The sequence below is a fragment of the Streptomyces olindensis genome (assembly GCF_040645895.1).
Taxonomy (GTDB): domain Bacteria; phylum Actinomycetota; class Actinomycetes; order Streptomycetales; family Streptomycetaceae; genus Streptomyces; species Streptomyces olindensis.
Window position 1 is genome coordinate 1 of the sequence record NZ_JBEYZD010000044.1, and the last position, 54,839, is coordinate 54,839.

Annotated in this window: 56 protein-coding genes and 2 pseudogenes (1 of these 58 running past the window's edge); 27 read left to right on the plus strand and 31 right to left on the minus strand. The window is 72.7% G+C overall.

Annotated features, from left to right (window positions below; translation table 11 throughout):
• Positions 1–1,179: aminoglycoside phosphotransferase family protein (locus tag ABZ948_RS26000; RefSeq protein WP_359763362.1), on the minus strand; the 1,179-nt coding region annotated here is incomplete at its 3' end.
• A gap of 234 nt (positions 1,180–1,413) precedes the next feature.
• Between ABZ948_RS26000 and ABZ948_RS26005 the strand changes: the two genes are divergently transcribed.
• Positions 1,414–2,907: a DNA-binding protein NsdB gene (locus ABZ948_RS26005; protein ID WP_359763364.1), complete on the plus strand. Its 1,494-nt coding sequence runs from the start codon at positions 1,414–1,416 to the stop codon at positions 2,905–2,907.
• Between the two features lie 8 nt (positions 2,908–2,915).
• Here ABZ948_RS26005 and ABZ948_RS26010 read toward each other — a convergent pair whose 3' ends face one another.
• Both ABZ948_RS26010 and ABZ948_RS26015 read right to left on the minus strand, forming a co-directional pair.
• Entirely contained in the window at positions 2,916–4,328 is a 1,413-nt protein-coding gene (locus ABZ948_RS26010) for a PP2C family protein-serine/threonine phosphatase (RefSeq protein ID WP_359763366.1), read from the minus strand.
• Positions 4,329–4,614: 286 nt separating this feature from the next.
• On the minus strand, positions 4,615–5,709 hold the full coding sequence (locus ABZ948_RS26015) for a baeRF3 domain-containing protein (protein ID WP_359763368.1): 1,095 nt from the start codon (positions 5,707–5,709) through the stop codon (positions 4,615–4,617).
• Positions 5,710–5,822: 113 nt separating this feature from the next.
• Here ABZ948_RS26015 and ABZ948_RS26020 point away from each other — a divergent pair, with 113 nt between their 5' ends.
• Together ABZ948_RS26020 and ABZ948_RS26025 are read left to right on the plus strand one after the other, a co-directional pair.
• The gene (locus tag ABZ948_RS26020; protein WP_359763370.1) at positions 5,823–6,179 is read left to right on the plus strand and encodes a hypothetical protein; all 357 of its coding nucleotides are present in this window, start codon (positions 5,823–5,825) and stop codon (positions 6,177–6,179) included.
• 113 nt (positions 6,180–6,292) lie between these two features.
• Positions 6,293–6,610 (plus strand): annotated as a pseudogene (locus ABZ948_RS26025) (asparagine synthase-related protein); the annotation flags it as partial.
• A 26-nt stretch (positions 6,611–6,636) separates the two neighbouring features.
• Here ABZ948_RS26025 and ABZ948_RS26030 read toward each other — a convergent pair.
• Positions 6,637–8,208, minus strand: a complete 1,572-nt coding sequence (locus tag ABZ948_RS26030) for an alpha/beta hydrolase (RefSeq protein WP_359763372.1) — start codon at positions 8,206–8,208, stop codon at positions 6,637–6,639.
• 259 nt (positions 8,209–8,467) lie between these two features.
• On the opposite strand from ABZ948_RS26030, the gene ABZ948_RS26035 reads away from it, so the two are divergent.
• The gene (locus ABZ948_RS26035) at positions 8,468–9,136 is read left to right on the plus strand and encodes a chaplin (protein ID WP_359763374.1); all 669 of its coding nucleotides are present in this window, start codon (positions 8,468–8,470) and stop codon (positions 9,134–9,136) included.
• A 50-nt stretch (positions 9,137–9,186) separates the two neighbouring features.
• Here the strand turns inward: ABZ948_RS26035 and ABZ948_RS26040 are convergent, their stop codons facing one another.
• The 3 genes from ABZ948_RS26040 to ABZ948_RS26050 all read right to left on the minus strand — a co-directional run bounded on the left by ABZ948_RS26040 (position 9,187) and on the right by ABZ948_RS26050 (position 14,856).
• On the minus strand, positions 9,187–9,921 hold the full coding sequence (locus ABZ948_RS26040) for a class I SAM-dependent methyltransferase (RefSeq protein ID WP_359763376.1): 735 nt from the start codon (positions 9,919–9,921) through the stop codon (positions 9,187–9,189).
• Positions 9,922–9,927: 6 nt separating this feature from the next.
• Positions 9,928–14,232 carry an aminotransferase class I/II-fold pyridoxal phosphate-dependent enzyme gene (locus ABZ948_RS26045; RefSeq protein WP_435857602.1) on the minus strand — a complete coding sequence of 1,435 codons (4,305 nt, stop codon included), beginning with the start codon at positions 14,230–14,232 and terminating at the stop codon, positions 9,928–9,930.
• A 138-nt stretch (positions 14,233–14,370) separates the two neighbouring features.
• Entirely contained in the window at positions 14,371–14,856 is a 486-nt protein-coding gene (locus ABZ948_RS26050) for a nucleoside deaminase (protein ID WP_359763378.1), read from the minus strand.
• 173 nt (positions 14,857–15,029) lie between these two features.
• Between ABZ948_RS26050 and ABZ948_RS26055 the strand changes: the two genes are divergently transcribed.
• On the plus strand, positions 15,030–15,806 hold the full coding sequence (locus ABZ948_RS26055; protein WP_359763494.1) for a GNAT family N-acetyltransferase: 777 nt from the start codon (positions 15,030–15,032) through the stop codon (positions 15,804–15,806).
• Between the two features lie 326 nt (positions 15,807–16,132).
• Here the strand turns inward: ABZ948_RS26055 and ABZ948_RS26060 are convergent, their stop codons facing one another.
• Positions 16,133–16,396: a GlsB/YeaQ/YmgE family stress response membrane protein gene (locus tag ABZ948_RS26060; RefSeq protein ID WP_031118633.1), complete on the minus strand. Its 264-nt coding sequence runs from the start codon at positions 16,394–16,396 to the stop codon at positions 16,133–16,135.
• Positions 16,397–16,556: 160 nt separating this feature from the next.
• Positions 16,557–16,997, minus strand: coding sequence for an SPW repeat protein (locus ABZ948_RS26065; RefSeq protein WP_359763380.1), 441 nt, complete (start codon positions 16,995–16,997; stop codon positions 16,557–16,559).
• A gap of 240 nt (positions 16,998–17,237) precedes the next feature.
• Here ABZ948_RS26065 and ABZ948_RS26070 point away from each other — a divergent pair, with 240 nt between their 5' ends.
• The 5 genes from ABZ948_RS26070 (at position 17,238) to ABZ948_RS26090 (ending at position 20,975) form a co-directional block, all read left to right on the plus strand.
• A complete protein-coding gene (locus ABZ948_RS26070) occupies positions 17,238–17,402 on the plus strand; it encodes a DUF8839 family protein (RefSeq protein ID WP_494487296.1) in 165 nt (54 codons plus the stop codon).
• Positions 17,403–17,544: 142 nt separating this feature from the next.
• The gene (locus tag ABZ948_RS26075; RefSeq protein WP_358798425.1) at positions 17,545–17,622 is read left to right on the plus strand and encodes a putative leader peptide; all 78 of its coding nucleotides are present in this window, start codon (positions 17,545–17,547) and stop codon (positions 17,620–17,622) included.
• Between the two features lie 257 nt (positions 17,623–17,879).
• Positions 17,880–18,434, plus strand: a complete 555-nt coding sequence (gene ssuE / locus ABZ948_RS26080) for an NADPH-dependent FMN reductase (protein WP_359763383.1) — start codon at positions 17,880–17,882, stop codon at positions 18,432–18,434.
• A 45-nt stretch (positions 18,435–18,479) separates the two neighbouring features.
• Positions 18,480–19,628: an LLM class flavin-dependent oxidoreductase gene (locus ABZ948_RS26085; RefSeq protein ID WP_359763385.1), complete on the plus strand. Its 1,149-nt coding sequence runs from the start codon at positions 18,480–18,482 to the stop codon at positions 19,626–19,628.
• 99 nt (positions 19,629–19,727) lie between these two features.
• Complete coding sequence (locus tag ABZ948_RS26090) at positions 19,728–20,975, plus strand: serine hydrolase domain-containing protein (RefSeq protein WP_359763387.1); 1,248 nt, start codon at positions 19,728–19,730, stop codon at positions 20,973–20,975.
• On the opposite strand, the gene ABZ948_RS26095 is transcribed toward ABZ948_RS26090, so the two are convergent.
• Positions 20,972–22,021 carry an acyl-CoA dehydrogenase family protein gene (locus ABZ948_RS26095; protein ID WP_359763389.1) on the minus strand — a complete coding sequence of 350 codons (1,050 nt, stop codon included), beginning with the start codon at positions 22,019–22,021 and terminating at the stop codon, positions 20,972–20,974. The two genes, ABZ948_RS26090 and ABZ948_RS26095, sit on opposite strands and share 4 nt — an antisense overlap.
• 117 nt (positions 22,022–22,138) lie before the next feature.
• Entirely contained in the window at positions 22,139–23,242 is a 1,104-nt protein-coding gene (locus ABZ948_RS26100; RefSeq protein WP_359763391.1) for a substrate-binding domain-containing protein, read from the minus strand.
• A 78-nt stretch (positions 23,243–23,320) separates the two neighbouring features.
• On the opposite strand from ABZ948_RS26100, the gene ABZ948_RS26105 reads away from it, so the two are divergent.
• From ABZ948_RS26105 to ABZ948_RS26115, 3 genes are all read left to right on the plus strand, one after another.
• Positions 23,321–23,758, plus strand: coding sequence for a MarR family winged helix-turn-helix transcriptional regulator (locus ABZ948_RS26105; protein ID WP_359763393.1), 438 nt, complete (start codon positions 23,321–23,323; stop codon positions 23,756–23,758).
• Positions 23,759–23,953: 195 nt separating this feature from the next.
• Positions 23,954–24,844, plus strand: coding sequence for a glycoside hydrolase family 19 protein (locus ABZ948_RS26110; protein ID WP_359763395.1), 891 nt, complete (start codon positions 23,954–23,956; stop codon positions 24,842–24,844).
• 78 nt (positions 24,845–24,922) lie between these two features.
• Positions 24,923–25,831 (plus strand): oxidoreductase, encoded by a 909-nt coding sequence (locus ABZ948_RS26115; protein WP_359763397.1) that lies wholly within the window; start codon positions 24,923–24,925, stop codon positions 25,829–25,831.
• 17 nt (positions 25,832–25,848) lie between these two features.
• On the opposite strand, the gene ABZ948_RS26120 is transcribed toward ABZ948_RS26115, so the two are convergent.
• The gene (locus ABZ948_RS26120; RefSeq protein ID WP_359763399.1) at positions 25,849–26,307 is read right to left on the minus strand and encodes a pyridoxamine 5'-phosphate oxidase family protein; all 459 of its coding nucleotides are present in this window, start codon (positions 26,305–26,307) and stop codon (positions 25,849–25,851) included.
• 179 nt (positions 26,308–26,486) lie between these two features.
• Positions 26,487–26,858, minus strand: a complete 372-nt coding sequence (locus ABZ948_RS26125) for a DoxX family protein (protein ID WP_359763401.1) — start codon at positions 26,856–26,858, stop codon at positions 26,487–26,489.
• Positions 26,859–27,053: 195 nt separating this feature from the next.
• Here ABZ948_RS26125 and ABZ948_RS26130 point away from each other — a divergent pair, with 195 nt between their 5' ends.
• On the plus strand, positions 27,054–27,632 hold the full coding sequence (locus ABZ948_RS26130) for a helix-turn-helix domain-containing protein (RefSeq protein WP_359763403.1): 579 nt from the start codon (positions 27,054–27,056) through the stop codon (positions 27,630–27,632).
• Between the two features lie 205 nt (positions 27,633–27,837).
• Here the strand turns inward: ABZ948_RS26130 and ABZ948_RS26135 are convergent, their stop codons facing one another.
• Complete coding sequence (locus ABZ948_RS26135) at positions 27,838–28,227, minus strand: tautomerase family protein (protein WP_359763405.1); 390 nt, start codon at positions 28,225–28,227, stop codon at positions 27,838–27,840.
• A gap of 209 nt (positions 28,228–28,436) precedes the next feature.
• On the opposite strand from ABZ948_RS26135, the gene ABZ948_RS26140 reads away from it, so the two are divergent.
• Positions 28,437–28,829, plus strand: coding sequence for a VOC family protein (locus ABZ948_RS26140; RefSeq protein WP_359763407.1), 393 nt, complete (start codon positions 28,437–28,439; stop codon positions 28,827–28,829).
• 44 nt (positions 28,830–28,873) lie between these two features.
• Positions 28,874–29,953 carry an adenosine deaminase gene (locus ABZ948_RS26145; RefSeq protein WP_359763409.1) on the plus strand — a complete coding sequence of 360 codons (1,080 nt, stop codon included), beginning with the start codon at positions 28,874–28,876 and terminating at the stop codon, positions 29,951–29,953.
• Here the strand turns inward: ABZ948_RS26145 and ABZ948_RS26150 are convergent.
• Positions 29,935–30,450 carry a mycothiol transferase gene (locus tag ABZ948_RS26150; protein ID WP_359763411.1) on the minus strand — a complete coding sequence of 172 codons (516 nt, stop codon included), beginning with the start codon at positions 30,448–30,450 and terminating at the stop codon, positions 29,935–29,937. The genes ABZ948_RS26145 and ABZ948_RS26150 overlap by 19 nt on opposite strands.
• 77 nt (positions 30,451–30,527) lie before the next feature.
• Positions 30,528–31,412: a LysR family transcriptional regulator gene (locus ABZ948_RS26155; RefSeq protein ID WP_359763413.1), complete on the minus strand. Its 885-nt coding sequence runs from the start codon at positions 31,410–31,412 to the stop codon at positions 30,528–30,530.
• 117 nt (positions 31,413–31,529) lie between these two features.
• Between ABZ948_RS26155 and mgrA the strand changes: the two genes are divergently transcribed.
• Positions 31,530–32,522: an L-glyceraldehyde 3-phosphate reductase gene (gene mgrA / locus ABZ948_RS26160; RefSeq protein ID WP_359763415.1), complete on the plus strand. Its 993-nt coding sequence runs from the start codon at positions 31,530–31,532 to the stop codon at positions 32,520–32,522.
• 177 nt (positions 32,523–32,699) lie between these two features.
• Here mgrA and ABZ948_RS26165 read toward each other — a convergent pair whose 3' ends face one another.
• Together ABZ948_RS26165 and ABZ948_RS26170 are read right to left on the minus strand one after the other, a co-directional pair.
• Entirely contained in the window at positions 32,700–32,987 is a 288-nt protein-coding gene (locus ABZ948_RS26165) for a DUF1905 domain-containing protein (RefSeq protein WP_359763417.1), read from the minus strand.
• Between the two features lie 74 nt (positions 32,988–33,061).
• A complete protein-coding gene (locus ABZ948_RS26170) occupies positions 33,062–33,445 on the minus strand; it encodes a nuclear transport factor 2 family protein (protein ID WP_359763418.1) in 384 nt (127 codons plus the stop codon).
• 336 nt (positions 33,446–33,781) lie between these two features.
• Between ABZ948_RS26170 and ABZ948_RS26175 the strand changes: the two genes are divergently transcribed.
• From ABZ948_RS26175 to ABZ948_RS26190, 4 genes are read left to right on the plus strand one after another with little or no spacing between them, the layout of a single operon-like run.
• Positions 33,782–34,192: a hypothetical protein gene (locus ABZ948_RS26175; protein ID WP_359763419.1), complete on the plus strand. Its 411-nt coding sequence runs from the start codon at positions 33,782–33,784 to the stop codon at positions 34,190–34,192.
• 57 nt (positions 34,193–34,249) lie between these two features.
• A complete protein-coding gene (locus ABZ948_RS26180) occupies positions 34,250–36,580 on the plus strand; it encodes an FHA domain-containing protein (RefSeq protein ID WP_359763421.1) in 2,331 nt (776 codons plus the stop codon).
• A 9-nt stretch (positions 36,581–36,589) separates the two neighbouring features.
• Positions 36,590–37,732 carry a hypothetical protein gene (locus tag ABZ948_RS40965; RefSeq protein WP_435857603.1) on the plus strand — a complete coding sequence of 381 codons (1,143 nt, stop codon included), beginning with the start codon at positions 36,590–36,592 and terminating at the stop codon, positions 37,730–37,732.
• A complete protein-coding gene (locus tag ABZ948_RS26190) occupies positions 37,729–38,724 on the plus strand; it encodes a serine/threonine-protein kinase (protein ID WP_359763423.1) in 996 nt (331 codons plus the stop codon). Before ABZ948_RS40965 ends, ABZ948_RS26190 begins: the two co-directional genes overlap by 4 nt.
• Before the next feature lie 9 nt (positions 38,725–38,733).
• Here the strand turns inward: ABZ948_RS26190 and ABZ948_RS26195 are convergent, their stop codons facing one another.
• Positions 38,734–40,032, minus strand: coding sequence for a streptophobe family protein (locus ABZ948_RS26195; RefSeq protein WP_359763425.1), 1,299 nt, complete (start codon positions 40,030–40,032; stop codon positions 38,734–38,736).
• Between the two features lie 179 nt (positions 40,033–40,211).
• On the opposite strand from ABZ948_RS26195, the gene ABZ948_RS26200 reads away from it, so the two are divergent.
• Positions 40,212–41,339, plus strand: coding sequence for a DUF6777 domain-containing protein (locus tag ABZ948_RS26200; protein WP_359763427.1), 1,128 nt, complete (start codon positions 40,212–40,214; stop codon positions 41,337–41,339).
• Positions 41,340–41,358: 19 nt separating this feature from the next.
• On the opposite strand, the gene ABZ948_RS26205 is transcribed toward ABZ948_RS26200, so the two are convergent.
• Genes ABZ948_RS26205 through ABZ948_RS26215 form a run of 3 tightly spaced genes read right to left on the minus strand, consistent with a single transcriptional unit; the run spans position 41,359 to position 42,493 of the window.
• The gene (locus tag ABZ948_RS26205) at positions 41,359–41,775 is read right to left on the minus strand and encodes a PRC-barrel domain-containing protein (RefSeq protein ID WP_359763429.1); all 417 of its coding nucleotides are present in this window, start codon (positions 41,773–41,775) and stop codon (positions 41,359–41,361) included.
• Positions 41,772–42,356: a PRC-barrel domain-containing protein gene (locus ABZ948_RS26210; RefSeq protein ID WP_359763431.1), complete on the minus strand. Its 585-nt coding sequence runs from the start codon at positions 42,354–42,356 to the stop codon at positions 41,772–41,774. Before ABZ948_RS26210 ends, ABZ948_RS26205 begins: the two co-directional genes overlap by 4 nt.
• Positions 42,353–42,493, minus strand: a complete 141-nt coding sequence (locus ABZ948_RS26215; protein ID WP_359763433.1) for a hypothetical protein — start codon at positions 42,491–42,493, stop codon at positions 42,353–42,355. The genes ABZ948_RS26210 and ABZ948_RS26215 overlap by 4 nt, the downstream gene beginning before the upstream one ends.
• A 186-nt stretch (positions 42,494–42,679) precedes the next feature.
• Between ABZ948_RS26215 and ABZ948_RS26220 the strand changes: the two genes are divergently transcribed.
• Positions 42,680–43,144, plus strand: a complete 465-nt coding sequence (locus tag ABZ948_RS26220) for an ATP-binding protein (protein WP_359763434.1) — start codon at positions 42,680–42,682, stop codon at positions 43,142–43,144.
• A 139-nt stretch (positions 43,145–43,283) separates the two neighbouring features.
• Here ABZ948_RS26220 and ABZ948_RS26225 read toward each other — a convergent pair whose 3' ends face one another.
• Positions 43,284–44,171 (minus strand): RNA polymerase sigma factor SigF, encoded by an 888-nt coding sequence (locus ABZ948_RS26225; RefSeq protein WP_359763436.1) that lies wholly within the window; start codon positions 44,169–44,171, stop codon positions 43,284–43,286.
• Between the two features lie 252 nt (positions 44,172–44,423).
• On the opposite strand from ABZ948_RS26225, the gene ABZ948_RS26230 reads away from it, so the two are divergent.
• Positions 44,424–44,852, plus strand: a complete 429-nt coding sequence (locus tag ABZ948_RS26230) for a helix-turn-helix domain-containing protein (protein ID WP_359763438.1) — start codon at positions 44,424–44,426, stop codon at positions 44,850–44,852.
• A gap of 18 nt (positions 44,853–44,870) precedes the next feature.
• Here ABZ948_RS26230 and ABZ948_RS26235 read toward each other — a convergent pair whose 3' ends face one another.
• From ABZ948_RS26235 to ABZ948_RS26245, 3 genes and pseudogenes are all read right to left on the minus strand, one after another.
• Positions 44,871–45,473 (minus strand): ClpP family protease, encoded by a 603-nt coding sequence (locus tag ABZ948_RS26235; protein ID WP_359763440.1) that lies wholly within the window; start codon positions 45,471–45,473, stop codon positions 44,871–44,873.
• On the minus strand, positions 45,473–46,114 hold the full coding sequence (locus ABZ948_RS26240; protein WP_359763442.1) for an ATP-dependent Clp protease proteolytic subunit: 642 nt from the start codon (positions 46,112–46,114) through the stop codon (positions 45,473–45,475). The genes ABZ948_RS26235 and ABZ948_RS26240 overlap by 1 nt, the downstream gene beginning before the upstream one ends.
• 134 nt (positions 46,115–46,248) lie before the next feature.
• Positions 46,249–46,949: pseudogene (locus ABZ948_RS26245) on the minus strand (alpha/beta fold hydrolase).
• Positions 46,950–47,067: 118 nt separating this feature from the next.
• On the opposite strand from ABZ948_RS26245, the gene ABZ948_RS26250 reads away from it, so the two are divergent.
• Complete coding sequence (locus ABZ948_RS26250) at positions 47,068–47,547, plus strand: VOC family protein (protein WP_359763444.1); 480 nt, start codon at positions 47,068–47,070, stop codon at positions 47,545–47,547.
• A 58-nt stretch (positions 47,548–47,605) separates the two neighbouring features.
• On the opposite strand, the gene ABZ948_RS26255 is transcribed toward ABZ948_RS26250, so the two are convergent.
• From ABZ948_RS26255 to ABZ948_RS26270, 4 genes are all read right to left on the minus strand, one after another.
• A complete protein-coding gene (locus ABZ948_RS26255; RefSeq protein WP_359763446.1) occupies positions 47,606–48,544 on the minus strand; it encodes an SGNH/GDSL hydrolase family protein in 939 nt (312 codons plus the stop codon).
• Between the two features lie 87 nt (positions 48,545–48,631).
• Entirely contained in the window at positions 48,632–49,546 is a 915-nt protein-coding gene (locus tag ABZ948_RS26260) for a geranyl diphosphate 2-C-methyltransferase (RefSeq protein WP_359763448.1), read from the minus strand.
• A gap of 14 nt (positions 49,547–49,560) precedes the next feature.
• Entirely contained in the window at positions 49,561–50,622 is a 1,062-nt protein-coding gene (locus tag ABZ948_RS26265; protein ID WP_359763450.1) for a family 2 encapsulin nanocompartment cargo protein terpene cyclase, read from the minus strand.
• Between the two features lie 466 nt (positions 50,623–51,088).
• On the minus strand, positions 51,089–52,540 hold the full coding sequence (locus tag ABZ948_RS26270; RefSeq protein WP_359763452.1) for a family 2B encapsulin nanocompartment shell protein: 1,452 nt from the start codon (positions 52,538–52,540) through the stop codon (positions 51,089–51,091).
• Between the two features lie 461 nt (positions 52,541–53,001).
• On the opposite strand from ABZ948_RS26270, the gene ABZ948_RS26275 reads away from it, so the two are divergent.
• Both ABZ948_RS26275 and ABZ948_RS26280 read left to right on the plus strand, forming a co-directional pair.
• The gene (locus ABZ948_RS26275) at positions 53,002–53,802 is read left to right on the plus strand and encodes a VOC family protein (protein ID WP_359763454.1); all 801 of its coding nucleotides are present in this window, start codon (positions 53,002–53,004) and stop codon (positions 53,800–53,802) included.
• A gap of 33 nt (positions 53,803–53,835) precedes the next feature.
• Positions 53,836–54,549 (plus strand): ribonuclease H family protein, encoded by a 714-nt coding sequence (locus ABZ948_RS26280; RefSeq protein ID WP_359763456.1) that lies wholly within the window; start codon positions 53,836–53,838, stop codon positions 54,547–54,549.
• Positions 54,550–54,579: 30 nt separating this feature from the next.
• Here ABZ948_RS26280 and melC2 read toward each other — a convergent pair whose 3' ends face one another.
• On the minus strand, positions 54,580–54,839 hold the 3' end of the coding sequence (melC2, locus tag ABZ948_RS26285) for a tyrosinase MelC2 (protein WP_359763458.1). 562 nt of this gene lie beyond the right edge of the window; only the last 260 of its 822 coding nucleotides appear in the window; its start codon lies off the right edge, out of view; the stop codon is at positions 54,580–54,582.

The following is a 54,839-nucleotide window of genomic DNA, read 5'->3' on the forward strand; positions in this document are numbered from 1 at the left end:
GGGGCCGGGGACGACGCGGCGACGGGGGGGGAGGTGCTGGCGGCGGAGGTGCCGGTGCTGATCGACGCGGACGGGTTGCGGCTGGCAGTCGTCGTGCAGCCGCCGCAGCAGCAGCCGCTGCTCCTCGCCGGACGGCGCAGCACCCGGGTGGGCCGTGCCCGGTGCCGCCGGGGCCGCGTCGTGCATCGAACGCTGCACGGCCGTCTCGTACGTCCGGATCTCACGCGTCAGCACCAGCATCAGGTTCACCAGGAAGGCATCCCTGGACGCCGGGCCCGCCGACTGCGCGATCTGGCTGATCTGGCGACGAGCCACCGGTGCGTCCCCGAGCACCGACCACAGCGTCGCCAGGTCGTAACCCGGCAGGTACCAGCCCGCGTGCTCCCAGTCCACCAGCACTGGACCGGCCGGTGACAGGAGGATGTTCGACAGCAGTGCGTCGCCGTGGCAGAACTGGCCCATGCCCTGCCGCCCGGCCGCCTGGGCGATGCCGTGCAGCAGCTTCTGCAGGTCGCCCAGGTCCCGGTCGGTGAGCAGTCCCAGCTCGTGGTACCGCGAGATCCGGGCCGCGTAGTCCAGCGGGGTGTCGAACGTGCCCGCCGGGGGCCGCCAGGCGTTCAGCCGGCAGATCGCGCCGAGCGCCGCTCTGATGTCCGCCCGGGGCGGCGCCTCGGCCGGATGCCGCTGGAGGGCCGCCACCCGCCCGGGCATCCGCTCGATCACCAGGGTGCAGTTGTCCGGGTCCGCCGCGATCAGTCTCGGCACGCGCACGGGAGGGCGGTGCCGGACGAACGAGCGGTACGCCGCTATCTCGTGGCGGATCCGCTCGGACCAGGCGGGGGAGTGGTCCAGTAAACACTTGGCGACGGCCGAGCTGCGACCGGTCGTACCGACCAGCAGCACGGACCGGCCGCTGCGGCGCAGGACCTGCACCGGGGAGAACTCCGGGCAGATGCGGTGCACCGACGCGATGGCCGTGCGCAGCTGCGCGCCCTGGGGGCCGGACAAGTCGAGTCTCCCGCTGAGCGGTTGCGTGCCGAGCACCGCGCCGCGCCGTGCCCTGCCCGCTCCGAGCACGGGGGCCGCCGGCCGCGCGGGGGCGAGGTAGGGGCCGCTGTCCGTGGGACGCGGGTGGAGCGACCGGGGCGGTGCGGACACGGAGGACGATGCTGCGTACATGGGCGAGACAGATCCCTTCGTGTGCCTGCGACGACAGCGCACCACCCGGCCCGGACGCCCGGGATCACCCTGGGGAATGTCCCTGCGGCGACCGGGTCGGGGTGGCGCGTTCCTACCTGACACCGGATGCCCGGTGGCACACCATCTGGCGCACCCTGGCGAACCCTGGCGAATAGTCGCCCGGCAAGTCTCCCCGGGCTACTGTCAACTCAGCCGAGAACCTGGGGGCTTGACGTGAGCGGACAACCCAACACCCGGCTCGCGGACCTGTTCGGCCTGGCCGGCTGGTCCAAGGGCGAACTCGCGAGGCTGGTCAACCGGCAGGCGGCGGCCATGGGCCATCCCCAGCTGTCGACCGACACCTCCCGGGTGCGGCGGTGGATCGACATGGGAGAGATCCCGCGCGATCCGGTGCCGCGGGTGCTGGCGGCTCTGTTCACCGAGCGTCTCGGCCGTGTCGTGACCATCGAGGACCTCGGTCTGGTCCGGCACGGGCGTGCGGGGAAACGGCAGGGCGGCGGGAGCCCGGAGGCTCCCGACGGTGTGCCGTGGGCGCCCGAGCGGACGGCTGCGGTCCTCACCGAATTCACGGGAATGGACCTCATGCTCAACCGACGCGGCTTGGTGGGCGCGGGCGCCGCGCTCGCCGCGGGATCCGCACTCAGCAGCGCCATGTACGACTGGCTGCACACCGACCCTGCCCTGACTGCCGACGCCCCCGACCTCGACCATCCCCTGCACGCCGACCCCGCTGGGTTCGACCGCTACGAGGCCGCCCCCATCGGGTCGCAGGAGATCGAGGAACTGGAGCGCTCCGTCGAGGTGTTCCGCGCCTGGGACGCGGCCCGCGGCGGCGGGCTCCAGCGCAAGGCCGTGGTGGGCCAGCTCAACGAGGTGGGCGGCATGCTCGCCTACCGTCACCCACCCCATCTCCAGCGGCGCCTGTGGGGCGTCGCCGCCAACCTGGCCGTCCTCGCGGGCTGGATGTCGCACGATGTCGGTCTGGAGCCCACGGCCCAGAAGTACTTCGTCATCGCCGCCCACGCGGCCAGAGAGGGCGGGGACCGGCCCCGCGCGGGCGAGGCACTCTCCCGCGCGGCCCGCCAGATGGTGCACCTGGGCCGGCCGGACGACGCCCTGGACCTGATGAAGCTCGCCACGTCCGGCTCGGGCGAGGAGGTGCTGCCCCGCACCCGGGCGATGCTCTACACCATCGAGGCCTGGGCACAGGCCTCCATGGGCAAGGGCCAGGCCATGCGCCGCACGCTCGGGCAGGCGGAGGACCTCTTCGTCTCCGACAAGGCCGACGTCCCGCCGCCGGACTGGATGCAGACCTTCAAGGAGGAGGACCTCTACGGCATGCAGGCCCTGGCCTACCGCACGCTCGCCGAGTTCGAGCCGGGCGCGGCCGCGCATGCCCAGCACTACGCGGAGAAGGCGCTGGCCCTCCGGGTCGACGGCCGGCAGCGGTCGAAGATCTTCGACTACCTGTCGATGGCCTCGGCCTGCTTCATCGCCGACGACCCCGAACAGGCGGACCGGTACGCGCGACTGGCCCTGGTGTCGATGGGCTCCAACTCCTCCCACCGCACCTGGGACCGGCTGCGCCAGATGTACCGGCTCACGGCGGAGTACTCCGGCTACCCGAGGATCCAGGAGCTGCGGGAGGAGATCAAGCTCGCCCTGCCGAAGACGAAGGGCAGGGGCGGCAGCAGCGCACGGGCCTGATGATGTTCCTATGACGTGACCTTGGCGGCGAGCAGACAGGCGTTGTCCGCGCGCTCGCCCGCACCGAACTCCTCGACGACCGTCCGCACGCAGTCCTCCGCGCTGCGGTTCCCGGCGAGGCGCGGGGCCAGGTCGAGGAGGAGGTTCGCGGCCGCCGTTCCGGTGTGCCCGGGCACCAGCCCGTCGGTGTGCAGGAGCAGCAGGTCGCCCACCTGGAGGGTCTCCTCGGCCTGCCCGTAGACCGGCCCCGAGGTGGCGCCCAGCAGGACGCCGTCCGGTGCGTTCAGCGCGCGCCCCGTCCCGTCGCGGAAGAGCAGCGGGGCGGGGTGTCCGGCCTGCGCCCACATCAGGGTGCGGGTGCCGGGCCGGTAGCGGCAGCAGACGGCGCTGCCGAGGGCGGGTTGCACGGTGGCGTCGAGTAACTGGTTCAGCCAGGCCATCAGCTGTCCGGGCTGCGCGCCGGCCATCGCCATGCCGCGTACGGCACCGAGCAGCATGGTCATGTTGGAGGTGACGCCGACTCCCTGCCCGGTGAGGTCGCCGACGCTGAGGAGTGTCTCGCCGTCGGTCAGTTCGAGCGCGTCGTACCAGTCGCCGCCGATCAGGGTGGTCGTGGACGCCTGCAGGCGGCGGGCCGCGAGTTCCAGGGTCCGCGGGCCCCGGTGCGGGAGCCGCAGGGAGCCGCGCCATGGCGGCAGCACGGCTTCCTGCAGCTCGACCGCGAGCCGGTGCTCGGTCCGCGCGGCCTCCCGCTGGTGGTGGAGCGAGTCACGGGTCTCGCTCACCACCCGCTGGCTGCGGCGCAGTTCACTGACGTCCCGCAGCACGGCCCACATCGAGGCGGTGCTGCCGTCGGTGTCGAGCACCGGTTCGCCCATCATGTGCACGGTCCGGACGTCACCGTCCCGGCGTGCGATGCGGAACTCGCCGTCGATGGGCCGGGCGTCGACGAGGCAGTTCGTGACCATCGCCGTCAGCTTCGGCCGGTCCTCGTCGAGCACCAGGGACGGCAGCTCGTCGAGGGTGAGCGGGGGAGCGGCCGGGTCGCGGCCGAGGATCTGGTAGAGCTCGCCGGACCAACTGGCCTCGTCCGTCAGCAGGTTCCACTCGGCGCTGCCGACCCGGCTGAGCAGCGAGCCCCGCGGGGGCGTGGCCGGCTCGGGCGTCCGCGCCGTGGGCTGAGGGCCGTCGCGCAGCTGGGCCAGATGCTCGTCGAGGTCGTTGAGCTGGTGCAGGGCCAGGTCGTACAGGGCGCGCTGCCAGCGTCCCCGCGGGTGGTCCGGGCCGTCGTCCTCCTCGGCGTCCCGGCGCACGGCGTCCACGTCGCCCTTGAGCCGCCGCGTCTGCGATATGAGCGCGTCGACCGAGCCGCGTCCGGGCGGCTGGGCGGCTGGGCGGTCCGCGGAGAGGTGGGACGGCATGACGCACTCCGATGCGGGGACGGTACGGCCAAGGCGGACGGAGGGACCGTTACGACTGTCGCACAGCCCGCGACGCCCTGTAAGGGCTTTGGCACCACACGATACGGTGGTGCTTCTGGCATATGCCACAGTCTCACGGAGTTACTCCGAGGTAGGTGGGGGAGGCGCCTCAAGTAGCTCCAAGTCGTAGATTACACAGGGTATTTGACGCTCCGTCGGGACGCCGGGGTCGCACTCCCGCGCATGTTCGACGACCCTGTGTTCGATGCCGGGGTCAGTGCCGGGGTCAGTACCTCAGCACGCCGGCGATGCCGTCCGCCTCCCCGAGGGTGCCGTCCGGTACGAAGCGGACGTCGGCCCCCGTCTCCAGGCACTGCTCGACGATCTCGTCCACGATGTCCTCGCGGGAGTCGAGGTCGCCGCTGTCGGTGAGGACCAGATGGTCACCGGCGTCCTGGACCGTCACGCGGTAGTTCTCCTCGACGGCCAGCAGCCGGACGCGGCCGTCCCGGGCGCTCTGCCACAGCTCGTCGACACCGGCGGCGAACGCCCGCCGCCCCCGGGCCGTTTCGAGAGCCCGGGTCACGGCGTCCGTGTGGGTGCGGGCCTCCTCCTCGAGCACCGGGCGCAGGGCCTGCCACACCGTCTCGGGGGTCCCGTGCGCGAGTCCGCCGTGCGGCACGTGCACCGCACCCCTGGTGGCGCTGCCGACCTCGCCCAGCAGGGAGAGGGCGGCCGGCTCGCCGGTGACGTACAGCCGCCGCGGGTGGTCGCGCAGGACGGCGCCCAGCGCGGTGTCGGTCTCGCGCAGGAACTGGCGGGTGCGTTCCTCGCGGAACGCGCTCGGCTGGTCGCCGACGCGCTGCTGCCGTTCCGGGTCGAAGTTCTCCACGCGCCGGGTCAGCGGGAAACCGCCGAGGCGGACCTCGGTGACGCGGTCGACGCCGCCGTTCCAGAGCGTGACGCGGTCGGCGGCGAGCGACAGCGCCCAGAACGGCCGCTCGGCCGACTGTGCGGAGACGAGGTTGCGGGTGAGGAAGGTGTCCGAGAGCACCACGCGTTCGGGCACGGGCCGGGCCAGCGACCAGACCTGGTGCTCGCCCGGGGCGGCGAAGATCACCAGGCCGTCCTCGGCGTGCGTCAGGTCGACCTCGGACAAGGCGCGGTCGAGGTGCCGGCAGACCTCGGCGCGGCGCTCGCGGCTGACCGCCGGATCCGCCTCCAGCTGTCGTTTGGCCTCGGCCACCACGTTGCGCAGCCGGACCTGGTCCTGGGCGTTGTCGGGTTCGCGCCGGTGTGTCGGCGTCAGCACGGAGACCGCGGGGTAGGGGCGCGGGCGCCGCAGTTCGGCAAGGGTCGCGGGACTCAGAACGTGCTCCATGACAGCACGATAGAGCGGATTCACCCTTAGGGCATTTGGGGCAATCCGCTTGACGGCTCGGGTGCTCGCGAGGGCCCGCGCGGGTGCAGGCTGGAGAAGGAGGTGGCCTGCCCATGGCGCGCTTGGTGGTGGACGGCGAGGAGGTCGTGGTCCGGCTCGCGCCACGGGAGGCGCTGCCGGCCCGGCGTCGCGAGGTGCGGGTGCGGGCCGCGGACGTGCGGGCGGTGCGCGTCGAGCCGGAATGGTGGCGCGCGCTGCGCGGCACGCCGCTCGGCGGCCGCTGCCGCCCCGGCCGGTGGTGTGTCGGGGAGCGGCTCCACGCCCTGGGCCGGGATTTCGTCGCCGTCCGGGCGGGGGTGCCCGTCGTGGTGCTGGACCTGCGGCGGCCGGTGCCGTTCACCCGGATCGCCGTCTCGGTCGCGGACGCCGGACGGGTCGCCGGGATGCTCCGGCGGCGTGCGCGGGTGTGAGGGCGGGCGCGCCGCAGCGGAAGTTGGGGAAGTTTTTGCCGCTGGCCGATTTCCGACCGGGGGCGCCCCACCGCTGAGGGGTTCTCCGGATATTGCGTGTGCAAAGCCCGGCCGCGTTCGACAGCCGGGAGAAGAGCCTGCTCCGGGAGGCGACCGCGGACCTGATCCCCCGGTCCGTGTACGACCGGGTCAAGAGCCCGTACCCGTCCACCCAGGACCCCCGCTACGCGGCGGCTCTCCGCGACCAGGCCAAGGACCTCCTCGCCCGGCCGGACCACCCGGTCTTCGACCTCGTCGACCCCGAGCGGCTCCGGCAGGCCGCGCACCGGGACACGCCCGTGAGCAGCCAGGCGGCGCGGCGCGGCCTCGAACGGACCCTCGACCTGGCGACGTGGCTCGACGTCCACGCCCCGGAGGTCTCAGTCGGCTGAGGGCGCGGGGGCGTGGCCGCACCGGCTCACTCGGCGTCGTGGTCCGAGCCGCAGGAGCTGCCGTCCGGCGGGAGCGTGCCGTACAGCAGGAAGGCGTCGACCTTGCGGTGCACGCACGTGGAGGACCCGTAGCCGGTGTGGCCCTCGCCCCGGTTGTCGAGCACCACGGCCGACGACCCGAGCCGCTTCGCCGTCTCCACCGTCCACCGGTACGGCGTGGCGGGGTCGCCCCGGGTGCCGACGAGCAGCATCCTCGGCGTGTCGACGTCCTTGACCTCGTCGCGGATGAAGTCGGTGCCCCTGGGGCGGCCGTAGCACATCAGCACCTGGGTGAGCCGGTACCGGCCGAAGACCGGTGACGCGCGCTCGTAGCGGGCGCGCAGCCGGCCGAGGTCCCGGCCGACCTGCGCGGCGACGGGGCGGTCGGGATCGTCCGCGCAGTTGACCGCCATCAGCGCCGCCGGCAGGTTGTCCAGGGGCACGTCCTCGGGGTCGGTGAGACCGGCGTGCGGGGCCCGCAGCGGCGGGAGGAGGAACCCCCCGGACAAGAAGGCCTCCAGGCCGCGCGTGTCCCCGTGCTCGAGCAGCTGGGCGATGGCCCGCTGCAGCGAGGGCCACAGCTCCCGGCTGTACAGCCCCTGCGCCAGCGCGCCCGCGAAGTCCTGACCGGAGAACTCCTCACCGAAATCCGTCGGCACCGGTTCCTCGTCGAGCGACTCGACCACCTGTACGACGTGCTCCCGCGCCTCGCGGGCGTTCCGGCCGAACGGACAGGCGATGTCGTCCGTGCACCAGGTGAGGAAGTTCTCCAGCGCGGTCTGCTGTCCCTGCGCGCTCGCCACACCCTGTTCGGCCAGCGGCTCGGTCAGCGTGTCGACGCCGTCCAGCACCATCCTGCCGACCTTGCCGGGGAACTGGGCCGCGTACACCGCGCCGAGCCGGCTTCCGTAGGAGAAGCCCAGGTAGTTGAGCTTGTCGTCGCCGAGCGCGTCCCGCATGACGTCCAGGTCGCGGGCGGCGTTCACGGTGCCGATGTGCGGCAGGACGGGGCCCGAGTGCTCGGCGCACTCGGCCGCCGCGTCGCGCAGCTTGCCGAGCACGGCCTGCGGGTCGGTCACCTCGGCGTTGCCGTCGGTCGCGTCCAGGGCGTCTTCGGAGGCGTTGCCGCAGCTGACCGGTGACGAGCGGCCGACGCCGCGGGGATCGAACGCGACCACGTCGTAGCCGTCCGTCAGGCCCATGAAGTCCTTGCCGCCCATGGCGAGCTGGGCCACGCCCTGGCCGCCCGGGCCGCCGAAGTTCAGCAGCACCGAGCCCCGGGACCTGCCCGTCGCCCGGTAGCGGGCCACGGCGAGATCGAGGGTGCCCTTGTCCGGGCGGGAGTAGTCGAGCGGCACGGTGACCTTGCCGCACTGCAGGTCCTTCGGTATCTCCGCGCCCGCGCAGGCCGACCAGCGGACCTTCTGGTCGTAGAAGCGCGTCAGGCCGGGCGGGGGGTCGTCGGCGGCCGGCAGCCCCGTCCCCAGCAGGGCCAGTCCGGCCGTGCCGGTGACCGCGCAGCGCCGGAGCGAGGGGTGCGTGGACAGCTTGGCCAGCATCGATGCCTCCCAGGGCGCCCCACGGCGCCCTCGCCCACGATAAGCGGGCCCCCGAAGCCGCGCCTCCGGGCGAGCGGGGCCGGGCGAGGTGCCTTATCCTGCGCCGCCGCGTCGCGCATACGAAGGGTTTTACCGCTAGTTCGACAACCGGGCCGCTCGATGGAGTGAAAGGCCGATAAGCCATAACTCGGACCGGGTGCGTCGCGTTTGGTCTCATGCGGGTGAGTGCCCGCGACGATGTCTGGAAGGCAGGGAACCTATGAAACGGGTTACCCGAAACGGTGTGATCGCCGTCGCCGCCGCCTCGGGCGCGATGGCCCTGACCGTTCCCGCGCACGCCGGTTCCGGGGCGGACGGCTCCGCGGCCGGTTCGCCCGGGGTGATCTCCGGCAACACCATCCAGCTGCCGGTGCACGTCCCGGTGAACGTGTGCGGGAACACCGTGAACGTGGTGGGACTCCTGAACCCCGCCGCGGGCAACAGCTGTGCGAACAAGAGCGGGCCCGCGGACCGGCCCGGCAAGCCCGGCGGCGCGGTCGCCGAGGGCAGCGGAAAGGATTCGCCGGGCGTGGTCTCCGGCAACGGGGTCCAGCTGCCGGTCGACCTGCCGGTCAACGTCACCGGCAACTCGGTGAACGTGGTCGGCATCGGCAACGCGTCGACCGGCAACGAGTCCTCGAACACGCCCGGCGGACGCCCGGTCCGCCCCCACCACCCGCCGGAGCCGGCCCCGAAGCCCTCCGCCCCACCGCGTGCCCACCCGGCCCCGGAACCGGCCCCGCACACCCCCCACAGCCCGCAGCACACCCGGGGCGCCCTCGCCCACACGGGCACCGACCACACCCTCCCGGCCGTCGCGGCGAGCGCGGCGCTCATGATCGGGGGAGTGGTGCTGCGCCGGCGGTTCCGTCCGGGGGCGGACGGCTGAACAGCCACCCGGCACGGCCCCCGCGGCGGGTGGTCGCGCACCCGGTGCCCTCAGAGCGCCTCCGCCACCCCCGTCAGCAGCACCATCCCCGAGTCGCCGTAGTCCGGCAGGGTCGGGTCGGTGTCGATGTGGGTGACGTCCAGGTCGCGGGTCAGCGGGGTGAAGACCTCGGTGACGGTCGCCGGGTTCACCGGGCAGCCGGGCCAGCGGGAGGCCGGGCCGATGCGGTAGGTCGGCATGTTCTCCATGAACGCGGCGACCAGGTGGCCGCCCGGCGCGACCGCGCGGACGAAGGTGCGGCAGAAGTCGGCGAACTCGGCGAAGTCCTCCGTGGCGCCCTCGGCGACGAAGTGCATGGAGCCGAGTCCGTACGCGCCCGGCCGCAGTGTCCGCACATCGGCGTGGACGACGTTCACCGGCGCCAGCGCCCCGGCCAGGGTCGCGGGCACGGCGGGATTGAGCCGCCGGCACAGCGCGTGGAAGGGAAGCCAGCTCGCGTCGACACGGTGACAGATCTGCTCCCGGAGGTAGGCGACGTTGCTCGACCCGGCCTCCACGGCGTCGATCCGGTGGCTCACGGCGGACGCCAGAATGAGCGGGTAGAGGTTGGGGCCCGCTCCGAACTCCACCGAGCGGGCGATGCCACCGGGCGGCAGGCGCCGGTAGTAGGCGGAGTGGTGCGCGATGACCGCCGCGTCGGAGGGGTGCACCTCGCGGTAGTTCTCCGCGAGGTAGTCGGCGACCGGCCAGCGGTCCCAGTCCACGTCGTCGTTGTGCGTCGTCATGGCCGTCTAGCCCTTCAGCCGCAGCGGGAAACGTTCGGACAGCCGGGTCAGGGTGGCGTTCAGGTGTCCGATGTCGTCGTCCGAGTTGAGAGCGGTGAGCTGGATGCGGAAGCCCACCCGGTCGCGCGGGACGAGGGGGTAGGCGGCCAGCGTCACGTAGATGCCCTCCTCCCACAGGAACGCGGCCACCGCGTCCAGGTCCGCGGGGTTCGACAGCGGCACCTCCACGATGGGCAGCCGGTCCGTGTTGAGGGTGCTCACCCCCAGGTCGTCCAGGTGGTCGAGCACCCGCACGGTCTTGCGGTACAGGTCGGCCCGGATGGCATCGCCCCGGCGCTCGTTCACGTCCAGCCCGGCCAGCGCGGTGGCCAGGGACGCCGTCGGTGACGGCCCCGAGTAAAGATAGGGAGCCGCCGCGGTCTTCAGCCGGTTCTTCAGCTCCGACGGCAGCGCGAGGAACGCCAGCAGCGACGAGTACGCCTTGGAGAAGCCCCCGACGAGCACGATCCCGTCGTACGACTCCCCGGTGTGCCGCACCACGCAGTTGCCGCGCATGCCGTACGGGCAGGTCTCGCCGGGCCCGCGTTCCCCGATCACGCCGAAGCCGTGCGCGTCGTCGACGTACAGGGTGGCCCCCTCGGCACGGCACACCGCCGCCAGCGCGGGCAGGTCCGGGATGTTGCCGCTCATGCTGTTGACGCCGTCCAGGCACACCAGCCGGGGCGTGCCCGGCGGCACCGCGGCCAGCAGGGCGCGCAGTTCGTCGATCCGGTCGCCGTGGAAGCGGTGCAGGGCGGCGCCCCGCGCGCGGGCCACCACGCAGCCGTCGTAGACCGTCCGGTGGGCGGTCGCCTCCACGAAGACGTGCCCGTCCTCGGCGAGCGCCGGGATCACCGAGGCGTGCACCAGCGTCAGCGTCGGCAGCAGCAGCGTGTCCGGCGCGCCCAGCAGCGCGGCCAGCCGCTCCTCGATGTCCGGGTACAGCCGCGGACTGCCCAGCAGGCGCGACCAGCTGGGGTGCGTGCCCCACTCGCGCACCGCGGGATCGACCGCGTCCATGACCTCCGGGTCCCAGTCGAGTCCGAGGTAGTTGCACGACGCGAAGTCGATCAGCCAGTGGTCGCCGCTGCGGATGTGGCGGCCGCGCACCTCGTCGAGGACCGCGTCGCTCATGGGACTGGTGCGCCGCAGGTGTTCCAGGTCCGCCCAGCGCGCCTCCCGGCGTCCCCGGGCGGCGTCCACGCGCGGACGCGGCGTCCGGGGCGGCGCGAAGGGGCGGGTGCTCGGCTCCCGCAGCACGTGTGCGCTCTGCTCCACCGTCATGGGCCGGGCGAACAGGTAGCCCTGCCCGAACCGGCACCCCATCCCGGCCAGCAGGTTCCGCTGCGCGGCGTCCTCGATGCCCTCGGCGATGACCTGCAGGCCCAGGGTGTCGGCGATGCGCACGATGCCCTCGACCAGGGCGACCTGCTGGGCGTCGCGTGCGATGTCGTCGATGAACGACTTGTCGATCTTCAGCACGTCGATCGGGAAGTCCCGCAGGTAGCGCAGCGAGGAGAAGCCGGTGCCGAAGTCGTCGACCGCGATGTGCACCCCGAGTTCCTTGAGCGTGTGCAGCACCGTCTGGAGCCGGTCGTCGCGGTGCAGCAGCACCGTCTCCGTCAGCTCCAGCTGCAGCGACCCGGGCTCCAGACCCGGGGTGCGGAGCGCCTGGCCGACCTGCTCGACGAACCCCGCGTCGCGGAACTGGCGGGCGGATACGTTCACACTCACGTACGGGGGTCGGGAAGGGCCAGGCAGCCGTTGCAGGCCCGCGATGTCACTGACCGCGTTCTCCAGCACCCACGACCCCAGCGGGCCGATGTGCCCGGTCTCCTCGGCCAGGCTGATGAACTGGTCCGGCGTGACGGACGACCGCTCCTCGGCCGGCCAGCGGATCAGCGCCTCGAACCCCACGACCTCCCCCGCCGCGATGTCCACGACGGGCTGGTACCGCAGCGCGAACGCCTTGTCGGCGACCGCCTGGGCCAGCTGCGACTGCAGGTCGTGCCGCTCGACCATGCGGCTGCGCAGCAGCGGCCGGAAACGGCGCCACTGCCGCTTGCCGGCCGACTTCGCCGCGTACAGCGCGAGGTCGGCGTGGCTCAGCAGTTCCTCCGCGTCCGTGCTGTCGCGCGCGGTGGCCACGCCCACGCTGGCGGACACCGTCACCGACTCGTCGTCCAGGTCGAACGGCCGTCCCAGCGTCTGGATCACCTGGGCCGCCAGCAGCTCGGCGTCGAGTGGTTGTTTGGCGTCCTCCATCAGCACCGCGAACTCGTCGCCGCCGAGCCGGGCCGCCGTGTCGGTGCGCCGCAGGGTCCGGGACAGCCGGTTGCCGACGGCGATCAGCAGATGGTCGCCCGCCCGGTGCCCCATCGTGTCGTTGACCAGTTTGAAGTCGTCGAGGTCGATGAAGAGCAGACAGGTCAGGGAGGACTCGCGGCGGCCACGCAGCAGGGCGCGCTCGATCCGCTCCAGCAGCAGCGTGCGGTTGGGCAGACCGGTCAGCGAGTCGTGGAACGCCCGCTGGGTCAGCTCCTGCTCCAGCCGCCGCTGCTCGGTCACGTCCCGCAGGGTCACCACCAGTCCGGACACGGTCCGCTCGTCCCGGAAGTCGCTGAACCGCACCTCCGCCTCGACACGCCCGTCCCCGCGCCGCACCCACCAGTGGTCGTGCCCCGCCGGCGACCCCCGCTCCCGTACGGCGGTCAGCTCACGCGTGGCCCGGTCCCGGTCCCCGGGGTCCACCAGGTCCGGCAGTGACACGCCGACGAGGTCGTCGGTGCCGAACACGGACCGCGCGGACGGGCTGGCGTACCGGATGGTGTCGTCGTCCTCGAGGATCAGGATGACGTCGGAGGCGTTGCGGACCAGGGTGCGGAAGTACGCCTCGTTCTCCCGCCGGACCACCTCCTGGCGCAGCTTGACCCGCTCCATGGCCAGGCCGGCGTGCGAGGCCAGGATCTCCAGGGAGCCCCAGGTCTCGGTGAGCTGCCGTTCGGGGCCGGCGACCAGCAGGACTCCCGGGATCGCTCCGGCCGGACGGTCCGGCTGCGTCATGGGGCAGACCAGGACGGAGGGCAGGGCGTCCAGCTCGGCGCCGGTGCTGTCGTCGAGGGCGGCCGGGCTGACCAGGCGGGTGCCGCGCGCACCGAGGTCCGTCACCCGCTCCGACGGCAGCAGCACCGTCCGGTGCGGTACGTCCGGCCCCAGCAGCCGGTCGACCGCCGTGCGGCAGGACTGGTCGACCTCCTCCTGCCGGAAGGCCGAGACCAGCGAGGCGGCGGCCGCGCGCAGCGCCAGCTCCCGGGTAACGGCGTGACGATGGGCCACCACCATGCCGGCCAGCCGGAGGATCACCAGCAGGAACAGCACCCCGGAGAAGGCCGCGATCACGGCGGCGTCCCGGGTCTGCTTGCTCAGGCCCTCGTACAGCAGGATCCCTGGTGCGATGAGCGTGGCCACGGCCAGCATGACCAGCCGGCGCGGCGGCGGGAGGAGGGACTCGCGCTGCGGCACGGAGGCGGTCAGTTCGACCATCGAGGGGTGCAGGGCGGCCAGGCCCCAGGCGGTGTAGAAGGCGATCCACCCGGTGTCGAGCAGGGTGCCCGTCTGCCACAGGCCGTTCAGTTGCAGGATCCCGTAGGCGATGTCGAAGCCGAGCAGCGTCACGGTGCCGACGACCAGCAGACCCACGGCACGGTTGTGGCCGGTGACCGGGCTCGGGGTCAGCAGCCGGGCCAGCAGGGCCAGCACGAGGACGTCGCCCAGGGGGTAGGCGATGCTGATCGCGCGCTGCTGCCAGGTCATCCCCTCCGCCACCGTCAGCGGCTGCACCAGGTACACCCACACGGGCAGCGCGAGGCCCGCCGTGATGATCAGCGCGTCGAGCAGGCTCGGCAGGTCGCGGTCGGCCCAGCGGTGGCGCACCAGCCCGGACAGGCCGATGGCGAAGAGCGGATAGGTGGCGAGGTAGCAGGCGTCGGCGGGGGAGGGGAACGGGTTGGAGGCGTCGAAGTACTCCTCCATGACGTTGTAGTAGGTGTCGCCCGTGATGAAGGTGAGCAGGCCGCCGGCGAGGAACCACCAGGGCCACTGGTGGGCGGGCCGGTGCAGGCGCACGCCGGCCAGTACCGCGGTGACGCCGGCCAGCCCGATGACGGCCCACAGCGCGGGAGCCACCACCGGGACGGTCATGTACACGATCGTGACGGCCGTGACCAGGGCGATGTAGGCGGCCATCAGCCGCCGTTCCCGCAGCAAGGACATGCGCCTCCCCCCGTCGGGGGGACCGGGGTGTACACCTGGTCTTGTTGAATTCGATCGTAGGTTCGCCCGAGTGGCCCTGCATCTCGACGGCGGACGCGGGCCCGGGTGAGCGGACCTGGCCCTCGCGACGAGGTCTTGTCAGGCGCGTCCGCGATGGAACCGGACGTGCAACTCCCGCACACCCTCCATGAGTTCCGGTACGGGCCCGTCCACGACTACGCCGGGTGCGACCTCGTGGACGGGGAGTGTCCGGACCGGCGGCGCGGGGACCCGCAACTCGTTCAGCCAGGATGAGAGTTGCTCGGAGGAAGCGACGTAGACGATGCGTCCCAGGCCGACCCATGCGTGCGCGGCCGCGCACATCGGGCAGTGCTCGCCGGAGGTGTAGACCGTCGCGGCGGACCGCTCCTCGGGTGAGAGGCGGGCCGCCGACCAGCGCGCCAGTTCGAACTCGGGGTGCCGGGTGCGATCGCCGGAGGCCACCCGGTTGTGGTCCTCGGCGAGGACCGTGCCGTCCCCGCCGACCAGGACGGACCCGAACGGCTCGTCCCCGGCCCGCAGCGCCTCGGCGGCGAGCTCCACGCAGCGGCGCAGGTGCGGCAGTTCCGTGTCCTTCACGACCATGGTGCGGCCCCTCTCCGCGACGATGTGATCAACAGGACCCTATGGCGCCGGCCCCCATGGGGGAAGGAACGGTGGGGCGGGAACGGCGGGACGGGAGGCCATGGGGTGTCACCCCACCGGAAAAGGCGTTGCCGGACCGGCAGGTCGGTGCTGGAGTGCACCCCATGGACCACATGGATCATGCCGCGTTGCTCGCCCTGTTCGACCGTGACCTGCGGGAGGGGGCCCGGCCGGACGGCCCCGACGCCCGCGTCGAGCGAACCGGCGGCGTCGTGCGCCAGGTCGCCTCCGCACAGGGCTGGAACGGCGTCCTGTGGTCCGCCCTCGACGAGGCGGGAGCCCGGGCGGCGATCGACGAGCAGGTCCGTCACTACACCGGGCTCGGCCTGGACTTCGAGTGGAAGCTGTACGGACACGACCGGCCGGTCGACCTCGGGCAGCGGCTGCGCGCGGCGGGTTTCACGCCCGGACCGCAGGAGACGCTGATGATCGGCGAGGCCGGCGGGGCGGTCCTCGGCGCCGAACCGCCGGAGGGCGTGCGCGTCGAGCCGGTCACCGACGCGACGGGTGTGGACCTCGTGGCCGAGGTGCACGAGAAGGCCTTCGGCGCGGACAGCTCCTGGCTGCGTCACCAACTGCTCGCGCGCCTGGCGGCGGACCCGGACACCGTCGTCGCCGTCGTGGCGATGGCCGGGGACGAGCCGGTGAGCGCGGCCCGGATGGAACTCGTGCCCGGCACGCTGTTCGCCGGCCTGTGGGGCGGCGGCACCGTCGAGGGCTGGCGCGGCCGAGGCATCTACCGTGCCCTGGTGGCCCACCGCGCCCGTGCCGCCGCGGACCGCGGCTACCGCTACCTCCAGGTCGACGCCTCCGACCAGAGCCGCCCCATCCTGGAACGCCTCGGCTTCCTGCCGCTGACCACGACGACGCCGTATGTGCACGAGCTGTGACGTGCGAGTTGTGACGTGCGAGTTGTGACGTGCGAGTTGTGACGGTGCCCGAGCTGCGACGTGCCCGAGCTGCGACGGGTCGAGCTGTGGCGGGCCGCGGTGCCGTCGCGCCCGCCCTCACGCTTCAGCACGCCCGCGCCCGTCTCGCGGCGGCAGCGGTCGTCGGCCGTGCCGCGCGGCGGGGGACGGGTCCGCGCGGCCGGTCGGCCGCGCGGACGGGTTGTGTCATGTCGTGTCGCCGGTTGTGTCGGCGGACGGGTTGTGGCATGCCGTACGGGCTACGTCGCGCCGTACGGGGTGGGTCGTGCCGTACGGTCGGTGCGCCGTCAGCGGCGTGCCTTCGAGCGGTCCAGCGCGGTCACGCCGAGCGCGGCGAGACCGATCTGGATGAGCCACTCGACCCAGTCGACGCCCTTGGTGTCGGCCACGCCGAACGCGGCGGCGAGCGCGGAGCCGATCAGCGCGGCAATGATGCCGACGACGATCGTCCACAGGATGCCGATCCGCTGACGGCCCGGGACCACGAGCCGGCCCAGGACGCCGATGACGATGCCGATCACGATGGCACTGATGATCCCGTCGATCTCCATCTCCGCCCCTTCTCCTCAGGACCCCCGCTGTAGTGCGTGTGCCCCCTGCCGGCCGGGACACTCCGGTTCCGGGGCGGCTCCGCGTCGCTCGCGACCGGGTGCGGGTACGAAAGGGCCGGTCCGGGGTGCGGACCGGCCTTCGGTTCTCCTTCCGGCGGGGCTACGGCCTCGGGGAGGCCTTCGCCGCCGTGCCGGCGCACACCAGCCCCAGGATCACGGCCAGTGCGCCGATGATGATGTTGTTCCACACGACGCCGGCGTCCGGGCTGTCGCCGACGACCCACGGCGAGATGATCATCCACACCCCGAGGGCGCACATGGCCCAGCTCAGGCCGTACATGCGCTCCGGAGCGCGAGTGAACCCGAGCGCCAGCAGGCCGATCGCGATGCCCATGATCAGGTTGTGGGTCACGAGCGGCGGCTGGCTGGTCGTGTAGTGGACTATCCACGGGGAGGCGGCGCAGTACAGACCGAGCAGGAACACCGGTCCGTCCACGAGCGCCACATCGCGACCACCGAGCATGCGGGCGTACCGATCCCGCATTTCGGAGGCATCAGGATGGCTCGTTATGTCACCTCTGGTGGGCGAGACGTTGGCCATGACTCGTCTCCTTCGTCTTGCAGGGCGACCGCGTCTGGTGGGGTATGCGGTAAGCGCCGCGTTAGCCTCATTCTGCACTTATTTCCCCTTTATGTGTAGAGGTCGGAACGGGTGTGCTGATGCGCCCCGCGGTACATGTCCGGGCGGATCGGGGGCAACCGGATGAGTACGACAGCGACCGATCGACGCCGCCCGGCAGGCGGCCTGGAACAGGGGAGGGCAGCGGGCATGTCTGCGGCCATGAGCGCGAAGGTGTTGGAGCGGTTCCCGGCGGGAGCTCCGCGCGGATCATGGCCGGCGGAGGAGTACGCGGCCCGCCGCCGGGCCGAGGGAGAGCCCGCCACCGTCGTGATGGACCTGGAGTCGGACGCCTTCCTCGTGGTGGTCCCGGCCGACGAGGACTGAACCGGGCGCACGGGCCGTCCGGGGAACCATCGCCATTCAGGATTCAGGGCCCGCTTCCCGAAATCCGTGGTCCGGGATGCGAGATGAGCCACGAATTCCTTGACGGCCCTCGTGCCGCGCTGCCACGATCCATGGCATGACCATGCGACTGGATCTCACGCGGCGACGCCACGTCGACCTCGCACGCGTCTCCAGCGCTTCCTGTCGCACCGCAGTCTGAGCCGTCGGCACCGCAGTCTGAGCCCGACGGCTCGCCGCCGCCTCCCCGCACCGCCGTATCCGCCTTCGGCCACACCCTGCCGAGCCCTGGCGCGTCCACGCTCCACGGCGGAGTCTCTCGCGGTGCGTTTCCCTCCGCCCCGCGCGGTGCACTTCTCTCACGCCTGAATTCGGCGCTCCGTCACGCCCGTTGAGCGGACGCCCCCGAATTCGGCTCTGTCCGCGCGCAGTCGCGCGTTCTCCCGGAAAAGAGAGCCCATGGCCACCGTCCTGTCCGTCTCCGGCAGCCCCTCCTCCTCCTCCCGCACCAGCCGCCTGCTGCGCCACCTGGACGAGCGGCTCGTCGCCCAGGGCCACGACGTGATCCCGCTCGACGTGCGCACCATCCCGGCCGAGGCCCTGCTCGGCGCGGACTTCCGGCATCCCGCCATCGTCGAGGCCACCGAACTGTTCGCGCGCGCCGACGGCGTCGTCGTCGGCACGCCCGTCTACAAGGCGTCCTACTCCGGGGTCCTCAAGGCCCTGCTGGACCTGCTCCCGCAGTACGCCCTCACCGGCAAGGCCGTACTGCCCCTCGCCACCGGCGGCAGCATCGCCCATGTCCTCGCCATCGACTACGCCCTGCGCCCGGTGCTCACCTCCATGGGCGCGGCCCACACCGTGCAGGGCTGGTTCACCCTCGACAAGGACATCACCGTCCACGACGACGGCTCCCTGACCGTCGCTCCGGCCGCCACCGAGGCGCTCGCCCAGGTGGTCGACCAGTTCTCCGCGGCGCTCGGCCGCACCCCGCTCCTGGCCGTGGCGGGCTGACCCTCCCGCCTCGCTCGCGGACGTTCCCATCGATCGGAGTTCCCCGTGTCCCTCACCTTCCACTGGTTCCTGCCCACCAACGGCGACAGCCGCCATGTCGTCGGCGGCGGCCACGGCAGCCCGGCCACCGCGTCCGGACGGGACCGGCCGCCGACGGTCGCCTATCTGAGCCAGATCGCCCGCGCCGCCGAGGAAGTGGGCTTCGCGGGGGTCCTCACGCCCACCGGCGCCTGGTGCGAGGACGCGTGGCTCACCACCGCGATGGTCAGCCAGCACACCGAACGCCTGAAGTTCCTCGTCGCCTTCCGCCCCGGCCTGATCTCGCCCACCCTCGCCGCGCAGATGGCCGCCACCTTCCAGCGGCAGACCGGCGGACGGCTCCTCCTCAACGTCGTCACCGGGGGCGAGAACCAGGAGCAGCGCGCCTTCGGCGACTTCCTCGACAAGGACAGCCGGTACCGCCGGACCGGCGAATTCCTGCAGATCGTCAGGGAGTTGTGGGAGGGCAAGTCGGTCGACCTGCACGGCGAGCACCTCCGGGTGCAGGACGCGGCGCTCGCCCGCGTGCCCGACCCCGTTCCCCAGGTGTACTTCGGCGGGTCCTCGCCCATCGCCGGTGAGATCGCCGCCCGGCACGCCGACGTCTACCTCACCTGGGGCGAACCGCCCGCCCAGGTCGCCGAGAAGATCACCCGCATCCGGTCGCTGGCCGCCGGGCAGGGCCGCGCCCTCCGCTTCGGGATCCGGCTGCACGTGATCACCCGCGACACCGCCGAGCAGGCCTGGACCGAAGCGGACCGGCTGCTGGACGGATTCGACCCCGAGACCGTCGCGTCGGTGCAGGCCGGGCTCGCCCGCAGCGAGTCCGAGGGGCAGCGGCGCATGCTCGCCCTGCACGGCGGCCGGCGCGACCGCCTGGAGATCCACCCCAACCTGTGGGCCGGCATCGGCCTGGTGCGCGGCGGGGCGGGCACCGCCCTGGTCGGCAGTCACGACGAGGTCGCCGAGCGGATCAGGGAGTACCACGCCCTCGGCATCGAGGAGTTCATCCTCTCCGGGTATCCGCACCTGGAGGAGGCGTACTGGTTCGGCGAGGGCGTCCTGCCGCGCCTGGCCGCGGACGGCCTGTGGCGCCACCCCTCCGGCAGGGAACCCGCCGCTCCGGCCTCCACGCCCGTACCCTTCGCCAGTTAGAACCGCCCCCGGCCCAACGATCAACCTCCCGGCCCGAGTTCGGCGTCATCCGCACCAAGGGGCACCCCGGCCCCTTGGTGAACGGGAGGTACAGACACCATGAAGCAGCGGGCCGCACGGACCGTCTCGTACGCATTGGCGGTGGCGTTGTCGACCGGGGCCGTGGCCGTCGCCCCCTCCGCGCACGCGGCGCCGCCGCGGCACGGCCACGAGGCGACCCGGGCCGCCTTACGTGACCTGGTCGGGAAGGGCGGCCCGCCCGGAGCTGCCGTCAACGTCCGTGACGCCGAGGGGAGGTGGTTCGCGGAAGCGGGTCACGCGGACACCGCCACCGGCCGCGAGCGTTCCCCGGGCGACCACTTCCGAGGCGCCAGCATCACCAAGACGTTCATCGCCACCGTCCTGCTCCAACTGGAGGCCGAGCGGAGACTGAGCCTGGACGACACGGTCGAGCGGTGGCTGCCCGGCCTGGTCCGGGGCAACGGCTACGAACCGGACCGCATCACCCTGCGCCACCTCCTGAACCACACCAGCGGCATCGCCAACCACACCGCCGACCCGGCGTTCCTGCACGACGCCGCCGGCCCCGGATTCCCCGAGCACCGGTACGACACGCACACGCCCGACGACCTCGTGGCGATCGCGCTGAGACACCCGCCCGTGAATGAGCCCGGGGCGGCGCCCTCGTACTCCAACACCAACTACGTGCTCGCCGGGATGGTCATCGAGAAGGCGACGGGCCGCTCCTACGCGCAGGAGACCACCCGCCGCATCGTCCGGCCGCTGAAGCTGCGCGGGACCTCGTTCCCCGGCACCTCGCCCCACCTGCCGAAACCGCACCCCGTCGGCTACTCGCGGCTCCACCAGGACGCCCCGGACGCCCCCGTCCACGACGCCACCGAGCAGAACATGACCTGGCTGGGCGCGGCCGGAGACGTCATCTCCACCGGCGGCGACCTCAACCGCTTCCAACGGGCGCTGATGAAGGGTGAGTTGCTACCCCCGAAGCAGATGAGGGCGATGCTCGACGAGGTCCCGAGGGGGGACGGGTTCGGGTTCGGACTCGGCGTCGAGTTCGCGACGCTGTCCTGCGGTGTGGAGGTGGTGGGCAAGACCGGGCGGACCAACGGCTCCATGTCCGCCATGGTCGGCACCCGGGACGGCGAGCACCAGCTGACCCTCAACGTCAACGGGGACTGGCTGCCGGACCCGTCGCTCTACACCGATGTGATCGAGGCGGAGTTCTGCGGCGAGATCCCCGCCCGTACCGGCGAGCCGGCCCTGCCCCGGACCGGCGAGCGGGCTCTGCCCCCGACCGGCGATCCGGCCCTGCCCCGGCTCGGCTAGCCGGACGCCAGGGAGCCGAGGTGCGTCCGGCGTGCCTCGGCCGTCTGGCCCTGCACCAGCAGGAACAGCCCCTCGCGCGCCAGCCGCTGCGCCCGGCTGCCCAGGTCCATGGACCGGCCGCCCCCGGCCACGATCGCCGCGGTCGTGGCCGCGCGCATCACGTCGTAGGCCCGGGTCTTCACCGCCAGACGATCCGGCACGCACTCGTGCGGGACGGGGTGGTCGGCCAGTGCGTAGGCCTCCCGCCGGACCTCGTCGAGCCGGGCCCGCAGCGTCCGCGCCGGCTCCTCGCCCTCCGGGGCCCGCTCCACCAGGTCCAGCGCCGCGGACGCCACCCCGAACACGGCCGGACTGGTGTTGGCCGCTTTGGGCAGGTCGGCCAGGGCGAACTCCTCCTGCGGGGTGCGCAGCACGACGGACTCCTCCGGCACCCACAGGCCGTCCAGCTCCAGGGAGACCGTACGGGCGGCGGTGAGGGCCGCGAGCCGCATCGGCGCCGACGCGGACAGCCCCGGCTGCTCCCGGGCCTCGACGACGACGAACACGATCTCGGGCGTGTCCGTCACCCCGGCCAGCAGCATCACGTCGTTCAGACCCCACCCCGTGTACCAGGGCACCCTGCCCTCGAAGCGCCAGCCGCCCCGCTCGGGCACGGCCCGCACGGGAACCCGGGGAAAGCCCCGGACGTGCGCGTACGCGATGCCGGCCAGCAGCTCGCCGGTCGCCAGCGGACGCAGCAGCTTCTCCCGGACGGGCGAGTCGTATGTGGCGAGCAGCTTCACCGGCGTGTGGTGCTGTGTCTGCACGAACCATGTGGAGCAGCACGCCCCGGAGAGGATCTCCGCGGTCTCCCGCGCCACCGCCACGGGCGCGTCCGCGCCGCCGTACTCCTTCGGCCCGCCCACGCCGAGCAGCCCCGACCGTTTCACCGCCTCGACATGGCTCGCGGGCACACCCTCCTGGTCGACGCGCTCGGCGTGCGGGACGAGGAGGTCGTGCGCCAGGCGCCGGGCGCGGCTGACGAGAGGATGGGGTGTGGTGGTCATGGAGGAAATTGTCCCGGTCGGCCGGCGCGGGGTGTCGATCCGGGGGTGTGTCGTTGGTGCGGGAGGTGCAAGGACACCCGGACACCGAGAGGCCGAGGAGGCCTCGTCAAGGTCCCCTCAGGGGCGGGCGTCCAGCTCCGTGAGCACGTCGAAGTCGAGCCCGTCGGCCCGCGCCAGATAGATCCGCTGGCGCACATGGGCGTCGCGCAGGTGCAGCAGTCCGCGCGGGCCCTCGTACGACACCGCGCCCGCGGCCGCGCCGATCGCCGTCACGTCCAGCGTCCCGGCACGCCTCAGCAACGCGGCCAGCAGCAGCACGCCCTCGTAGCAGGACTCGCCGAGGCTGCCGAGGGCGGGCGCCTCGACGCCGTAGCGGGCGGCGTACTGTCCGTGGAAGTCGAGGGTGTCCCGGTTGGCGAGCGACGCGAAGAACCCGGCCGTGCTGTAGAGGTCCTCGGTGGCCGACGGGCCGCTCGCCATCAGCATGTTCTCGTCCATCAGCGTGCTCAGCCGCAGACAGCGCGCGTGCAGGCCGTACGCCGCGAAGGCCCGGTTGAAGCGCACCGCGTCGCTGCCGACCAGCAGCACCAGCACCGCGTCCGCGTCCGAGCGCTCGACGCGGCGCAGCACCGGCTCGAAGTCGTGCGTGCCGAGCGGGAGATAGGCCTCGCCGGCGACACGGCCGCCGGACGCGCGGGCGTACGCGCGGGCCGAGCGAGCCGTGTGCCGCGGCCATATGTAGTCGTTGCCCACCACGAACCACCGCCGCAACCCGCGCTCGTGTGCCAGCAGGTCCATCGCGGGCCGCAGCTGGTCGCGCGGGGTCTCGCTGGTCAGGAACACGCCCGCGGTGTCCTCGCCGCCCTCGTACAGCGCGGTGTACACGTACGGGACGCGGTGCGCGACCCGCGGTGCCAGTGCCTGGCGCACCGAGGAGATGTGCCAGCCGGTGACGCCCTGCACGACACCGAGGTCCACGAGCGCCTCGACCTGGGCGGCGACCTCGTGCGGCGCGCCCGAGCCGTCGACCGGCACCAGCCGCAGCTCCCTGCCCAGCACGCCGCCGTCCCGGTTGACCTCCTCGGCGGCCAGTCGCGCGCACAGTTCGCAGGTCGGCCCGAAGATCCCGGCCGGCCCCTGGAGCGGGAACACGAGGGCCACGCCGAGGACGGAGTCGTCGGCCGTGAACCACTCGGGCGCGGGGAGGTCGTGCCGGAACATGGCGTCATGATTCCGGCTCCACCGGACGAACTCCAGTGCGTCTCCTACGATGGACACCCCTCGGAGGCAAGGAGCAGGATGCCCACCCCACCCGCGCGTCGACCGGACGACCTGGTGCAGCTGCTGACGCGGGCCGAGCGGCTCGCGGCCCGCCGGCTGCAGGCCGTGCTGGCGGAAGAGGGCTGCTCGCTGGATGCCTGGCGGGTGCTGGCGCTGCTGTCCGACGGCGAGGGGCACCACATGACGGCGGTCGCGGAGGCCGCCTTCCTGCCGCCTCCGACCCTGACCAAGCTGATCGACCAGCTCGTCGACCAGAACGTCGTGCACCGCCGGGTCGACCCGTTCGACCGCCGCCGGGTCCTCGCCCGTCTCACCCCGCGCGGCCAGGAGTACTGGCAGCGCGTCGACCGCGCGGTCCGCGCCGGCTGGCCCGGACTCGACGAGGGCGACGACGACCTGCTGCGGTCCCTGCTGGACCGGCTCGCGGCGACGCTGGAGCAACAGGCCCGCGTGTGAGCCGCCGCGGGCCGGCGCGGGGATGACTGGTCTACACCCTTGACTGGTACAGACCAACGCGGTTGAGTGTGGCTCCGCAACCCCCCACCACGGCCGCGCCCACGCCGTGACCGGTCCGCCGGTGCGTGCGGTGAAGGCTCGGCTCCGCCCTGCCCTCGCCCGGGAGCGGCCGTGCCCCGCAAAGGAGTTGATCCCGTGTCGAGACGCCGTGTCTCCGCCGTCCTGGCCGTCCTCGCCCTCGCCGGCACCGCGCCCGTGCTCCTGCCCGCCACGAACGCCTCCGCCGCCGCGTGCTCCAGCTACCCGAACTGGGTGGCCGGGAAGTCCTACGCCGCCGGCGACATCGTCCGCTACACCGACGGCAAGGCCTACATCGCCGAACACGCCAACCCGGGCTACGACCCCACCATCAGCACCTGGTACTGGGAGCCGTACGCCTGCGACAGCGGTCCGGGCACGCCCGACGCGCGCTTCGTCGTCACCGAGGCGCAGTTCAACCAGATGTTCCCGAACCGGAATCCGTTCTACACGTACAGCGGTCTCACCGCGGCCCTGAGCGCCTACCCCGGCTTCGCCAACACCGGCGGCGACACGGTGAAGAAGCAGGAGGCCGCCGCCTTCCTCGCCAACGTCGGCCACGAGACCGGCGGGCTCGTACACGTGGTGGAGCAGAACACCGCCAACTACCCGCACTACTGCGACTGGAGCCGCCCCTACGGCTGTCCGGCCGGGCAGGCCGCCTACTACGGGCGCGGCCCGATCCAGCTGAGCTGGAACTTCAACTACAAGGCGGCGGGGGACGCGCTCGGCATCGACCTGCTGAACAACCCCTGGCTGGTGCAGAACGACTCGGCCATCGCCTGGAAGACGGCCCTGTGGTACTGGAACACCCAGACCGGCCCCGGCACCATGACCCCGCACAACGCCATGGTGAACGGCGCCGGCTTCGGCCAGACCATCCGCAGCATCAACGGCTCCCTGGAGTGCGACGGCAAGAACCCGGCGCAGGTGCAGAGCCGGGTGAACAACTACCAGCGGTTCACGCAGATCCTCGGGACGTCGCCCGGCGGCAACCTCTACTGCTGACACCGGACGAAGGGGCGTGCCGGGCCTGCTCGGCACAACCGGCGCACCGGCCCGCTCGGCGCGTGTGACACTTCGCCGATGGACTCACAGACGATCACCGCGGACGCCGCGGGCACCTGGAAACTGGGCGACCTGCCCGTCCGCCGGCTCGGCCTCGGCGCGATGCGGCTGACGGGCAGTGGCGCCTTCCACCACGGCACACCCGGCGACCGCGAACGGTCGATCGCCGTCCTGCGCAGGGCGATCGGCCTCGGCGTGAACCACATCGACACGGCCGCCTTCTACTTCTCCTCGCTGCGCTCCGCCAACGAACTCATCAACAGCGCGCTCGCGCCCTACCCCGACGACCTGGTGATCGTCACCAAGGTGGGCCCGTACCGGACGTACTCGGGGGAGTGGGGCACCTCGGCGCGGCCCGACGAACTGCGCGGGCACGTCGAGGAGAACCTGCGCCAGCTCGGCCGCGACCACCTGGACGTCGTCAACCTGCGCCGGATGCCGAAGTACGACTCGATCTCCGAACACTTCGGCGCCCTCGCGGAACTGCGCGACGCGGGCCTGATCCGCCACCTCGGCATCTCCAACGTCACGCCCCGCCATCTCGCCGAGGCACAGGCCATCGCCCCGGTGGTCTGCGTGCAGAACCGGTACGCCCTCGACCGGCCCGACCCCGGCACGGACGCACTCCTGCGCGTCTGCGGCGAGCAGGGCATCGCCTTCGTGCCGTTCTACGCCGTCGCGGGCGACGCAGGTGAGCACGGCGCGACCGCCGCCCACGACGAGGAGGTCCAAGCAGTGGCCCGGGCCCATGGCGCGAGCCCCGCGCAGATCCGCATCGCCTGGACGCTGCACCAGGGGCCGCACGTCCTCGCCATCCCCGGCACCGGCAACCCCGACCACCTCACGGAGAACGTGGCAGCGGCCGCGATCCGCCTCACCGGCGAGGAGCTGGAGCGGCTCGACGGACTGCGGGGGAAGGCCGGTTGAGCGGCGCGCCGAGCGTCCTAGGCCGTCCAGACCCCGTCCCGCATCAGATGCCTGCGCGGCAGCTCGTGCACCTCGCACCAGGCCTGGACCGCCCGTGGCCGGACGCGGAAGAAGGCGTACGACGCGTGGTCCTCGCGCGGATCCCAGCCGGTCTTCGCGCGGAACGCCTCGGCCGCCGCCGGTGGCACCTGCCCGGCCGTGAAGGTCTCCGCGTCACCGTCGACGAGCACGACGTCCCGGGTGTCCCCGAGGGCCAGTCGCACCCGGCGACCGTCCCGCAGGTTCCTGCCGGTGGGGTTGGTCAGCCGGGTGCACAGCCAGACGGCCTCCTCGTGCCAGACGAACCACAGCGGTACCAGGCACGGCACCCCGTCGGCGTCCGCCGTGGCGACCCAGATGTCGATCTCCCGCTCCAGCCGGTCCAGCACGTCGGCCTTGCGCTGCGCGGGGGTACGAGGAGGCTCAGTGATCTTCATGGCGGGGACGCTAGCGGTCACCCGGCCGTCGCGCCTCGGGCCTCGGACGTAGGCCCGGGGCCTAGGTACCTTCCGAGTTGAGGCCATCGACAAGGTCAAGGAATGACGGGGGCCGGCCACCCGCGACGAACAAGACACCCGACTCTCCGCGCCGGCTGCCCGGTAGCCAGGTGATGGCCTCACCGTCCCGACCTGGCCACAGCGAGCGCCCACACGATGTAGAGGGCGTTCACCACCAGCCGGGCCCCCGCCCCCACCGGTCGGTCCAGTAATCGGGGCCGGTCCGGCCGGGCGCGTCGCAGCGCGTCCACATGGGACACCAGATAGCAGGTGACGAGGACTGCGGCGGACAGGCCCCCGGCCGCCCGGGTGCGCGGAACCAGCACCAGCACACCCACCACGATCTCTGCCGCCCCGCTGGCGGCCACGAGGAGCCGTGGTCGGCGGAGCCAGGCGGGTACCAGCGTGCGGAAGTAGTCCGGGGCCAGAAAGTGCATGACCCCCGTGGCGACGAGAAAGACCGCCAGCCCGGCAGCAGCGATAACCTCCATGGCAGGATGCTCCGTTCACCCCGCGCCTGGACGCTTGAACAGAACGATCGCCGCGTCGTCTGCGCTTCCGCAGGCGAGGTGACGATGTTCGCCGAGTCCCACCCGTTCCGTGTCGGCTCACACCGTCCGCCGGCATGGAAAGTCGTGTTGCCGCTCGGTGGCCGCGCCGGAATCTTCCGGCCGGGACAGCCGGCCGTGGCTGCTCCTGGATTGATCGTCCCGCCCCAGCTGGCCCACGCGTGCGCGGTGACCTCCTCCTATGTCGCCCTGTTCGTCGACGCCTGGCTGCTGCCGTCCCGGCCGGAGCCGATCCTGCTCGGTGTGGACGAGGTCCGCCGCCTGCTGGCGGCGCTCGGCAGCACCGGTTCCGACGGACCCGACACCGGCGTGGACCTGGCCGCCGGATACGCGGAGCTGCGGGCACTCGCCGGACGCCCAGCCACACTCGATCCGCGGGTCGCCCACGCGGTCCGCCTCTGCACGTCGTGTGATCCGGACATGACCCTTGCCTCGGTCGCCGAGGAAGTCGGTCTGTCGGCCCCGCGGCTGCGCGCCCTGGTCGCGCGGGACGTGGGCATCACGCTCACTCGCCTGCGCCGCTGGGGCCGCCTCCGTGACGCGATCACCAGCTTGCCGGGCCAGACCGCCGCCCTCGCTGCGGCAACCGCGGGCTTCGCCGATCAGGCTCACCTCACCCGTACCGCCCGGGACTTCACCGGGCGCACACCTTCGTCCCTGCGGTGCCCCGCACCCTATGGTTTCCGGGAGGACTGACTTGTCCGCGGACGGTGTCCGCATCCCCGGGGGAGTCTGGATCGTCACGGCGACGCGCGAGCGTATCCCTGCCGGCGCGTGACGGCCTGAGCGCTGCTTCGGCACGTCCGAGTCCCCGAGGTCCCCTGAGCGCGGAGCGTCCCCCAGGTCCCCCTGAGCGCGGAGTGCCGTCGCCGCCCTCGGCGCGTTCCGACTCACCCTGCGATCACGCCCCTTCGAGGTACTGCGCCACTCCCTCCCCGAGCGACCAGTCGGCCGGTTCGTTCTCCGTCAGGACGACGAACACGTTCCGCGGCTCGGTGCCCGCGTACGCCTGGGCGAGTTCGGCGATCCTGCGGTACAGCGCCCGCTTCTGCGCGGGCGTGCGACCTGCGCGCAGCGTGATCGCGACGTAGACGATGCCGTCGTCGCGACGCACGCCGAGGTAGTCGTCGTACCGCAGGGTGCCGCTCGTGCCGTCGTGGTCCACGAGGACCTGGAATCGGTCGTCGGGCGGGATGCCGATCGTCTCCGTCAGGGCGTCGTGGACGGCGCGGCCGAGCGCGGCGAGGCGCTCGGGCCCGGCGCGGAGCGTGTCGATGCGGATGAAGGGCATGGGGCTGGAGCCTCCGGGATGTCGTGTGCGGCGCCGGGATGTCGTCTGTGGCGCCGGAATGTCGTCTGTGGCGCCGGTGAGGATGTCGGCGGTGCCGTCCTCGAGCTGAGTGTACATACTAGTAGTTACAGAAGTTGACGAACCTGGTTGGCATCCCAGCCGTTTTACGTATAACCTCTCCCGCTAACCCCGCGCTCCGAGAGGTCCCGATGAGACGTATCGCCCTGGTCACCCTCGTCGTCGACGACTACGACGAGGCGATCCGCTTCTACACCGAGGCCCTCGGATTCCGGCTCGTCGAGGACGCCCCCCGGCCCGACGGATCCCGCTGGGTCGTCGTCGAACCCGGCGCCCCGGGAGCGGGCACCGGCCTGCTGCTCGCCCGCGCCAAGGGCGAGGCCCAGGCCGCCCGGGTCGGGGACCAGACCGGCGGGCGCGTCGGGTTCTTCCTGCACACCGACGACTTCGCCCGCGACCACGCCCGGATGGCCGCCGCCGGCGTGACCTTCCTGGAGGAACCGCGGCACGAGCCGTACGGAACCGTCGCCGTCTTCCAGGACCTGTACGGCAACCGCTGGGACCTGCTCCAGCCCGCCGGCTGACCCGGCTCGCCCCCCTTGAACCGCTGCCCAAGGAAAGACCCGCCATGACTGCTACGCGCGTAGACAGCGAAGTGATCCGTCGCCTCCCGAAGGCCGTCCTGCACGACCACCTCGACGGCGGCCTGCGCCCCGCCACCGTCGTGGAACTCGCGGACGCGATCGGCCACCCCCTGCCCACCACCGACCCCGACGAGCTCGCCGCCTGGTACTACGAGGCCGCCAACTCCGGTGACCTGGTGCGCTACATCGCCACGTTCGAGCACACCCTCGCCGTCATGCAGACCCGCGAGGGCCTGCTGCGCACCGCCGAGGAGTACGTGCTCGACCTCGCCGCGGACGGCGTCGTCTACGGCGAGGTGCGCTACGCCCCCGAGCTGAACACCAAGGGCGGGCTGGCCATGGCCGAGGTCGTGGAGACCGTCCAGGAGGGCCTGGCGGCGGGCATGGCCAAGGCCGCGGCCGCCGGGACGCCGGTGCGGGTCGGCACGCTGCTGTGCGGGATGCGGATGTTCGACCGGGTGCGCGAGGCCGCCGACCTGGCCGTGGCGTTCCGGGACGCGGGTGTCGTCGGCTTCGACATCGCCGGCGCCGAGGACGGCTTCCCGCCCGCCGACCACCTCGCCGCCTTCGAGCACCTGCGCCGCGAGAACGTGCCGTTCACCATCCACGCGGGCGAGGCCCACGGCCTGCCCAGCATCCACCAGGCGCTCCAGGTGTGCGGCGCCCAGCGCATCGGGCACGGCGTGCGCATCACCGACGACATTCCCGACCTCGCGGCGGGCAAGCTCGGCCGGCTCGCGGGCTGGGTGCGCGACCGGCGCATCGCGCTGGAGATGTGCCCGACGTCCAACCTCCAGACCGGCGCCGCGACCTCCATCGCCGAGCACCCGATCACCGCGCTGAAGGACCTCGGCTTCCGCGTCACCCTCAACACCGACAACCGGCTGGTGTCGGGCACCACGATGACCCGCGAGATGTCCCTGCTGGTGGAGCAGGCGGGCTGGACCGTCGAGGACCTGCGCACGGTCACGGTGAACGCCCTGAAGAGCGCGTTCCTGCCGTTCGACGAGCGGAACGCGCTCATCCGCGACGTGGTCCTGCCCGGCTACGCCGCCGCGCTCTGAAGCAGCCCCTTGAGATAGGCGGCCTGTCCGACGTGCTGGAGATCGTCGGACAGGACGCTGACCAGCCGTACGCCCAGGCTGACCGGCGGGTCCCAGCGCTCGTCGACGATGCGCTCCAGGTCCTTGGCGGCCAGGCCGCGCAGGGCGTCCAGGCTCTGCGCGTGCACGGCGTCGTAGTAGCCGGTCAGCAGATCGCCCGAGTCGACCTTGACCTTGGCGACCTTGGCGGGGCTGTGGCCGTAGCCCGTGTCGTGGCGCGGCAGGCCCAGGCCGAAGCGCTTCTCCCAGTCCTGGGCCAGCCACACCTGTTCCAGGCCGAAGGCGTCGGCGATGTGGTCGTCCTGGACACGGGTCAGGTGCCAGACCAGCCAGGCGATGGAGTTGGTGTCGGGGGAGGGGCGGGCGGCCAGTTCGTCGGGCCCGAGCCCCTCGACGGTGGCGTGGACTTCTTCCCGGATGCGGTTGTAGCCGTCGATGAGGATGTCCTTCGCATGCATGGCTCCACCATCGCGCATCGGCGCGCCGCGTGCGCTCCCGCTCACGCGAGTGCATCGGCGCATCGCGTGCGCCCCGGTCACGCGCCGGTGGTCTCCAGCAGCCCCATCAGCGCGCGGGCCGCCGGGCTGGTGGCCTGCCGGGGCGGCAGCAGTGCCACCGTCTCGTAGACCGCCTCGCCGGTGCCCTTCACCGGCAGCGCGGTCAGGGAGGCGCGCTTGTGCGCGAAGTGCCGCGGCACGACGGCGACACCGAGGTTCTCGTCGACCAGGTCGAGCAGCGTGTGCACGTCGTTCACCTCCAGGGCGACGGTCCGCCGGACGCCCGCCGCCGCGAACACCGCGTCGGTGGTGCGGCGCGGACCCCAGTCCGGGTGGAAGTCGACGAACACCTCCCCGCCGAGCTCCTCCGGCGTCACGGCCGCGCCCGCGGCGGCGAGCCGGTGGCTGGAGTGGCACAGCAGCGTCATCGGCTCGCTGGTCAGCGGCACCGACCGCAGCTGGTCGCTGTCCTCCTGGATCCGCACGGCGAACGCCAGGTCGAGCCGCCCGGCCGCGACCTCCTCCGCGAGCGCTCCCGACCCGGCCTGCCGCAGGCAGATCTCCACATCCGGGTGACGGTGCCGGAACGCGGCGAGCAGCCCCGCCACGTGCACCCCGGCGATGCACTGCTCGCTGCCGAGCGCGAGCATGCCACGCAGCACGCCCTGCACCGCCGCCACCGCCTCGTGGGCCGAGCGCACCTGCGCCAGGATCCGCTCCGCCTCGCCGAGCAGGGCCCGGCCGGCCGGGGTGAGCGTCACCCGGCGGGTCGTGCGCACGAACAGCGGTGTCTGCAGCTCCCGCTCCAGTGCCCGGATGGAGGCCGACAGGCCCGACTGGGACACCAGGAGGCGTTCGGCCGCCCGGGTGAAGTGCTGGTCCTCGGCGACCGCGACGAAATGCTGCAAGTGGCGCAGTTCCATGACTGAGAAGCGTAGCCGCTGAATTCCATCGGATTCTTCTGTTGGACGCATGGGCGCAGGTCACGCCAGAGTGGACACCGGCTTCCTCCCGACCGTGCCAACCCCTCTGGAGTCGCGTTGTACACCGCACACCCCGACCGCTACGCGGACATGCCCTACCGGCGCACCGGACGCAGCGGCCTGAAGCTCCCCGCGCTCTCGCTCGGCCTGTGGCACAACTTCGGCCCGGACCGGCCCGTCGAGACCCAGCGCGCCATCCTGCGCCGCGCCTTCGACCTCGGCATCACCCACTTCGACCTCGCCAACAACTACGGCCCGCCGCCCGGCGCCGCCGAGTCCGCCTTCGGCGAGTTCCTGAAGGCCGACTTCGCGCCCTACCGCGACGAGCTGGTCATCTCCACCAAGGCCGGCTACCTGATGTGGCCCGGCCCGTACGGCGAGTGGGGCTCACGCAAGTACCTGCTGTCCTCGCTGGACCAGAGCCTGAGCCGGATGGGCCTGGACTACGTCGACATCTTCTACTCGCACCGCCCCGACCCGGACACTCCGCTGGAGGAGACCATGGGCGCGCTGCACTCGGCGGTGCAGCAGGGCAAGGCGCTGTACGTCGGTGTCTCCAACTACTCCGCCGAGCAGACCCGCGAGGCCGCCCGCATCCTGGGCGAGCTGGGCACCCCGCTCCTCATCCACCAGCCGCGCTACTCGATGCTGGACCGCCGCCCCGAGGACGAGGGCCTGCTGGACGCCCTCGACGAGCTCCAGGTCGGCTCCATCGTCTTCTCCCCGCTGGAGCAGGGCCTCCTCTCCGCCCGCTACCTCGACGGCATCCCCGAGGGCTCCCGGGCGGCGAGCGACAGCCCGTTCCTCCAGTCCGACGCCGTCACCGAGGAGCTGGTGGGCCGGCTGCGCGATCTGAACGACATCGCCAAGACGCGCGGCCAGACGCTGGCCCAGATGGCGCTGGCCTGGGTCCTGCGCGGTGGCCGGGTGACCTCGGCGCTGGTCGGCGCGAGCAGCCCGCAGCAGGTGGAGGACAGCGTCGGCGCCATCGGCAACCTGGACTTCGACGCGGACGAGCTGTCCCGCATCGACGCCATCGTCCGGCAGTAGCCGCATCGTCCGACAGAGAGCCGCCGCGTGTGCCCGGGGGAGTGCGCCCCCGGGCACACGGGCTAGGGGGTGTCCGCAAAGCCCCGCCTGCCCCGCGACGCCCGGCACGCCGAGAGCACGCACCGAACGCCGCAGGGCCCGCCCTCCGGGCGAACGACGCGACTGTGCGGACACCCCCTAGGACCTGATCCGTTCCTCCAGGCGCACGGTCACCGTGTCGCCCTCCGCCTTGCCGATGGCCTTGCGGACATCCGCCTTCACGGGCAGCTTGTGCGTGCCGTCGCCGAGGGCCATGAACGAGCTGCGGAACGGATGCCCGTCGATCGTCCCGCGGACCTTGACCAGGCCGCGGGTGCCGAAGAAGGCGACGGACTCGGGCCAGACCAGATAGGTCCAGCCGCCCTCGGCGGGGCTCTTCTGCAGGACGGCGGTGAACTCGGCGTCCAGTTCTCCGGTCGGGGCCATGACGTCCTCCTGTGCTCGGCGGTCTCCCACACGGCAGACCGCCGGGCACCGGAAAACTCATCGCGGACCCCGGCTCACGCCCCGGCGGGCGCCCGGTCCAGGAACCCCAGCACGGCCTTGATCCGCCCCTGCTCGTCCAGGGTGATCACGTCCGACCCGGCCACCGGCGCCGAACCGTCCGCCTCGCTCACCAGCTCCCACGAGAAGCGCGCGGTGTCGTGGTGCCCGTCGACCGCACCGGCGAGCCGGAAGGCGAACCCCGGGAACTGCTCCCGGGCCGCCGCGATCACCGCGGCGATCCTCTCGTGGCCGCTGACGTCGGCCAGGGGGTCGGTGTAGCCGCCGTCCGGGGTCCAGGCGGCGGCGACCGCCTTCTCCCGCGTCGCCGGGTCCGGGGCGTTCCAGGCCTCGAAGTAGCGGGCGACGGCGTCCTCGTGACGACGGTCGGGTGCGGACATGGCGATCAGCCTCCAGAAAGGTCATACCTGCTGGTCGGGGGCCGGATCACCGCTCGCGGCGAACCCGGCGTGAACCACCCTGCCCGGGCCCGCCCGAACCGTCGATTACCTCCCGGGTCATGCCCCTCGGCGACCGCCGCCACGTTTCGGCCAACTCCGGGCGTGAATATGCCAGGAGAGTGGCCGGAAAGTCGTGGTGACAGTGTTTCAGTAGTGAACATACTGACCTGCGAGAGCGCTTTCACATCCAGCGACGGCGCCCTCACGCACAGCACGCGAGCCGCGGGAGCAGCGAGTCCGGGCCGGCAGACGGGCAGGGCGACGGGGGAGGGTCACGTGCACGACGAGTTCCTGTGTCACGTCACGGCGTACGGAGTCTGCGACGGCCGCCGCATCGGAGTACCCCTCGGCACCTACCGGGCCCCCACCCTCGCCCTCGCCCTGTGGTGGCTGCGCGACCGCGCCTCCTGGATCGCCCAGCGGCTCGACCCCCGGCCGGACGCCGAGCACTTACCGCCGGGCGCGCTCGTGCCGGTCGCCGACACCGTGCCCGACGTGCCCGCGCTGCTGCGCGCCTGGTGCGCCGACCCCGCCCAGCAGGAGCGGGTCGCCGAGGAGTTGGCGGCCGGCCGGCTGGTGCGCATCGCCACCAGCGACGACACCACCGAGTACGAACTCCTCGCCGAGTCCGTCGACGCCCTGCGGATGCAGCGCACGGCTCCCGTCCTCGGCATCCCCGTGGCCTGACCGGCCCTCACGCGCTCACGGAGGCGCACACCAGGGCAAATCGGTAGAATCTTGGTCATGGCGCAGCCGTCGGTAGCACCAGAACTCGTCCTGGAGACCGAGACGGGCTCCACCGTGATGATCCCGGGCCGCGACTACCACGTAGGACGCGACCCGATGAGCGACATCGTCATCGACGACGACCGGGTCTCCTGGCACCACGCGGTACTGCGGCCCGAGGACGGCCACTGGACCATCGAGGACGAGAACAGCACCAACGGCACCTACGCGGACGGCCGCCGCATCCACGAGTGGGACGTAGGACCCGGCAGCGTCATCCGCTTCGGCAACCCCGCCGACGGACCCCGTGTGGTCCTCCTGGGCCGCCCCGCCCCCACCCCGGAACGCCCCTCCGCCGTCTCCATGCCGGCCATGACCGGCACCTACCGGCAGCCCACGACCGTACGGCCGCTGCCCACCCGCACCATCCGCATCGGCCGCGCCACCGACAACGACCTCGTCATCGACGACCTCGTGGTCTCCCGCCGGCACGCCGAACTGCGCGCCCTGCCCGACGGCACCTACGAGATCACCGACCTCGGCAGCCACAACGGCACGTACCTCAACGGCCGGCCCGTCACCTCCGCCCCGGTCGCCCAGGGCGACATCGTCGGCATCGGCCACTCGGCGTTCTGCCTCGTCGGCGACGAACTCCAGGAGTACGTCGACACCGGCGAGGTCTCCCTCGACGTGCAGGACCTCGCCGTCGCCGTCGACCGAGGGCGGAAGACCCTGCTCGACCACGTGTCGTTCCCGGTGGGGGAGAAGTGCCTGCTCGCCGTCGTCGGCCCGAGCGGCGCCGGGAAGTCCACGCTCCTCAACGCCCTCACCGGCCAGCGCCCCGCCGACCACGGCACCGTCCTCTACGACGGCCGCGACCTCTACCGCGACTACGCCGAGCTGCGCCAGCGCATCGGCCTCGTCCCGCAGGACGACATCCTGCACGCCCAGCTGACCGTGCGCAAAGCCCTCTCCTACGCCGCCGAGCTGCGCTTCCCGCAGGACACCGCCAAGGCCGAGCGGCGCGCCCGGGTCGACGAGGTCATCCGCGAACTCGGCCTGGAACAGCGCGCGGACCAGCCCGTGCACAGCCTCTCCGGCGGCCAGCGCAAGCGCGTCAGCGTGGCCCTGGAGCTGCTGACCAAACCGTCGCTGCTCTTCCTCGACGAACCCACCTCCGGACTCGACCCCGGCATGGACCGCTCGGTGATGCACATGCTGCGCGGCCTCGCCGACGACGGCCGGACCGTCATCGTCGTCACCCACAGCGTGCTCAGCCTGGACGTCTGCGACCGGCTCCTCGTGCTCGCGCCCGGCGGGAAGATCGCCTACTACGGGCCGCCCGAGGACGCCCTGCCGTACTTCGGCTTCGAGCAGTGGCCGGAGGCCTTCGAGTCCTTCGACCGGGACACGGACCGGGCCTGGGCCGAGGAGTACCGCGCCTCGCCCTTCCACGGCCGGTACGTCGCCGACGCCTCCGCACAGCCCCAGCTGCCCCGGTCCGAGCCCGTCGTCATCACGGCGCCGCCCCGGCCGCGCAGCCGGGCCGCGCAGCTCGGCACCCTGGTCCGCCGGTACGCGTCCGCGCTGAGCGCCGACCGCACCTTCCTGATCATCATGATCGCGCTGCCGTTCGTGATGGGCGTGATGGCGCGGGCCCTGGCGGCCGGCAAGCTGACCTTCGACACGGCGATGAACACGCTGCTCATCCTGTGCGTCGGCGCGGTGCTCACCGGCGCCGCCAACGCCGTCCGCGAACTCGTCAAGGAACGCGTGATCTACCAGCGGGAACGGGCGGTGGGCCTGTCCAGATCGGCGTACCTGATGTCCAAGGTCGTCGTCCTGGGCGCCGTCACCATCCTCCAGGCGGTGGTGCTGACGCTGGTCGCGCTGCTCGGCGTGGACCTCGACGCACCCGGCGGCGAGGGCGTGCTGATGCCGCCCCTGGTGGAGATCACCGTCGCCGTCGCCCTGCTGGCGTTCACGGCGATGATGCTCGGGCTGCTCGTCTCCGCGCTGGTGCGCAAGGAAGAGGTGACGATGCCGCTGCTCGTGCTCATCGCCATCGTCCAGGTCGTCTTCTGCGGGGCCCTGCTGAAGCTGGACGGCGTGCCCGGGCTGGAGCAGCTGGGCTGGCTGGTGCCGGCCCGCTGGGCGCTGGCGGCGATGGCCGGCACGGTCGGGCTGGCCAGGATCGTGCCGGACGACCTGACCAAGGACCCCCTCTTCGAGCACTCGGCGGGCACCTGGCTGCTCGACGTCGGAATGCTGCTCGTGCTGTCGGCGCTGTTCGGCTTCCTCGTGTCCCGGCTGCTGCGCCGGCACGAACCGGCCGTGATGCGGAAGTAGGGAGCCGCCATGACGACTCCCGGCTTCCGGCCCACCCACGTCGTGCCCCAGCACGGGATGCCCGCCTGGGAGGAGCCCGACCCGGCCCGGCCCACCGTCGACCTCGACCCGCTGCTGCCGGTGCAGCTGCTGGAGCGGCAGGGCGACTGGGGGCACGTGCTGTGCTTCAACGGCTGGTCCGCCTGGGTCGACGGGCGGCGCCTGGTGGCGGTGCCGCAGGACCCGCCCGCCGCGGACGGGCCGCTCACCCGCGCCGCGGATCCGCGTCCGCTGCTGAGCCGGGCGCAGGAGGCTCTGGCGCGCTACCGGTCGGCGGTCGAGGACCTCGCGGGCGGCCTGGACCGGGAGTCCTTCCGCGCCCGCACCCGCGGGCTGCGGATCGGCGTGGTCGTCGACGGCGAGTCCGTGTGGCTCTACGACGCCGCGCACGGCCACTGGGTGTACGCCGACGGCACCCGCCTGACCACGTACGCGACGGACGAGACCCCCCGGGCCGACCCGGAGCCGTCCCGCCGGGCCGAGGCGCCCGCGCACCCACCGACGCGGGTGGTCCCCGAGGAACCGCCCCGCTCCCAGCCGGCACCACGCCCGGCACAGACCACCGGCCCCGGACAGAACGCACCCCCCGGGCCGACCCGCGCGGCGCCTCCCGAGGCTCCCGAGCCGACCCGAGTTGTGTCCCCCGAGGCTCCCGAGCCGACGCGGGTCGTGTCGTCCGAGCCCGCCAGGCCTCCCGAGCCGACGCGGGTGGTCTCGCCGGAGGCGCCGGGGCCGTCGGGGGGCGCGTCCTCCGAGGTGCCGGAGCCGACGCCGGCCGTGCGGCCCGGGGCCCCCGAGCCGACCCGGGTCGTGTCGTCCGAGCTGCCCAAGCCCCCCGAGCCCACCCGGGTGGTCTCTCCCGAGGCTTCGGGGCCGTCGGACGCCATGCCTGCCGAAGCCCCCGAGCCGACCCGGGTCGTGCCCCCTGAGGGGCCCGAGCCCACCCGGGTCGTGTCTCCCGAGCCCCCCGAGCCCACCCGAGTCGGCTCTGCCGAAGCTCCGGAACCTCCCGAGCCCACGCGGCTCGTGGCGCCGGAGGACGTCGAGGAGGCGGGGCGTCCGGGGGAGACCGCGCCCACTCGGGTCGTGTCGCCCGAGGGTGACGTCCGTTGAGCCGCGAGACGAGCGTGTTCTCGGGGCGGCCCTCCGAGCTGATCGGGCAGCAGATCGCCGGGTACCGGATCGAGCAGGAGATCGGGCGCGGCGGCATGGCCGTCGTCTACCGGGCCCGCGACCTGCGTCTGGAACGCACCGTCGCCCTCAAGCTGCTCGCCCCGGAACTCGCCCGCAACGACACCTTCCGGCGCCGCTTCACGCACGAGTCCCGCGCCGCCGCCGCGATCGACCACCCCCACATCGTGCCGGTGTTCGAGGCGGGCGAGACGGACGGCGTCCTCTACATCGCCATGCGCTACGTCGCCGGCAGCGACCTGCGGCACGTCCTCGACCGGGAGGGCCCGCTGCCGCCCGCCACCGCCGTGCGCGTCGCCGCCCAGGTCGCCTCCGCGCTCGACGCCGCCCACGAGCACGGCCTGGTGCACCGGGACGTCAAGCCCGGCAACATCCTGGTCTCCCGCGGCACCGACAGCGACCACCCCGAGCACGTCTACCTCACCGACTTCGGCCTCACGAAGAAGTCGCTGTCGCTGACCGGCTTCACCACGGTCGGCCAGTTCGTCGGCACCCTCGACTACGTCGCCCCCGAGCAGATCTCCGGCAAGCCGGTCGACGCCCGCTGCGACGTCTACGGCTTCGCCTGCGTCGTCTACGAGACCCTGGCGGGTCACCCGCCCTTCCGCCGGGACGACGACATGGCCCTGCTCTGGGCCCACCAGTACGACGACCCGCCGCCGCTGACCGAGGCCCGGCCCGGCATCCCCGCCCAGGCCGACCCCGTCTTCGCCAAGGCCCTCGCCAAGAGCCCCGACGACCGGTACCCGTCCTGCCTCGACTTCGTGGCCGCCCTGCGCGCCGCGACGACCGGCGGCGTGGCCGGGATCGCCCCCACGCCCCCACCGGGGGACCGGCAGCGGCCGGGCCCGGGGGAGGAGCGGCCCAAACCGCCCCCGCGCTGGGCCGAACCGGTCTTCCTGCCGAGGCCGTAGCGTCCGGAGTCAGTGCTCCCGGACCGGACCCGCCTCGCCCCGCCGCCGCACGTGCCGGGCCAGCAGCGCCCCGGCGAACCCGGTCACCAGCCCCCACGGCACGGCCAGCCCCACCGCACCCCACAACCGGGGTCTGAGGAACAGCTCGCCCGCGAGACCGCCGCCCAGGTCGCCGATGCCGAGCACGGACAGGCCGTAATGCGCGGAGATCCGCCCCACGAGGCAGATCATGAACACCGTCAGCACCAGCGCGACGGCCATGTGCACGGCGTGCTGCCAGGCCCGGACCCGGGCCGGGGACCGGGCGGCCATCACGAACGCGGCGCCCAGCAGCAGCACGGCGTCGACGACCAGCAGCCACCACACCCGGCCGTCGTGCTCCGCCAGCGTCCTCAGGTTCAGCTCGGAGATGTCCGGGGTGCGCAGCACCTCGTCGAGCACCTGCGGCATCGGCAGCCCGAACGGCCCCTCCACCCTGCCGTTCCAGGTGGCGCCGAGCCCGATCGTCAGCGCCAGCCACACCAGGTTGGGCATGCCCAGCAGGATCACCGCGAACGTCTCAGCCACGTGCCCCCGCGTCACCGCGACGACGAGCGCCACGACCACGCCGATGGCGACACAGGCGAGCAGCAGCGCGACCACCGCGTACGCGGCCGGCCGTACGGAGGCCTGGAACCGCAGCAGTCCGCCCGGCAGCGGAGCCCCGCGCGACACCAGCAGCGCCAGCACCAGCACACCGGCCAGCCACACCACGCCGACGAACACGGACAGCGGGACGTCGCTGGTGAAGCCGACCTTCGGCGAGGCGCCGAACAGGTCGCCGAGTTCGCCCAGCGCGTCGTTCCCGAGGGAGATGTCGAAGGTGTGCCGGGCGGCGAGCGTCAGGGCGATCAGCGCGAGCAGCCACAGCGCCGCGATCCGGGCGGCCCACCCGGCCAGCTCCCGGGCACCGGCGACCGCGCGGTGCCGCAGCGGCCGCAGGAAACCCCAGGCGATCACCAGCGCCCCGGTGAGGGTGACCGACAAGGGGATCACTGTCAGGCCCGCCTGCGTGTCGGCGAGGTCCCCGGCGCTCCCGGAGAGCTCCACGGTGCCCCCGACGGCGGTGACCACGGTCGCCGCGACGACCGGGGCGAACGCGCCGTCCGGCAGGTCGGCGGCCCCGGCCGCCCACAGGCCGAGCGCGGCCACCACCGCCATGGCGAGCAGCCCGCCGAGCACCGTGACGAGGGCCTGCGCCCAGCCGTGGCGGGCGGCGACCCGCTCGCCCGCGGGACGGACCTGGCCGGAGGGGATGCGCGAACTCACGCTGCCACGCTAAGCAGCACCCGCGCCGCCCGCCCGCCGGGAGGTCCGTCCGCGTCGGCTTGCGGGGCGTACCGGACCGGAGCACACAATGAACTCGTAGTGGAAAAAGCGGCCTACACCGGGATCAATGCCTCGGATGTGCGGAGGCCGCGAGAGAACCCACGCGGGAAGAAGAGCTCGTGAGCGTCGAACCGCCGTCGTCCGGCCGCCCCACAGGACCCCCCTCGGGCCCGCTGTCGGGCCCCTCCCAGCCGCCGCCGGGGGGCGGCCCGCCCCCCGAGCCGCCGAGCGGGGGCGGCGAGCCGCCCGAGCCGCGCCGCCCGTGGTGGGGATCCGTCCCCCGTGTCGCGCTGATCGCCGGCGCCCTCGTGGCCGCCGTCGTCCTGGTCGTGGTGTTCACCCGCCCCGACGGCGGCGGCACCGGCGCGTCCGACGGCGGCACCAGGACGTCCGAGGGCGAGGTCTTCCTCCAGCCCGCGGCGGACACCGGCCCCGACCCGTTCACCGAGTCCACGGCGAAGGAGAGCTCCGCCGCGCCGGTCTCGCCCTCGCCCACCGAGCTGGCCCCGCAGAACACCGTCCAAGGCGTGCAGGGCGGCGCGCCCGGCCTCTACGGCGGCACCCGCAACGTGGCCAGCTGTGACGTGGAGAAGCAGATCTCGTACTTCGAGGGCGCCCCCGACAAGCAGCGGGCGTTCGCCTCCGTCGCCCGCGTGGACCCGTCCGACGTCCCCGCGTACCTGCGTTCGCTCACCCCGGTGCAGCTGCGCATGGACACCCGCGTCACCAACCACGGCTACAAGGACGGCGCCGCCACCAGCTACCAGGCCGTCCTCCAGTCCGGCACGGCCGTCCTCGTCGACGACCGCGGCGTGCCCCGGGTGCGCTGCGCGTGCGGCAACCCGCTGACCCCGCCGGTCGCCCAGCAGACCGCGCCGAAGGCCTCCGGCGACGCGTGGCCGTCGTACAAGTCGTCGAACGTCGTCGTGGTCACCCCCGCGCCCGAGCCGGTCGACGTCTTCGTCATGTGCGAGCGCGACGGCGAGTGGTTCGAGCGTCACAAGGGGGACACGGGCGCGAAGGACCGCAAGACCGAGAAGCCGGACAAGCCCTCCCCGTCGGTGAGCGTGACCACGCCGACATCGCCGACCGACCCGACCTCGTCGGAGCCGCCCACGAGCGAACCGCCGACCTCGGAGCCGGAGACGTCGTCCGAGCCGCCTACGAGCGAGCCGCCGACGTCCGAACCCCAGCCGCCCGGGAGTGACACCGGGAGCGTCACGACCGACCAGGCCCCGGCCTCCTGACTCACCCGGCACGGACGACTCAGCCGGCACGGACCACCAGGGCGTAGTCGCCGAGCCCGAGCAGGCGATCGGCCGGCACCTCGACCCGGGCGCCGACGACCGCCTCGAGGCGGCCCGTCTCCGGCTCGAACGCCACGTCCTGGACCGTGCCGAGCTCGTCACCCGTCTCGGCGAGGATCCGCAGGCCCGGCAGCTCGTGGTGCGGCGGCACCTCGGCGGGGGCGGCGGACGAGCGCACCAGCACGGCGTCCGGGCCGACGGCGTGCAGGGCGCCCCAGGCCAGCACCGTCTCCTTGCGGGAGTGCCTGCCGCGCACCCGGACGTGGGTGACCACGCCGGAGGCGGCGTCGACCGTCAGCGACCTCACGACGCCGATCTCCTCCGCGTCGGCCAGCGTCAGCACCGGCAGGCCCCGCGCCTGCGAGAACAGCATCACGACGGCGTCCCCTTCCGCTCGTCACGGAAGGCACCGACCCGGGCGACGAAGTCCGTCAGGTCGTCGGCGACGTAACGGGTGGCGTCCGCGGGGATGACCAGCGCCCGCCCCGAGACGGCGAGCGTCTCCCCGCGCGGCACGTACACCCGGTGCCGACGGCGTCTGGAGCCCTGCACGAGTGCCTTGGCGGCGGCGATCCGGAAGCCCACGACCCGGCCGCTGGTGCCGCCCTCGACGACCACGTCGAGCACCGTGCCGACCTCCGAGCCCTCGTCGGTCAGGACTTTCGCGTGCAGCACCCGGCCCTGCTGGGCCTCGCGGCGCGCCACCACGACGGACGTGTCCTGCAGGGCGAGGGCGTCGCGGATCATCACGGCGTCATGGCCCAGCGAGTGCACCGCCGCCCAGGGCAGGCTCTGCTTCAGCGGGCCGGACAGCAGGCCGCGGCCGCTGAGCGTGAAGCCGGTGACGCGCCCGGCCGCGGCGTCGAAGACGGTGTCCTTGACCTGCGCGACGGCGTCTCCGCCCAGCGTGACGACCGGCAGGGTCGTCAGGCTCCGCGCCGCCATCAGCTCGTTCATCGCACGCCCTTCCCACCGGGCCCGCGCCGTACCGCGATGACGGTCCCCGACCGCCGGCCGGCCTGCACGGCGAGCGTCACCACAAGGATCGCGGCGAGCGCCGCGACCACCACGACCAGCCACATCCACCAGGCCACCGCACACCTCCGGCGATCCGCCCGGCCGCCCTCGGCCGGTCCTGGTTCCTTCCGGGTGCCCCGCGGACGGGGGACAATGCCCAGGGCACTGGACGGACGGACAGCTGTCAGGACTGCACCGCGCGGCTCGGGGTACGAGCACTGGTGCAGAGCGTCCGGCCAGTCCGGCTTCCCAGAGAGAAACGCATGATCGACCACCTGGACGGGGCAGTGATACCGACTGGTTTCGACGTGCCCGTGGAACCGCTGAGGCGGGCGGCACACTATTCGGGCGAGCAGGGATGCATCGCCGAGGCGCGGTCCTTCGCCGCGCTCTTCCTCGAGCAGCTCAGGACCGAGTGGTGCGCGCGCATCGACGACCGCGTCGACGGCGCCGTGCTGCTGGTGGTGAGCGAGCTGGTCACCAACGCCGACCGCCACAGCAACGGGCCGTACATCCTGGAGCTCGTGGGCACGGACACCGCGGTGACGGTGTCGGTCTACGACAGCAGCTCCGCCCTGCCCCGCATCTTCCCGCGCAACCCCGAGCGCGTCGGCCGGCACGGCCTGGAGATCGTCCACGCGCTCGCCGAGCAGGTCAGCGTGGAACGGGTGCCGGTGGGCAAGCGCGTACGCGCCGTGCTGCCCCTCGCCGACGAAGCCGGTGGGTGAGCCCCTCCGCGTGTGAGGCTCCGCCGGGACGCTCCGCGCGCCGTGGCCCCCGGGAGGCGGCCGTCCGCGCCTCGGACGCCGTCGCGGGTGTCGTCCCCTCCCGCATGGGGGGCGGCACCCGCGACGGCGTCCGGCTGTGTCAGGCGCAGCCCAGCTCGCCCAGCATGCCCTCGCGCAGCCGGGTGATGATCCGCTTGATCAGGCGGGAGACGTGCATCTGGGAGCAGCCGAGCCGCTCGCCGATCTCCGCCTGGGTGGCCTCCTCCACGAACCGCATGTGGATGATCTGCCGGTCCCGCTCGCTGAGCTCCGCCATGAGCGGGGCGAGCGAGTGGAAGTCCTCGACGAGCCGCAGCCCGTCCTCCTCCACCCCGATGAAGTCGGCCAGGACGGCCTCGCCGCCCTCCGGCCCGTCACCGGTGAGCGCGGCGTCCAGCGAGGAGGAGTTGTACCCGTTCGCGGCGATCTGCCCCTCGATGACCTGGCTCTCGGAGATGTTCATCAGCGTGGCCAGCTCCGCGACCGTCGGCTCGCGGTCCAGCCGGCTCGCGAGTTCCTCACGGGCCTTGGCCAGCTCCACGCGCAGCTCCTGCAGCCGCCGCGGCACGTGCACCGCCCACGTGGTGTCCCGGAAGAAGCGCTTGATCTCGCCGACGATGTACGGCAGCGCGAAGGAGGTGAACTCGACCTCGCGGCTCAGCTCGAACCGGTCGATCGCCTTGATCAGGCCGATCATGCCGGTCTGGACGATGTCCTCCATGTCGTCGCCGCGGCCCCGGAACCGGCCGGCCGCGAACCGCACGAGCGACATGTTCATCTCGATCAGCGTGTTGCGCGCGTACTGGTACTCGTGCGTGCCCTCTTCGAGTTCCGTCAGGCGCTGGAAGAACTGGCGGGACAGCTCCCTGGCGTCCCGCGGGGCCACGGACCGCGGGTCCGCGACTCCCGGCAGTGCTCCGTCACCCGTGCTGGCCTCGGCGTTCTCCTCGACGACCTGTGCCTTCGACCGGATCACGGCGGTCTCCATTACCTCTCCCCGAACGTCATGGCGGACATCTGCCTAGGTCCTTCCGGGTTGCGGGTACCCGGGCAGGCGCCACACATGCGCGCGAATGTCCGACGGGCGGGAAAACCGGCTGCCGGGCCTCCTCCGCCGACGGCACCCGGGCCGGGGCGCAGCCCCGCCAACCTCCCTGCCGGGAGAGCGCGTTGGGGCCATTCCACCCAGGGCGGAACGCCGGGCCCTTCCCCCGGCGAGCAGGACTCCTAGGCTGGAGCGGTGAGCAACCACGTGCCGAACGAAGCCCGCGTCATCCCCCTGCGTCCGCACGGCGCGCGCCCCCAGGCGGCCCGCCCCACCGCCGCTCCGCCGCGCCCCGGACCCCCGGCCCCCGCCCCGAAGGAGCCCCTGTGGCGTGACCTCGTGGGCGACGTCCTGCGCCGTGAACGCCTCGCGCAGGAGCGCACCCTGAAGGACGTCGCCGACGAGGCGCGCATCTCGATGCCCTACCTGTCGGAGGTGGAGCGCGGCCGCAAGGAGGCCTCCTCGGAGGTCCTCGCGGCCGCCGCCCAGGCCCTCGGACTGGGCCTGGGCGACCTGCTGACGAGGGCGCAGGACGAGCTGAGCCGCGTCACCTCCCGGTACGCGGGCGGCGGCCGCCGCGGGGCGTCCACGTCGTCGTACGACGGGCTGTGCCTGGCCGCCTGAGCCCGGCCGGCCGGCGCCTCAGACCTTCACGGGGCGCCGGCTCAGCACCTCGTCGGCCAGCCCGTAGGCCACCGCCTCCCGCGCGGTGAACACCTTGTCGCGGTCCATGTCGGCCCGCAGGGTGCCCACGTCGTGGTGGGTGTGCCGGGCCAGCACCTCCTCCACCTGGGAGCGGATCCGCACCATCTCCTTGGCCTGCAGCGACAGGTCCGACGCCGTGCCGCGCGCTCCGCCCGTGGCCGGCTGCCCGAGCAGCACCCGGGCGTGCTCCAGCACGAACCGCCGCCCGGTGTCCCCGCCGGCCAGCAGCACGGCCGCCGTGGAGGCCGCCTGCCCGACGCAGAACGTCGAGATCGGCGCCTGCACGTACGTCATGGTGTCGTAGATGGCCATGAGCGAAGTGAACGAGCCGCCGGGGGAGTTGAGGTAGACCGCGATCTCGCTCTCCGGGGACGACGACTCCAGATGGAGCAATTGCGCGATGACGACGTTGGCGACGCCGTCGTCGATCTCGGTGCCGAGGAAGATGATCCGCTCGGACAGCAGCCTGCTGAACACGTCGTAGGACCGTTCGCCCTGCGGGGTGCGCTCGACGACGTTCGGAATCGTGTACGTACCCATCACTGAAGCCCCATCCTGCGCCGGGTGGCCGCCGGGCGGATGTCCGCGAGGGACTCCAGGACCCGGTCCACCATGCCGTACTCCTTGGCCTCCTCGGCCGTGAACCAGCGGTCCCGGTCGCCGTCCCGGGAGATGGTCTCCGGGGTCTGTCCGGTGTGCTCGGCGGTGATCCGCTCGATGGTCCGCTTGGTGAACTCCAGGTTCTCCGCCTGGATCTCGATGTCGGCGGTGGTGCCGCCGATGCCCCCCGACGGCTGGTGCATCATGACGCGCGCGTTCGGCAGGGCGTAGCGCTTGCCCGGCGTGCCGACGCAGAGCAGGAACTGGCCCATGCTGGCGGCGAAGCCCATGGCCAGGGTGGAGACGTCGTTGGGGATCAGCCGCATCGTGTCGTAGATCGCCAGGCCCGCGTGCACCGAGCCGCCGGGGCTGTTGATGTACAGGCTGATGTCGGTGCGCGGGTCCTCCGCGGACAGGATGAGCAACTGGGCGCAGACCCGGTTCGCGGAGACCTCGTCGACCTGCGTGCCCAGCAGCACGATGCGCTGCGCGAGCAGTTGGGCGGCGAGATGGTCGTCGAACCGGGTCGGAGGGGTGTCGCCCTCCTCCGCCCGCGGGGCGAGCGTCGTGAGTGGAGTCATCGGTTCTCCTCGTCGTGGCGGCGAGCGCCGTGGACGTGTCGGGATGTGCCGTCGACTCCACTCTTGACCTCGGACGATGCCCGCGAACGGTTTCTCTGCCCTCGGCAGATCCGCTACCGGCAGAGCCCCCGGGCTCAGCCCTTCTCGCGCAACTGGCGGAAGAACGCCCGCACGTCGCCGACCAGCAGATCGGGCTCCTCCATCGCCGCGAAGTGCCCGCCGCGGTCGAACCCGTCCAGCGCACGAGGTTCTCCGTGCGCTCGGCCCGGTGCCGCAGCGGGAGCTGGGGCTCGGCCGGGAAGGGGCAGCTCGTCCGAGTCCGTCCACTCGCGGAACTACTCCACGATCCAGGCGAGTTGCCGGCCGGCGAGTCTGTGAGGGCGTACGCCACGGTCTGTGGCCGGGCCGACTGGAGTACGGCGTAATCCGTGCCGTCACGGGAGTAGTCGCGCCAGCGGTGCCGGGAGGCGAGGGTGCGCTCCCGCTCCTCGGGGCCGAGCGCGTCCAGTTCCTTCTGGCTTCCCGCGGGATCGCCGCTGTCCGCCGTCGGCCCGGACAGCCCGAACCCGGGGATGCTCGGCACCACCACGGGGAACGCGTCGGACGGATCCCCTCCGTGGGCGGCCGGATCGGCCAGCGGTCCGACGACGTCCAGGAACTCCACGATCGAGCCCGGCCAGCCGTGGGTGATCATCAGCGGGGTGGCGCCCGAGCCGGGCGGCCCGTCCGGCCGGCGGGTGCGGTCGAGACGGTCGTGGAGGTCGTCGAGGTCGCGCCGCGGGATGTCGAGACGGAAGGGACGGACACCGCTGCCGGCGGTCTGGGACGTGGTCATGGCCGCGATGCCAGGGGGCGCCGTGAGGTGGCCGAACAATTTTCCCCGCCGAGCCGATGAGTTCCGGGCCGTCGGCCGGTCGACACAGATGACAGCGACCACGCCCCGGGAGGAACTCATGGCGACCGACGGTTTCACCACCTGCCTCTGGTTCGACGGCCAGGCCGAGGAGGCGGCCCACCACTACGTCTCGATCTTCAAGAACTCCAGCATCGGCAAGATCGCCCGCTACCCCGAGGGGGCGCTCCAGCCCGCCGGCGGCGTGATGACCGTCGAGTTCACGGCCAACGGCCACCGCTTCCTCGGGCTCAACGGCGGACCGCAGTTCAAGTTCACCGAGGCGGTCTCCTTCATGATCTTCTGCGCGAACCAGGAGGAGATCGACTACTACTGGACCAGGCTCACCGACGGCGGCGAGCCGGGCCCGTGCGGCTGGCTCAAGGACAAGTACGGCGTGTCCTGGCAGGTCGTCCCGGAGCGGCTCGACGAGATGATCACCGACCCGGACCCGGCGAAGGCGGCCCGGGTGACCGAGGCGTTCATGGCGATGGGCAAGTTCGACCTCGCCGCCCTGGAGAAGGCGTACGCGGGCGAGTGACCCACCGGCGCCCGCGGGAACCGGTCCGCAGCGCGCACACGGCGTCCATGCGAGGCGGTCAGCCCGTCGCGTGCCGAATCGTCGCGGTGATCTCCCGGGCGATCCGCAGGATGCCGGGGGAGCGGACCGGGCAGGGCTTCGGCGTGGACGTCGTGGGTGCCAGACAGAAGTGCAGGTAGTCGTCGTCGCGGTGCAGGGCCGTACGGTCGCGGGACGGCTGGGTGCAGTAGTCCCGGTGGGCGCGTTCGTGGGCCGTGCACGGCAGGTACTGCGTCCAGGTGTAGCGGCCGCCGGCCGGGCTCACCGCCTTCCCGGCGTCCGACACCAGGTCCCCCGTGGCGGCGGCCTGCTTCGCGTAGAGGGCGTTGACCCGCCGGACCCGGTCGGGGGTGGCCGGGTCCGGGCCCTGCGACACCCAGACGATCCTCGGGCGGCTGCCGTTCCCGGCCGCGGCGATCTGCTCGGCGAGCCGGCGCGCGTCGGCGGCGTACCGGGCGAAGTACCGGGCCGGGGACTTGGCGTAGGTGATGCCGTCCATGCACGGCGTGTAGCCCCAGGAGTTCCCCCAGAACTGCAGCACCACGAAGTCGGGCCGCAGCCTGCGCACCAGCGCGGCGGCCTTGTCGGCGGCCAGCACGAGGGACCGGTCGGCCGTGCCCTCCAGGTAGTCGCAGAGGGTGGTGCCGGAGTACGGGGCACTGGTGTACTCCGCCGCGACGTCCCGGCGTAACTCCTGTCCGAGGACCTTCTGCGCCTCCATCGCCAGCGAGTCGCCGAGGTACAGCACCCTGGGCGCCTTCTTCACCACCGCGCCGGGGGAGACGGGCGCGCGCCCGCGGGGCGGGGGCGCGCCCTGCTCGCCCGGGGCCGCGGGCCCGGGAGAGGCCGACGTACGCGGTGCGGCCGGCGGTGGCCCCTCGGGCGCGGACGCCGGATCCCCGCACGCGCCGAGCAGCACCCCGGCCAGCACCATCCCCACGACCCACGGCTTGCGCATACGGCAACTCCCACCCCGGCCACCGAAACGGCACTCAGGCAAGCACAGCCGGGCGCCGGGGGGAAGACGTCCACCGGACGCGGTGGGTCACACGCGGTCGGCGACGATCAGCAGGTACTGGAAACTGCCGTTCCGGTAGGCGGTGAGGAACGTGTCCTCGATGCCCGTGACCAGGTGCTCGGCCTGCCGGCGCAACTCCCAGTACGGAAGGGTCGCGGCCGTCAGGTCCTGCACGTGGACCGGGACCAGCCGGTTGCGGGCCATGGCCCGGAAGTACTCGGACCGCGGGTGGATGTCGCAGATGTAGTGGGCGTTGATCAGGGAGACCTCGCGCGAGGCCCGCCCGTAGGTGTCGTTGTAGCAGCCGGTGATCACCACGTAGCGGCCACCGCGGCGCAGCAGCCGGGCGTGCTCGGCGAACAGCAGGTCCAGCTCCACGTACATCGTCGACTCGTTGTTCCACGACGCCGCGAACGCGCCCGTCGGGAAGCCGGTGTCGAGCATGTTCCGGCAGTGGTAGCGGACCTTGCCGTCGATGCCCCGGCGCCGGGCCTGCTCGCCCGCGAAGTCGGCCTGCTTGGCGGAGAGGGTCACCCCGTCGGCCCGGCAGCCGTAGCGGAGGTGCGCCACCACGCTGCCGCCGCCGCGCCCGCATCCGGCGTCGAAGACGCGGTCGGCGGGGGAGAGGGGGCCGAGGCGGCCGGCGAGCAGTTCGGCCTGGGCGTGTTCGAGGCGGTGGAGTTCGGCGGTGATCCGCTCGCGGCGCCGCTCGGGGTCCTTCTCGTCGAGGACGGACCGGTCGGCCTCTCCGACGCCGTAGTGGTGGTGGTACAGGTCGTCGATCTTCCCGAGTTCCAGGTTGACCGGGTTCTCCTCCGCGTTCCAGTAGTCGGCCACGCGGTTCTGGTACGTCGAGTCGGCGGCGGTCCGGGTCGGCAGCGGTGCTGTCGTGGCGTCTGCGGTGGTGGTCACGGACGGCTCCTCGTGCTTCTGGCGTGACATCAAGGGATCGCGCTTCACCAGTAGTCGGGCAGGTGGTAGCGGTGGGTGTTGGTGGCGTGCCACTCGTGGTTGCCGGACACCCAGGCCGCAAGGCCCCGGGCGTAGCGCTCGACGAGCGGCGAGGAGGCGGACAGCGCCGCGGACTCCTCCTCGAAGGCGTCCATGATCTGGTTGTGGATCTCGACGGCCTTCAGATAGGCGGCCTTCAGCCCGCGCCGCTCCTCGGCGGCGATGACCAGCGGCAGGTTGAGGTGGTCGGGGTCGCCCGCCAGCTCCTTGGTGAAGGAGTACAGGTCGTTGACGATGGTGGTGGCGTTGCACGCCAGTGCGGTGATCCGCTGGATCTCCGGGCGGGCGTACACCGCCTCGGGCAGCTCGTAGCCGTCCACCGCGTCCACGATCGACAGACACGGGCGGAAGTTGTTGAACTGCCGCATCACCAGGTACTCCCAGACGCGCGGCACGTACCGCGTCTCCGCCCAGGCGGCCTCGGCGACGTACCCGAGGTGCAGCCGGGCGATGTCGTGCACGAACCGGTCGGTCTGACTGGGGGTGGCGAAGGCGGCGTAGTCCTTGAGCGCGCGGTGGTACGAGCGCAGCGGCCCGTCGGCCGTCAGGCCCCGGCGCCACTCCGCCTCCCGGTCGGGCGGACCGTGGTACGGGTCGAGCGCCGACTGGGCGATGACCAGCCGCCCGCCGAGTCCGCGCGAGGACCCGCCCCGGTCCTCGTCCTCGGAGCAGTAGCAGCTGTCGACGAGGTTCTCGGCCAGCAGCAGCTCACCGGCGACGGTGAGCCGGTCCAGGTCGGCGGCGCCCGGATGCTGCAGCACGACGGCCCGGCCGAACTGGAACCCCGCGAAGTCCCCGGTCCACGCCGGCGGGAACAGCTCCAGCGCGTGCGCCCAGGCCTCCAGCCTGCGGTCGATCTCCTTGACCTTCTCGGGATCGGGAGGCACGGCGGGCCGGTACCGCAGCCCGGGGACGGGACCACCGGGCCGGGCCCGTCCGGCCCGGGCGAGACGCGGGGGGCCGGGCGGGGCGGGCCGGGGGACGGGGGCCGGAGCATCGGCGGCCACCGGGGCCGGGACCCCGGCGAAGGCCGGGCCCGGAGGGCGGCCGGTGAGCGGTGTGCCAGGTGGGCCGGGGACTGGTGGGCGTGGTGATGCCGGAAGGCCGGTGAGCGGTGCGCCAGGTGGGCCGGAGATCGGCGAACGTGGTGGGCCGGGGACCGGTGGGCGTGGTGATGCCGGAAGCCCGGTGAGCGGTGCGCCAGGTGGGCCGGGGATCGGCGAACGTGGTGGGCCGGGGATCGGTGGGCGTGGTGATGCCGGAAGGCCGGTGAGCGGTGTGCCAGGTGGGCCGGGGATCGGCGAACGTTGTGGGCCGGGGATCGGTGGGCGTGCTGATGCCGGAAGGCCGGTGAGCGCTGAGCCAGGTGGACCCGGGACCGGTGGGCGTGGTGATGCCGGAAGGCCGGCGAGCGGTGAGGCCGGTGTGTCGGGGGTCGGGGGAGTGTTCACGGGCGTACTCCACTCCACCCCGTCAGCCGGCCGTCCGGCCGATCTGGACGTTCTCCAGGATGCCCGCGGCGTCGGGCACCAGGATGGCCAGCGAGTAGTAGGCGGTCACCAGGTAGCGGATGATCGCGGTGTCGTCGACGCCCATGAACCGCACGTTCAGGCCCGGCTGGTACTCCTCGGGGATACCGGTCTGGAACAGTCCGACGACCCCTTGGTCGGCCTCTCCGGTGCGCAGGGCGATGATGCTGCTGGTGTGCTGGTCGCTGACCGGGATCTTGCCGCACGGGAAGAGCGGGACACCCCGCCAGGCGGGCACCTCGTGGCCCTCGACGTTCACCGTGCCCGGCACCAGCCCCCGCTTGTTGCACTGGCGGAAGAACGCCGCGATGGCCTTCGGGTGGGCGAGGAACAGCCGTGTCTTGCGCCGCATCGACAGCAGCTCGTCCAGGTCGTCCGGCGTCGGCGGGCCCGAGAACGTGCTGATGCGCTGGCTGTAGTCGACGTTGTGCAGCAGCCCGAACTCGCGGTTGTTGACCAGCTCCCACTCCTGGCGCTCGCGGATCTCCTCGATGGTCAGCCGGAGCTGCTGCTCGGTCTGGTCCATCGGGTCGTTGTAGAGGTCGGCGACCCGGGTGTGGACCCGCAGCACGGTCTGCGTGAGCGACAACTCGTACTCGCGCGGGGCGAGTTCGTAGTCGACGAAGCCGCCGGGCAGGACCGGCTCGCCCACGTGCCCGGCCTGCACCGGCACGTCCGCCTCGCCCTTGCGGTTCATCGGTTTGCTCTGCCGCTCGGCGTAGGCCTCCAGATGGGCCGCGAGGGACGGGACGCGGTCGGTGTACTCCCGCAGCGTGTCCCAGGACAGCACCAGCACCACACCCGCGGTCTCCGCGCGCACGGACGTCAGCCAGAGCGGATCGGCCCGCCCCACGGCCTCGTCGCCGAGCCCCTCGCCGTCCGTGACGACGCCGATGACCTCCTCCTCGCCGTACTTGCCGGTGGCGTACCGGGTGAACCGGCCGTGCACGATCAGGTAGGCCTCGGTGACGGGCTGGCCGGCCTCGAACAGCACCTCTCCGACGCGCACCTCACGGACCTCGAACCGGGAGGCGATCTCCTTCAGCGCCTCGGTGTCCGAGTAGCCGCGCAGCACGGGCAGCTCGGTCAGCGTCGCGGGGATCACCCGGATGTCGTCGGCCCCGTTCTGCTCGAACTGCACCCGGCCCCGGCCCAGGCGCAGGGTCAGCCGCCGGTTGACCCGGTACGCACCGCCCCGGACGTCGACCCACGGCAGCGTCTTCAGCAGCCACCGCGAGGTGATGGCCTGCATCTGCGGGACGGACTTGGTGGTCGTGGCGAGCCGGCGGGCCGCCTGGGTGCTGAGGCTGGTGAGCTGCGCCTCGGTGGGTGCCGCGGCGGGCTGGGGCGCGGGGTCGTCGGTGGCGGGGCCGGTGGTGCTCTCGGGTGCGGACACATTCCCTCCCTGGGGTGGAGCGGACAGCGTGAGACGCCCCCGGGACAAGCGGGAGCGGGCCGAGCGGTCGGCGGGGGTGGATGGAGTGGTCGGCGAAGACGGCGGGACGGCCGGCGAGGCCGGCGGCCTCGTGGCGCCGGTGAGCCGGGCGGGCCTCGAGTACCAGCCAAACAGCGGCAGAGGCGGCCGGATAACCGCGTGAAGGGGGCGGCTTCTCGCGTCGGCGGTGGCAAACCCCCGCTCGGGGCGGAGGACGAACCTCCGTGTGATCCCACGCCGGTCTCCCGCCCCGCGCCGCCGGGCGCACGGGGCGCGCGAACGCCGCCGACACGGTCGTGCACTCGCCGTGGCCACCGCCCGCGCACCCGTCCGCAAGCGGCTCGCGCTCGGCGCGCGGGGCGGCCCGCAGGTGACTAGCGTGAGGAAACGGACCATCCACCCGTCCGGAGAGGGTCGCAGCCATGGCCGTGCAACCTGAAGGAGCCCCTTGCTGGGCCGACGCGATGTTCAGCGACCTCGAAGGGGCCAAGAGCTTCTACGGGGACGTCCTCGGCTGGACCTTCGCCGAGGCGTCGGCGGAGTTCGGCAACTACACCGAGGCCTACGCGAACGGCAAGGCGGCCGCCGCCGTCGTCCCGCCCATGCCCGGCCAGGAAGGCGTGTCGCAGTGGTGCCTGTACTTCGCGGCCCGGGACGCCGCCGCCACCGCGCGGAAGATCCGCGAGAACGGCGGCGAGGTGGTGATGGAGCCGATGCAGGTCGCCGACCTCGGCACCATGTGCCTGGCCCGCGACCCCGGTGGCGTGATGTTCGGCCTGTGGCAGGCCGGCACCCACGAGGGCTTCGACACGGAGATGGGCGGGCCGGGGGCGTTCTGCTGGGCGGAGGTCTTCACCCGCGAGCCGCGGAAGTCCGACGCGTTCTTCCCCGCGGTCTTCGGCTACAGCGCCCAGCAGATGCAGGACCACACGATGGACTTCCGGGTCTACAACCTCGGTGAGCGACCCGCCCTCGGCCGCATGGAGATGACGGACGACTTCCCGCCCGAGATGCCGCCGTACATCAACGTCTACTTCGGCGTGGCCGACTGCGACGAGACGGTCTCCAAGGCCACGAAGCTCGGCGCGACGCTGCAGTTCGGACCGATGGACACCCCCTTCGGGCGGTTCGCGGCGCTGACCGACCCCCAGGGCGCGAACTTCTCCGTGATCGACACCACGCGGACCGAGGGCGAGATGCCGGCCATGACCGACGTCTCCTGAACGGCCGGGACGGGCACCCGGCACGCCCATGGCATGATCGTGTCCATGGGTGAACGTGTTGTGGCCGCGTGCGACGGGGCTTCGAAGGGAAACCCCGGGCCCGCGGGCTGGGCCTGGGTCGTCGCCGACGCTTCCGAGACGCCGGAGCGGTGGGAGGCGGGGCCGCTCGGCAGGGCCACCAACAACGTCGCCGAACTGACCGCGCTGGAGCGCCTGCTGGCGGCGACCGACCCGGGCGTGCCGCTCGAGATCCGCATGGACTCGCAGTACGCGATGAAGGCCGTCACCACCTGGCTGCCGGGCTGGAAGCGCAACGGCTGGAAGACGGCCGCCGGGAAGCCGGTCGCCAACCAGGACCTCGTCGTGCGCATCGACGAACTGCTGGACGGCCGCTCGGTCGAGTTCCGCTACGTCCCCGCCCACCAGGTCGACGGCGACCGGCTCAACGACTTCGCCGACCGCGCCGCCAGCCAGGCCGCGACCGTCCAGGAGCCCGCGGGCAGCGGCCTCGGCTCCCCCGAGCCGCCGCCCGCCCCGGACACCCTGGCCAAGGCCCCGCGCTCCCGCTCACGCGGCGGCGCCGCCCGCACCGGGAGGACCTCCGCGGCGAAGGGCTCCTCGCGCACGATCAAGGCGAAGTTCCCCGGCCGCTGCCAGTGCGGCCGCTCCTACGCGGCCGGCGAGCCCATCGCGAAGAACGACAGCGGCTGGGGCCACCCCGAGTGCCGCCCCGCCGCACCCGTCTGACCCCCGCCGCACCCGTCTGACCAGCCGCCCCTAGGCGTCGAACGTGTAGTGCGGCGTGTGGTCCAGCAGGTCCGCCGGGGTCGTGTCGTGCCACGGCCGCATCGTCTCGCGCAGGTCGATCACATTCGGCGTGCCCGCGGCCGGCAGATAGCCGGAGCGGGGGTGGCGCCGCTGCCAGTCGGCCCACAGCTTGTCTATGAAGGCGTGGTGCAGCCAGAACACCGGGTCGTTGGGGGAGACCCCGGTGGCCATCTGCCCGCCGACCCAGACATGGACGCGGTTGTGCAGGT

Coding starts and splice junctions, on each gene's coding strand:
- ABZ948_RS26010 (WP_359763366.1), bottom strand. CDS start 4,328: ATGCCGTCCCACCTCTCCGCGGACCGCCCAGCCGCCCAGCCGCCCGGA.
- ABZ948_RS26015 (WP_359763368.1), bottom strand. CDS start 5,709: ATGGAGCACGTTCTGAGTCCCGCGACCCTTGCCGAACTGCGGCGCCCG.
- ABZ948_RS26020 (WP_359763370.1), top strand. CDS start 5,823: ATGGCGCGCTTGGTGGTGGACGGCGAGGAGGTCGTGGTCCGGCTCGCG.
- ABZ948_RS26030 (WP_359763372.1), bottom strand. CDS start 8,208: ATGCTGGCCAAGCTGTCCACGCACCCCTCGCTCCGGCGCTGCGCGGTC.
- ABZ948_RS26035 (WP_359763374.1), top strand. CDS start 8,468: ATGAAACGGGTTACCCGAAACGGTGTGATCGCCGTCGCCGCCGCCTCG.
- ABZ948_RS26040 (WP_359763376.1), bottom strand. CDS start 9,921: ATGACGACGCACAACGACGACGTGGACTGGGACCGCTGGCCGGTCGCC.
- ABZ948_RS26045 (WP_435857602.1), bottom strand. CDS start 14,232: ATGTCCTTGCTGCGGGAACGGCGGCTGATGGCCGCCTACATCGCCCTG.
- ABZ948_RS26050 (WP_359763378.1), bottom strand. CDS start 14,856: ATGGTCGTGAAGGACACGGAACTGCCGCACCTGCGCCGCTGCGTGGAG.
- ABZ948_RS26055 (WP_359763494.1), top strand. CDS start 15,030: ATGGATCATGCCGCGTTGCTCGCCCTGTTCGACCGTGACCTGCGGGAG.
- ABZ948_RS26060 (WP_031118633.1), bottom strand. CDS start 16,396: ATGGAGATCGACGGGATCATCAGTGCCATCGTGATCGGCATCGTCATC.
- ABZ948_RS26065 (WP_359763380.1), bottom strand. CDS start 16,997: ATGGCCAACGTCTCGCCCACCAGAGGTGACATAACGAGCCATCCTGAT.
- ABZ948_RS26070 (WP_494487296.1), top strand. CDS start 17,238: ATGAGCGCGAAGGTGTTGGAGCGGTTCCCGGCGGGAGCTCCGCGCGGA.
- ABZ948_RS26075 (WP_358798425.1), top strand. CDS start 17,545: ATGCGACTGGATCTCACGCGGCGACGCCACGTCGACCTCGCACGCGTC.
- ssuE (WP_359763383.1), top strand. CDS start 17,880: ATGGCCACCGTCCTGTCCGTCTCCGGCAGCCCCTCCTCCTCCTCCCGC.
- ABZ948_RS26090 (WP_359763387.1), top strand. CDS start 19,728: ATGAAGCAGCGGGCCGCACGGACCGTCTCGTACGCATTGGCGGTGGCG.
- ABZ948_RS26095 (WP_359763389.1), bottom strand. CDS start 22,021: ATGACCACCACACCCCATCCTCTCGTCAGCCGCGCCCGGCGCCTGGCG.
- ABZ948_RS26100 (WP_359763391.1), bottom strand. CDS start 23,242: ATGTTCCGGCACGACCTCCCCGCGCCCGAGTGGTTCACGGCCGACGAC.
- ABZ948_RS26105 (WP_359763393.1), top strand. CDS start 23,321: ATGCCCACCCCACCCGCGCGTCGACCGGACGACCTGGTGCAGCTGCTG.
- ABZ948_RS26115 (WP_359763397.1), top strand. CDS start 24,923: ATGGACTCACAGACGATCACCGCGGACGCCGCGGGCACCTGGAAACTG.
- ABZ948_RS26120 (WP_359763399.1), bottom strand. CDS start 26,307: ATGAAGATCACTGAGCCTCCTCGTACCCCCGCGCAGCGCAAGGCCGAC.
- ABZ948_RS26125 (WP_359763401.1), bottom strand. CDS start 26,858: ATGGAGGTTATCGCTGCTGCCGGGCTGGCGGTCTTTCTCGTCGCCACG.
- ABZ948_RS26135 (WP_359763405.1), bottom strand. CDS start 28,227: ATGCCCTTCATCCGCATCGACACGCTCCGCGCCGGGCCCGAGCGCCTC.
- ABZ948_RS26140 (WP_359763407.1), top strand. CDS start 28,437: ATGAGACGTATCGCCCTGGTCACCCTCGTCGTCGACGACTACGACGAG.
- ABZ948_RS26145 (WP_359763409.1), top strand. CDS start 28,874: ATGACTGCTACGCGCGTAGACAGCGAAGTGATCCGTCGCCTCCCGAAG.
- ABZ948_RS26150 (WP_359763411.1), bottom strand. CDS start 30,450: ATGCATGCGAAGGACATCCTCATCGACGGCTACAACCGCATCCGGGAA.
- ABZ948_RS26155 (WP_359763413.1), bottom strand. CDS start 31,412: ATGGAACTGCGCCACTTGCAGCATTTCGTCGCGGTCGCCGAGGACCAG.
- ABZ948_RS26165 (WP_359763417.1), bottom strand. CDS start 32,987: ATGGCCCCGACCGGAGAACTGGACGCCGAGTTCACCGCCGTCCTGCAG.
- ABZ948_RS26170 (WP_359763418.1), bottom strand. CDS start 33,445: ATGTCCGCACCCGACCGTCGTCACGAGGACGCCGTCGCCCGCTACTTC.
- ABZ948_RS26180 (WP_359763421.1), top strand. CDS start 34,250: ATGGCGCAGCCGTCGGTAGCACCAGAACTCGTCCTGGAGACCGAGACG.
- ABZ948_RS40965 (WP_435857603.1), top strand. CDS start 36,590: ATGACGACTCCCGGCTTCCGGCCCACCCACGTCGTGCCCCAGCACGGG.
- ABZ948_RS26210 (WP_359763431.1), bottom strand. CDS start 42,356: ATGAACGAGCTGATGGCGGCGCGGAGCCTGACGACCCTGCCGGTCGTC.
- ABZ948_RS26220 (WP_359763434.1), top strand. CDS start 42,680: ATGATCGACCACCTGGACGGGGCAGTGATACCGACTGGTTTCGACGTG.
- ABZ948_RS26225 (WP_359763436.1), bottom strand. CDS start 44,171: ATGGAGACCGCCGTGATCCGGTCGAAGGCACAGGTCGTCGAGGAGAAC.
- ABZ948_RS26235 (WP_359763440.1), bottom strand. CDS start 45,473: ATGGGTACGTACACGATTCCGAACGTCGTCGAGCGCACCCCGCAGGGC.
- ABZ948_RS26240 (WP_359763442.1), bottom strand. CDS start 46,114: ATGACTCCACTCACGACGCTCGCCCCGCGGGCGGAGGAGGGCGACACC.
- ABZ948_RS26250 (WP_359763444.1), top strand. CDS start 47,068: ATGGCGACCGACGGTTTCACCACCTGCCTCTGGTTCGACGGCCAGGCC.
- ABZ948_RS26255 (WP_359763446.1), bottom strand. CDS start 48,544: ATGCGCAAGCCGTGGGTCGTGGGGATGGTGCTGGCCGGGGTGCTGCTC.
- ABZ948_RS26260 (WP_359763448.1), bottom strand. CDS start 49,546: ATGTCACGCCAGAAGCACGAGGAGCCGTCCGTGACCACCACCGCAGAC.
- ABZ948_RS26275 (WP_359763454.1), top strand. CDS start 53,002: ATGGCCGTGCAACCTGAAGGAGCCCCTTGCTGGGCCGACGCGATGTTC.
- ABZ948_RS26280 (WP_359763456.1), top strand. CDS start 53,836: ATGATCGTGTCCATGGGTGAACGTGTTGTGGCCGCGTGCGACGGGGCT.